Raw genomic sequence first — 57,671 nt, 5'->3', positions numbered from 1 at the left:
CGAAGCCGTCGATCGCAAGGCGCGCCTCGCCACGGCAGCTGCATCGATTGTGCGGCCGAAGCAGATCATTCTGCTCGACGCCGGCTCGACAAACGTCGCGATTGCAGAAGCCCTTCCCGAGAACGCCGATCTCACCGTCGTGACGAATTCGCCCGAAGCCGGCACGCGTTTGCTGAACCGGACCGGTTTCGACGTGATACTCGTCGGCGGGCGTATTGCTCGCGGCGCGGCCGGCTCGCTCGGCGCAACCGCACTGCTGCAAGTCCAGCAGATTCGCGCCGACCTCTGCTTTCTCGGCGCCTGTGCGCTCGATCCCGAGGAAGGCGTCGCTGCATTCGACGCAGAGGATGCCGAATTGAAACGCGCGATGGTCAAGTCCAGCGGCCGGATCGCCATCGCGCTGACGTCGGAAAAACTCATGACGGCAGCACCGTTCGCGGTCGCGCCCGCATCGGCGATCGACTATCTGTTCGTCGAGGCCGACGTGCCGCGCGCGCGGCTCAAGCGCCTCGAAGCCGTCTGCGACAACGTGACGGTGGCACGTTCATGACGACGCCCGACAACTCGCGCGGCAAGCCGGTCAAGGAACGCATCGCGACGATCGGCATCTTTCTCGCCAACGGTTTCGGCATCGGCGCATGGGCGGTCGAAGTGCCGCGCATCAAGGAAAGCCTCGCGCTTGGCGACGCGGCGCTCGGCATCGCGCTGTTCTGCTTCGCGCTCGGCGCGATCGTCGCCATGCCGCTCGCGGGACAACTCGCGCCACGCTTCGGCAGCGGCCGCGCGACCGCGCTGCTCGGCGTGGCCTTCGCCATCGCCTTGCCATTGCCCGCGCTCGCGCCCGGCATGGCGGCGCTGTGTGCCGTGCTGTTCGTGCTGGGGGCGTCGAATGGCGCGCTCGACGTGTCGATGAACGGACACGCGAGTGCCATCGAAACACAGTGGCGCGCGCCGATCATGTCGTCGTTTCATGCGGCATGGAGCGCCGGCGGTCTGCTCGGCGCCGCAACCGGCGCCATGTTGCAGAAGAACGGCATCGGGGTGATCGGCGGACTGCTGGCGCCCGACCTATGCATCGCAATCCTGATCGTTTTTTCCGCGTCGCTGGCATTGCGCGATGTCGGCGCGCGCGCGGCCGCCACGTCGAGCGGCTTCGCATGGCCCGACAGCGGCGTGATGAAACTGGCGATGCTCGCGTTTCTCTGCATGCTCGTGGAAGGCGCGGTGGCCGACTGGAGCGCGGTGTATCTGCGCTCGGCCCTGAATCAGGAAGCGAGCGTCGCCGCTATCGGCTACTCCGCGTTTGCGTTTTCGATGGCGGCCTGCCGGATCGCCGGCGATGCCTCGGTGCGCCGCTTCGGTTCGAGCAGGGTCGTCGCGCTCGGCGGCCTGATCGCGCTGGCCGGGCTCGCGCTGGTATTGAGCCTGCCGACAGTGCTGACCGCGTGCGTCGGCTTCGCGATGATCGGCATCGGTCTCGCGAATATCGTGCCGGTAATTTTCAGCGCGGCCGGCCGCTCGACCGCGACGCCCGCGATCGGCGTCTCGATGGCGGCCACGGCCGGTTACGCGGGCTTTCTGGTCGGACCGCCGCTAATCGGCCTCGGCGCAGGCTGGCTCGGCTTGCGCGTCGCGCTGTGCCTGCTCGTGATGGCTACGTTGATCGTTTCGCTATTGGGCGGCAAAGCCGTGCGCAACGCGCAGCCTGCCGCATAGCGCGCGAACCGGCTTTGCAACCGCGCCGCTTCATAGCCGATTCACATAGCCGCTGCACCGTTGCTTCACCGCGCGGCTTCCCAGGCCGCCAATGTCATTCCGTTTCCTTGTCCAGCAACGCGAGCGGCTTGCGAACAGGCACCGCCTCGCGCCTGGCATGGACACCTAACGGCCAGCTCAACGCGCCAAGCAGCGAGCGCGGCTGCGTGCCGTCGTCGAGACCCGTAACCGGCCATTCATGTTTCGCGGGCACCCACCGCGTGCCGAATACGTGGTCCCACATCGGCAGCAATTGCGCGAAGTTGTGATTGAGATGCTCCGCGCGGATCGAGTGATGCAAACGGTGATACTGCGGATTGCTGACCCACGTGACGTAGCGGCCGAGGTCCACGCGCAGATTCAGATGCGAGAAGTAGTTGCCAAAGAGGAACACGACCGAGGTCGCGCCGACGATCCACGGTTCGACCCTGAACAGCACGCCGACGATCGGATAAAGCAGGCAGCCCTTAATCAGTACTTCGAGCCAGTGATGCCGCAGCGTGATCGTCACGTTGAAATCCACCGCGCTATGGTGCAGCGAATGCAGCTTCCACAACACGGGCCACGTGTGCTGCAGGCGATGAAACGCGTATTCGAGCAGATCGATCGTCAGCAGCACGATCACGAACGACGCCAGCGCGCCCCACCCTTGCGACACGAGCACCACCATGCCGCCGCCGAACGCATTCACGATCGCGACACTGGCCGCTGCCGCGAGCGGCTTCGCGGCCTCGACAAGCGCCAGATACACTCCCGCGTACGCCATGTTCAACCGTTGCCCCGCGCGCGATTGCAGCAACGCGGCCGGCCAGCGGCGCTCGAGCCATGCACCGATGCCCATCGTCAGCAGCGCGAGTGCGTAGGCTTTCAGCCAGAGGCTCGCGTGGTGCAGCAATTCAGGAAACGGGATCGACGCGAACATGGAATTCCCCGGGCGGACGATGCATACCGTGTATTGACGGCTCCTGCGCGCGCATTCGCGTGAACGGCTTGCTCCGGCTCAACATGAGCAGTTCGAACCATCGCAAACAGGAAGCACGCACACCGGAGAGTCGGCAACGGCAGGAGCGTTAGCGTGATCTTCGCAGCCTGCCGGCCGGCACGCAAGCGCCAGCCCCACGAATCGGCGGCATCGCGCCGATGCTTTACCGTGAACTTACGGTAAATTCGACGCCGTCCACGAGGACGTAAAAAGTGGCGAGGTCATCGCTTCACGTTGTCATGATCGCGAGTGACCGATGCTTTCGCATCGCTCACTCGCGTCGTTGTTTATTGACATCCGCCCTGAGTTGGCCCCGCCGCCCCTCGCAAGACGCGTCAATCTCCCCGAACGCGAATCACGAAGACATGTGCTGCTGTCGGCTGTTATTCACTACGTGCTTGCCGGTTGCAGCGTATCTGGTTCTTGTGCCGCTCTTATTGCAACGGCCGTGCCATGATGCTGCAAACCTTGCCGGCAAATGATCTGAGCTTTCGCAGCGCGTATCGCGTGGGCCCGATCGCACGCGATGAGTCGGAATTGAGACACCACCATGGTGCAGCGATGCCGTCGCGCGCGTCGGCCTGCATTGATTCGAGGCGCGCGGGAAAACCCGTATCGATGTTGAGCGGCAAAGGTTTGCCGGGTACTCCGGTCAGAATTGCCTGCGCGTTACGCGACGGAGTAGCGATTACCTGGCGCGGACCGGCGTGTCGCAAAGCTGAGACCGAACCCGGACAGCGGCCATTCCCGTTTCATAGCAGCGCCGTCAATTGCGCAACGCGGGCCTCGAATTGCTGCAACTCCCCGGCGCGCAGCGGCGTTTTCTCCGGCAGTCCGACCGTCAACGGGTCTTGCGGCACATTGTCGACGTGCACCTCGTAATGCAGATGCGGCCCGGTCGCCCAACCGGTCTCGCCGACATAGCCGATCACCTGATTACGCGCGACATGACTGCCGCGCCGCAGCCCTTTCGCAAAACGCGACAAATGCGCGAACGTCGTCGAATACGGTGCGGGATTCTCGATAACGACGACTTTGCCGTAACCGGTCTGACGGCCGATAAAGCGGATCACGCCTCGCGCCGTCGCATGCACGGGCGTGCCGGGAGGCGCGGCGAGATCGACACCGTTATGACTTTGCCAACGATGTGCGACCGGATCGAAGCGACGCAACGAAAAACCGGATGACACGCGCGTGAAAGCCAGCGGATATCGATCGAAGGCGGGCTTCGTGCTCGCGCCGTCTTTCGTGTAATAGAGCGGCTGGCCGTGCAGGTCCTTGTACAGAAACACGTCGTGCGTGGCCGATCCGCGCACGATGCGAACCGCGAGCGGTTCGCGCGCGGACGCGATGGAAGCACTCCCGCCGTTGCCCTGCGTGGCGGCGGCTTTGTCGCCACCGCCGTTGTTGTCGAACACCGCGCTCACCTGGTCGCCCGGTTGCGGGTCGCGCGTCAGGTCGAGTTCGTTATGGAACGCACGGACCAGAATCGCCGTGGTACCGGCATCGACGCCGAGGCTTTGCGTGGCCGCCGCGAAGTTGCGTTCGATCGGCGCCTTTTTAACGGTGAACGCGGGCGGTTGCGGAATCGGTGCAGTCGTCGCCGGTAAACGCGCGGCGGCGGTCGTCGAATCCTTGCTCACCAGCGAAACGTCGGGTTCGTCGTTGCGCGCGGCATGGTCGTGAGTCATCAGGTACGCCGCGCACACCGAGCTCATTGCACATACAACAATGATTTTGCTGGCGCGCCCCGGCAGGATGCGGGCTACGGATAGAGGCATTGACTAAGGCTAAGCGGTCGACCGTCGCAGGCGCGAGAGGCATGCACGGCGGTTTCGTTGGAACAGCATCTCCGGGTACTGCGCGAGACGCTGCATGAGGCTGCTGGAAGCCTATGGATGCTTTCTTAAGTCAGGCTTAAGCTGCCCCCAATAAGCAGGTGCGCAAAGCGCCACCTGGGACGGCATCGCCCGGGCCTTGCAGACCATTGCACCGAAAGCCATTCACGCGAACGAGGCCGGCGCGCATGCGCGCCTTCGCCTCATTCATTACATTCGGCGCATTTAGTCAAGATAACGAAGCAAGCATGTTCGACAGACGACGGACATGCGCCTTGAACGCGTCGCCCGCTTCGCGGTTCGTCGTCGGATTCAGATGCGAGGTTTCGGCGAGTTGCGCCTGCTCGTGAAAGTCATTGGCGATCTTGCGCCGGATGTCCGCTGGCAGCGAGCGCACGATGGAGACCAGCAAAGCCTCTTCGGCATGCATCATGCCGAGAATCGAATGTGTGTCCATGCGAGAACCTCCGGTGGCAACATCGGCAGCGCCGTTCAGCACAAGCGCTCCGCACTTCATGTTACCCCGTTGGTTCGACGCCGTTGACCGGCTGTGATTGACCGGGTGAAATTACTCGGCAATCGAATAGCGCGAGGGACGGCGGCCCGGCTCTTTCGCCACGGGCTCGATACGCGGACTTGCGCCGCGAATGAACAGGATCGCGCAAAAAGCCAGCATCGCCCAGATGCAAAGAACTACCGTCAGAGCGCTCATGTCAGTCTCCGGAGAATGGGGAGTGCGGGTTAATACCGAAGTACCGGATGTGCTGAAGCCGTCAATGCAGCACGGACTCGCCTGACTCGCCGAACAGCAGTTCGTCGATCAGGCCGGTCGTCAGCGTCAACTGCGTTGCAAGCGATCGGCGCGCGAACTCGGCGCCGGCCGCGTCGCTGCGCGCAACGGCGGCGTGGGTTTCGGTCGCCAGGCGCAATACGGCTTCGGAGCGGTGCTGCAACTCGCGCATGATCTCCGCATCGGGACCGGACAACGGGCTGCCCCGCTCCGGGGTGGCAAATTCCGGCAGGCCGGCTTCGAATTGACGGCTTTTATCGTGGCGGGAAGACATCTGACACTCCTGGCGCAGTGAACGCGAATGGCACGAACCCAGTGTGCGCCGGCCGCCGGCTTTTCAATTCGTCGAATAGAAGCCGATTGTGAAGCCAATCCACTGCGATCGAAAAAATCAGGGTTTTTACTTAAATAAGGGCCCGACAGGCCGCGAATCCCGTTCGCGGGCGCATCGGAGCTTGCGGGAAACTTGCGGAAAACTCACGGCAACGGCAGGAAAACGTCTAACCTGCCGTACGCTTTCAGAGAACTTCAGGCAGCCTCAGGCCGCCGCGACAACGTCGATACGCAGGGCCTCGGCGTCAGCCGCGATGGCGAGCAGATGATCGACGCTCGGGTGCGCGCCCGGACGGTTGCGCGCGTCGGCCGTATGTTCGGCGAAGAGCGCGAGGCCGTATTCGGCTGCCTTGGAGTCCAGCGCACCGAACGTGGCATGCAGATAGTTGTAGACCGCGAGCGAGCCCTGCTTGCCCGGCTTGTTCTCGATGCTGGCGACCACGGTGCCCTTGCCGTCGACCAGATCGATGCGCGCGATGCCGTCGATCGCAGGCATCTGCGCAAGATTTTCCTTGAATACGTTGCTTGGTTGGAACATCGAAACCACTCCTTTTTTCTAAAAAATGCGAGGCGGGCCGTATCTTAGCCGATGGGTGGCTCAAACCGCCGGCAATCGCTCAGAACAGCGCGCCGGACGCCACAGATATTCAGTAATCCCGGATAATTTTCGGCGTCGATTTTCAGGCCGCAGAGACAAGGAAAACGTTTAACTTCAGATCCTCGATGCGAGCAAGAACACCTACCCTGTAATCATTTTCGAAGCAAAACAGCATCCGCACGAAAGCAACGCGACATCAGAGCACAGGACACAAAGCTTCGGAAGACTAACGATATCAAGCACAATAAATCGCCCTTGATAATCGACGACGAAAGCCCACTAAAAACGGCATTCAAAAGACCCATTTAGAAGCAGCAAACGGCCATTCATCGCGGATTCAGGCGCGCCCAGTTATGCCTTCAGCGTTATTTCGACTGCTTGCAATCTTCTTTGAGATATGATCTCCTATAACTTACGAATGTTTCTGTAACGCAAAAAACACGCGTTACCGTAATCTTCATGCTGCGCACAGCAGCGATCCACCTAGGAGACGCCCGCCAGACAAGGAAAGAAGATTGGTAAAAATGCCACGCAACGGGGGCATTACTCGCCCCGCTGCACGGGCATCTTTTTGCCTATTGATTTTAGTTATATGACGACTGATGTTTAGTATTTTTAAAACCCGTACCAGCGAGATTTTAAAAATCACTTAATTCATTAATCCGACCAGGGGATGAAAATAAAAAACCATTAAAAACCGGCAATTGAATCCGCACCATCAAATCAAAATCTGGAGACGACATGCTTTCACCGAAGAAAACCACGCTTGCGCTTACTCTCAGTGCCGCCACCGCCCTGTTGATCACCGCCTGTGGCGGCAGCACGAACGACAGTTCGCCCGCTGCACCCAGCTCCCCGAGTTCGCCGTCCACCACGACGCCCACGCCCGATCCGTCCCAAAACGGCGCGATTTCGCTGCACGGCATCGTCTACGGTCAGGCCGACACCAGCGTGCCGGACGGCGCCGGCATTCCGATCACGATGATGGGCCAGATGCGCGCGCTATTCGATCTGATCCGGAAATCGCCCGATTTCACGCAAGTGGTCATGGATCTCGGCGACGGCAACCCGGTTCACGTACTCGATACGAACACCGGCGACAAATTCCTGCCCGGCAAGCTCGCGCTCGGCCTGTCGTGGATTCTGATCGATATGAAGACGAAGGGTGATCCGGCCTATGCGGATTATCTGGCGACGTATCAGAAGATCACGACCGCGATGATGACGCAAATGACGGGCGCCAATTACACGTATGCGAATACGTCCTGGGGCGAGTACTACTATCTCGTCGCGCTCAACAATTTCAACGCGCATGGCATGCTGCACGAAGTGTTCAGCGACGCGATGCTGACCACGCTGCAAAACCGCCTGACCTTCTGCGACATGTTCGGCCCCGACGCGAGCGGGCAAAAGAATACCTGCCCGGCCGCCGGCACCCCGATTGACGTCGCCTCGCTCAATACCGCGCAGAACTACTACGCGGTGTCGTACGGTATCGCGGGGCTGCGCCAGAAACTCGGCTGGAGCAATCCGACGTTTTCTTCAACGACCGACCCGACCGTCGCCACAATGGGCGCGCGCGACGCACTGCTCTACACGCTCACGAAACATATCCGCAACGACTCGACGGGCGGCTTCTCCGACGAAGCCTCGAACACGCACACGACTTATTACGACCAGGCGCGCTACGACCGCTACAGCACGTTGCTGATCGGCGAAGTGACCGAGCGCACGCTGGAAATGGGTAACGAGGCCAATCTGACGCCGGAGCTGAAGCAGTATCTGCGCAACTCGGTCGATCTCATTCTTCCGCAGCTCAATACGAACGGCCAGGGCTTCAACTACGGCCGCTCGATCGGCCCGTACGGCGATACGGCATTCATGGAAGTGCTGACCGCGGCGGCCAATGTGGGCGTCCTCACGCCGCAGGAAATGCAGGTGGCCTACTCGTACATCTACAAGGCGGCTTATCGCTACAGCAACTTCTGGTACGACCCGACCTTGCCGACGCCGTCGGTGAACATGTGGGTCAAGGGCCGGGGCACCGACTCGTATCGCGGCAAGCCGCGCGTGATGGGCGAAAACTTCAGCCTGCTGCATCAGTTCATGTACGTCAACGCATGGTGGGACAAGCTCGGCTTCAACGGCAAGGCACCGCTGCCCGATACCGACATGCAAACCTATCTCAACACGAAGCCGCATTACACGCTGACCTGGTACAACCAGCCGACCGATACCGCGCATCCGTATAGCGCGGCGCTCATCACGGTTCGCGACGGCAAGCGCGTCATCAACTTCAACCTGAGCCAGGCGCCCGACTACAACTCGTACACACCGTACTATCCGGTGCCGTCTTCGGATCAACTCGCGTACGGCACGACCGACCTCGCCTACGCGTTGCTGATTCCGCAGGTGTCGTATAACGGCAAAACCTATATTCCCGTCACGTACTATAAGAACCTGAACGTGCAGGAAAATAACGGCGAAGTCGTCGTCACGTTCGACACGGCGAAATTCAGGCAAGCCGCGAAAAACGCGCTGTACACGACAGATATCGATCTGCAGGTGCATACGATCGTGACCTTCAGCCACGGCACGATCACGCGCAGCGATACGCTGAATTCGGGCACGTTGACGGGCAACCTGTCGGTGGAAACGGACTTCTCGTCTTTCGCGGACTTCCAGAACACCACCGCGGGCGGCGACGGCTTCTCGGTCAACTACACGAATAGCCCCGCCACCAATTACGCCACCACCGGTTTCGACAATTGCGCGCTGTCGCAATTCGACACCGTGAACGGGACGACCAACCCGTTGTCGACCACGCCGATTGGACAGCTACATTCCAATTTCGTGTGTAAGACCCAGCCGTTCGCGCTGACGGGCGGCGCCAACCGCACGTTCACGTGGACACTGAAGTACGCTGATCCGGCCTGAGCGGCTTAGGTGAGAAGGCCTGCCTTCGCGAGAAGGCCGGCCTTGTTATTTTGCAGGCTCGCCGGCTGTTTTCCGCCGGTTTGCGGACGAAGGGGGTAGCAGTCATACCAGTAGGCGATGTTGCCTTGCTAAAGAAATGCGGCATCGGAACAATGTGTACGAATGCAATGAACCCGACGCGCCATTCGACTCGGGCACATCACCGGAGCTCAAAGCCATGCGCATTTCCTTTCTGCACACGATAGACAGTAATAGACAGGTATTCGAACAGGCAGCCACGGAACTCGGTTTACGGCCGGACGATCTTCAGCATCTCGTACGCGCGGATCTTCGCGAAGCAGTCGAGCGGGCCGGCACATTCTCTGCCGATGTAAAAGCGCAAACGTGCCGTACGCTTCTCGACCTCGCGGCCAATGCCGATGCCGTGATTCTGACTTGCGCGACGCTGGGGCCCGCGGTTGCCGAAATCGGCAATGCGCCAGTGCCTGTCGTCAGAACAGATGCCGCACTGGCTGCATGGGCCGCCGAATCGGCCGGGCCAAATGGCAAGATCGCCGTGTTATGCGCGGCCGAAGCCGCGCTCGAATCCAATCGCAAGCTTTTCACGCAGTATGCGAGCGAAAGCGCCGCGTCGACGGAAATCGCGGTGGAAATCGTACATACCCCGCTGGTTTGGACGCTGTTCAAAAGCGGCGATATGAACGACTGCTTTGCGGCTATCGCATCGGCTGCCGCTGACGCGTATGCGGCGGGCGCAACGGTCGTCGCATTTGCTCATCCGTGGATGGCGCCGGCCGCTTATCTCGCGAGCGAGGCGAGCAACGGCAAACGGCCGCTCGACAGTGCGCGTGCCGCGTTGAATGTCGCACTGCGACGCGTCGGCAAGGCCAGATAGAGCAGACCGAAAGAACCCGGTCCAAGGAAGAGTGACAAAAAAGCCCGCTTACGCGTGCAACCCTTCTCCACTCAACCTCTCAGCGAGCAACGCGCCTCGTATTCATCCTTTCGTCGCCCCGAACGTCAGCCCCGCGACGAAATGCTTCTGCATAGCGAAGAACATCGCAACCGAGGGCAGCGCAGCCAGAATCGAACCCGCCGAAACGAGATTCCATGCGGTCGTCCACTGCCCTTTCAGCGCGGCGACGCCGACCGTGATCGGTGCGGCATCATCGCCCTGCGTCAGACACAATGCCCAGAAATAGTCGTTCCACACGAACGTAAACACGAGAATCGCCAATGCAGCAAGCGCGGGACGAATCAACGGCAATACGATGCGGAAGAACACCGTCCATTCGTTCGCGCCTTCAATACGTGCGGCTTCGACAAGTTCGAACGGCAACTGCTTGATGAAGTTACGCAGAAACAGCGCGCAAAAACCGGTCTGAAACGAGACGTGAAACAGAATCAGCGCGCTTACGGTATTGAATAGACCGAGTTGCAACGACAGATCGCGCACCGGAATCATCAGCACCTGAATCGGGACAAAATTGCCCGCGACGAACGTCGCGAACAGCGTCGAGTTGCCGCGAAAGCGATAGATCGCGAGCGCAAAGCCCGCCATCGCGGCGAGCGCGATCGAGCCGATAACGGACGGCACCGTAATCAGCACGCTATTCCAGAAGTAATGCAGCATCGGCGAGGTGGTCAACGCCTCGCGATAGTTATCGAACATCGCGAAGTGCTTCGGCCATCCCCAATAGTTGCCCTCGCTCAATTCCTCGGTCGAACGCACGGACGTAACGAGTACCGCGATCATCGGCAGCAACCAGATCAGCAGCGCGACCGGCAAGGTCAGTTTGTACGCGCGGCGCGTGGCCGGCTTCCATTTGTCGATGGGCATCGGAAACATGAGCCGCTCCTTATTGCTCGGCGCGCAGCATCCGCCGCAGATGATAGACGATGTACACGAGCATGATGCCGAACAGCACGACCGCAATCGCCGCCGAATAGCCGATGCGGTAGTACTTGATAGCCTGGTCGTACATGAAGTACGCGAGCACGGTCGAGCTTTCGAACGGGCCGCCGCCCGTCATCACCGAAATCAGATCGAAGCTGCGCAGCGCGCCGATGATCGTCACGACGATCGCCATGAACGTGGTCGGCCGCAATTGCGGCAGGATTACGTGCCACAGCATCGACCAGCCATGCGCGCCTTCCATGCGGGCGGCTTCGATCTGCTCGCCGTTCAATGCGGTGAGGCCGGTCAGATAAAGAATCATGCAATACGCGGTTTGTGGCCACAGCGCCGCGAATACGATGCCGAACGTCGCGTAACGCGGGTCGCCGAGTACCGGCACGCCATGACCGAGAATCATCGCGAGCAGGCCGAAGGTCGGATCGTAGAACCACGAAAAGATCAGACCGACCACGACACCCGACAGCACGAACGGTGCGAAGAACAGCGACTTCACGATGCGAATGCCGGCCACCGCCTGATTCAGATACAGCGCGACGGCGAGCCCCATCGGCGGAGCGAGCAGAAACAGCACGAGCCAGATGAGATTGTTTCTGAGTGCCGTGTAGAACGTCGGCGTATGGAACAGTTCGACGTAGTTCGCGAGACCGATGAACGACGGTTCGGTCATACCGTCCCAGTTGAAAAAGCTCAGGCGGATCGTCGAGAGGATCGGCCACACCACGTACACGGCGACCATGATGCAGGCCGGCGCGAGAAACAGGAACGCAGCGCGCCGCTGGCGCCGCGCGGTCGGCGTCGGACCACGGCGGCGCGATGCGACCCGCGCGCCGCCGCCCACCATGCCGCCGGGCACGGGCGAGCCCGGCCCGTCAGGTTCAACAGGACCATCGACGCTATGACGGCTCACGGAATGCGACACGATCACTCTCCCGATCCGATCTGTTTCCAATCCCCAACGGCGAACGGCGGCCTCGCGGCCGCCACCGCTTACTTCTTGTAGATACGCTGACGGGTCTGCTCGAGTTGCGCGAGGATGTCGTCGAGCCTGGTCGGATCGGAGATGAACTGCTGCATCCCCTTCATCCCTTCGTCGGCCATTTCCTTCGTCATATCGCGATCATAGAACTGCGCAATACCGCCCTTCGTATTCGACAGAATCTGGAAGCCGATCTTCGAAATCGGATCTTCGGGTTCGGGCGATTTGCTGTTCGCCGACAAGGAACCGAGACCTGTAGCGAGTTGCGCGCCGATCTCGGGCGTTTCGACGAATGCGAGGAACGTGTGCGCATCGGCCTTGTTCTTCGCTTTCGACGGAATATGCAACGATTCGACCGGACCGTCTTCGGCGGTCGACACCTTCGAATCGATGATCGGGAACTGGAAGTAGCCCATTTGCGGTTTCACGTTCGGCGGAAAACCCGCGGCGATAAACGTGCCCATCAGCATCATGCCGGCCTTGCCCTGGAACAGGAACGGCTGCACCGCATCGAGATCGTAGGAAAGCGAATTGTCGATGAAGTAGCCGTCGTCGATCAATTGCTTCCACGTCGTATAAACCTTCTTGACGCGCGGATCGGTGTAGGGAATCTCACCGGCCATCAGCTTCTGGTGAAACGCGTTGCCGTTCAGACGCAGGTCGAGATAATCGAACCAGCCCGCGAGCGTCCACGCATCGCGGCCCGCTACCGCAATCGGCGTAATGCCCGCTGCCTTCAGCTTCTTCGCGGCGTCGAGAAACTCGTCCCACGTTTTCGGCTCGCTCTTGATGCCGGCCTTCTCGAACAGATCCTTGCGATAGAACATCCCCCACGAGTAGTACACGGTCGGCGCGGCATACTGCTTGCCCTTATACGACGAAGCTTCTTTCGTCGACGCATACATCCCGTTCCAGCCGTTCTTCTGCCAGTCGCCGCTCAGGTCTTCGAACAGGCCGCGCTGCGCGTAATACGCCATGCGTTCGCCGTCGTGCCAGTTGACGACATCGGGCGCGACAGTCGAGAGCCAACCGGGCAGTTGAACCTTGTACGCTTCTTCGTCGATAAACGACACTTTCACGTCGATGCCGGGATGGGCTTTCTTGAACTCGTCGACCACCTGCTGCCAGACCGCGCGCTGGCTCGCGCCCTTGTATGCGATGTTCAGCGCGAGCGTGCTGGCCTGCGCCGTGCCGACGACGGACGTGCCTGCCGCCACAGCGGCCAGCGCGAGCGTCAATAGAATCTTGCGTGGTTTCAGTTTCATGCTGCCTGTCTCCTGTATTTCGTGGTTTTACGTCGGTGTCGTTGCTGTGTGGAGCTGGGATATAGCACTACTGCATCGCACTGCTGCATGGCACTGCCGCAGCCTTACCGGATTCCTGTCACGAACGGTAAATCGCCACGCCCTGCGGAGCCACCGCGCGCGAGCCGATCACGAAAGCGTGATCGGCGACGTGATCGAGCGTATGCACTTCGGCGCCGTAGTTGAATACGTAGGTCAGCGCGCCGCGCCGGCTCACGCGTACGGCATCGCCGAGTGGCATCGTTTCGATGCCGGCTTCCTGGCCGATCCGCGCGAACAGACGCTGCGTGAGCGCGTCGTCGAACAGGCTCGCGAAATAGTGGCATGCGCCGTTTCGCACGTACGCGGGATGACCGTCCGCAAAACGCGCACGCACATCGAGCGCAAGCGTGGCATCGCTATCGACGAAATCGCGCCAGTGGCGCGCGAAGCCAGCGGCCTCCGCGTTTGCGCCCGGCTCTTCGAGCAGTACCGCTTCCGTCACGTTCGGCCGCATCGATTCGACACGCCATACGCGCAGCGGCAATACCCCGGTCAACACGCCGGGCGGCAAATTGGCGGGGATCTGTAAATCAGGCGTTTTCGAACCGGTACGCGGACCGAGTATCACCTGAGCCCCCGAGCGTGCGAGCCGTTCGGCAAAATCGCCGGACACGACCGGCAGCGGCGGCACGACAATCAGGCTATAGCCGTCGAAAGAAGCATCGGCCGGCACGACATCGACGTCGAGCCCGAGTGCGCGCAATGCCGAGTAGTACTCGAATGCGAAACGCGGATAGTGAAAGTCCGCGCCCTGCGGATGAATCTCGAACAGCCACTTCGCTTCGTAGTCGTAGACAAGCGCAACTTTCGAGCGAACCGCCGCATTCGCGTCGGCATGCTCGGCAAGCACCGTGCGAATCTCGCCAGCGACTTGCGATGCTTCGCTACCGCCGATGTCGAGCCGGTTATCGGGCGTATTGAGACCCGCATGCATCTGCTCCTGCGCGAACGGCGCCTGACGCCAGCGGAAATACGACACGCAGCCCGCGCCGTGCGCGAACGCTTCCCAACTCCACAGCCGCACCATGCCCGGCAATGGCGCGGGATTCCAGTGCGCCCAGTTCACCGGCCCCGGCTGCTGCTCCATGACCCAGAACGGCAGCTTCGACATGCCGCGATACACGTCGTGATTGAACGACGCGAAATCCGGATGACCGCTGCGCAGCCAGCGCGCCTTGATGTCCGGTGCGAACCACTGCTCTTCGAGCGCACCGAGCGGATAGCTGTCCCACGTCGCAACGTCGAGATCGGCCGCGACCTTGTAGTGATCGAACTCGGTGAAGAGCTGCATGAAGTTGTGCGCGACGGGCCGCCCCGGCGAATGCGCGCGAATGATCTCGACCTGCATGCGGTTGTAGCGCGCCACTTCATCGGAGGCGAAACGCCGGTAATCGAGGCGATGCGAGGGATGCGCTTCGGTCACGGTCGCGACAGGCGCGTCGATTTCGTCGAAGCTGCAGTACTCCATGCTCCAGAACACGGTGCCCCATGCATCGTTCAACGCCTTGATCGTGCGATAACGCGCCTTGAGCCACTCGCGAAAGCGCGCGACGGCCGCCGGCGAATAGCTGACCACCGTCTGGTGACAGCCGAATTCGTTATCGGTCTGCCAGTACGCGACCGCCGGATGTTTGCCGTAACGCTCGGCCACCGCCGTGCAGATGCGTTGCGATGCTTCGAAATACGCGGGCGACGAGAAGTCGTAATGGCGCCGCGAACCGAACGCGCGCGGACGTCCATCGGCGCCGACCGGCAGGATGTCGGGATGACGATCGATCAGCCATTTCGGCGGCGTCGCGGTCGGCGTGCACATGACGACCTTAAGACCCGCCGCGCCAAGCACGTCGATCGCGCGATCGAGCCAGCCCCAGTCGTATTCGCCCGGCGTCGGCTCCATGCGGCTCCACGCAAATTCGGCAATCCGCACCTGCTCGATGCCGAGTGCTTTCATCCGCCGCGCGTCGTCGTCCCACATCGATTCGGGCCAGTGTTCCGGGTAGTAACAGACTCCAAGGCGCATCCCAGGTCCCCCATGTTATTCAAGCGTAGTGTTCGACGGATTCGAGCGACGCTGCCGCGAAGCCGTCTTCGGTAAACAGATGGCAGGCCGCACGCGGCACGCGCAGGCTCGCGCGCTCGCCTGGCGCGAGACGCGTTTCGCCCGGCGCCTTGGCAATCAGCACGGCGCCGCCGGGTTGATCGAGGTGAACGTAGCTGTGTTCGCCGAGCTGTTCGACGAGCGCGACGCTGCGCGTGAGCACGCCATCGGCCGGAGTCGTTGCCGATGCTGATACCGATACCGATACCGATGCTGATACGTCGGCGAATGCATCGACGAACTCGAGATGTTCGGGCCGCACGCCGAGCGTGACCGGCTGCGCGATTTGCAGACCCGTGCCGCTCACCGGCACGTGGATGTTTTCGGCGCTGTGATCGAGCGTGACAAGCACGCCTTGCGCGTCGATCGACGCGACTTTGCCCGGCAGAAAATTCATGCGCGGCGAACCGATAAAGCCGGCCACGAAACGACTCTTCGGATGCCGATACAATTCGAGCGGCGCGCCGATCTGCGCGATGCTGCCGTAGCGCTCGGTGTCCTTGCCTGCGTGCAGCAGCACGATCTTGTCGGCAAGCGTCATCGCTTCGATCTGATCGTGCGTGACGTAGACCACGCTCGCCTTCGCGAACTGCCTGTGCAGGCGCGCGATCTCGACGCGCGTTTGCCCGCGCAGCGTTGCATCGAGATTCGAGAGCGGCTCGTCGAACAGAAACACGCCGGGCTCGCGCACGATCGCGCGACCGATCGCAACGCGTTGCCTCTGTCCGCCCGAGAGTGCCTTGGGCCGCCGTTCGAGCAGCGCTTCGAGTTGCAGAATGCGCGCAGCTTCGCGTACCTTGCGCTCGATTTCGTCCTTCGGCGTTTTGGCGAGCTTCAGGCCGAAGGCCATGTTCTCGAACACGGTCATGTGCGGAAACAGCGCGTAGCTCTGGAACACCATCGCAACGCCGCGCTGCGCGGCGGGCACGTCGTTGACAATCTTCCCGCCGATCGCGAGGTCGCCGTCCGTCACGTCCTCGAGACCGGCGATCATGCGCAGCAGCGTGGACTTGCCGCAACCCGACGGCCCGAGGAACACGCAGAACTCGTTCTCCCCGATCTCCAGATCGACATCGCGGATCACCGGCGCGCCGTCGCCATACGCCTTCTGCACGCCTCGTAAGGAAATGCTCGCCATTGCATCGACTCCGTGATTTAATCGGCGCGAAGTCGGAGATTAAGCGCTTAATCAGCAGGACCGAAAAAATCGATCGCCTGCGATCGTTGGGGCTGTCTCCGATATCGTTTGTCTGCCTGTTCGACGACAGATGTTGCCGCGCCTTGCGCCGCGACGCAAATGCCGGGCAGACGTCCCAGATATTGAAAGCACCATGACTACACTCAGCGAAGTCGCGCGTCATGCCGGTGTCACGCCGGCCACCGTCTCCAACGTGCTGCGCAAGCGCGGCCGCGTCGGCGAGACGACCCGCCAGCGCGTGCTCGACGCGGTCAAGGCGCTCGGCTACCGCCCCCATCTCGCCGCGCGCGCGCTCGCCGAGGGCCGCGCGCCAACGCTCGCGCTGATGGTGTCGAGCATCGCCAATCCGTTCTATCCGGAGTTCGCGCTCGCGGTCGAGCGCGCGGCACGCACGAGCGGCCACTTCGTCATCATCTGCAATACGAATGAAAATCCGCTGACCGGCCGCGCGTATCTCGACCAGATTGCCGGCACACTCTCCGAGGGCGTGCTCGTGACCAATGCGAACCTCGATTTCGTGGACCTGCATGCGACCGAAGCACGCGGCACGCCGGTCGTGCTGTGCATGTGGGAGCGGCCCAACGAGCCGCCGGGGTTGCCGTGCGTCGCGGTCGACTTCCGGCTCGCGGGAGAGCTGGCCGGCGCGCATCTGCTCGCGCTCGGACATCGGCGCTTCGGCGCGATCGTCGGCAGCAAGGCCCAGGGTATTCACGCGGCACGCTACGAAGGTTTCGTCGACGCGCTGCGCGCGGGCGGCGTCGCGAAGAACCGCGTCAGGCACGCGGCCGATACGATCCACGGCGGCTACCTCGCGGCGCGTGCGCTGCTCGAAGCCGATCCCCAACTCACCGCGATCTTCGCGACCAACGACCTGCCCGCGCTCGGCGCGATGCACGCGGCCGCCGATCTTGGCCTGCGGGTGCCGCACGATCTGTCGGTGGTCGGCATCACCGACATCCAGCTCGCGCGCGAATCGCGTCCCGCGCTGACCACGGTGGCCGTGCCGACGGTCGAGGTCGCCGGGCTGGCGGTCGAGCTGTTGCGCGAGCTGATCGAGTCGTCGTATGGGCCGGCGGGACGCGCTGCGAATAAAGCGCCGGGGCCTGCGCCGATGCGGGTTTCGTCGGCACCGAAGCTGGTCGTGCGCGCCTCGACCGCGGCGCCGCGCGAGCGGTGACGCGGCCATCGGTGTGATCGCGGGGGTGTCACCGAGGCCACTGCCAAAGCGGCCACCAATACAGCGCGAATGTGGCCGTAACAACCGCATGCGCGTTACGTAGCGAACGTTTCAAGCACGCGTTTCATCGAGCAGCCGGCTCACCGGGACCACGCGCAAACGCCCGCCGCACGCGGCATAGCGGCGAGCGCGCCGCATCGCAAGCGCCTGACATGCAGTTGGCACGATCCCTGCAATCACTCCGGGACAAAGCCGAGCGCCGGCATCTTCGCCATGCCGCCCGCGCTCCCAACCGGCCAGGCCAAGGCCGCAACATGCAGGGATATTCGAATGACCGCCGCTCAACTGCTCGCTCAACCGCCAACGCAACCGCCAACGCAGCCGCCAGTGCAACCGACTCAAGCCGACCTCACGGCATCGCCCCACGACGCCGACGAAAACTTCGCGCAGCGCCATCCGCTGCAAATCGCCGTCTGCCTGCGCAATCTGCTGAACGGGCAGGACTTCGTGACAGTGGAGTTCGACGGCAGGCAGATCGTCACGCAGGTGCTCGACGTCGATTCGCGCAACGCACGCTTCGTATTCGACATGGGCAGCGTCGCCGACGACAATCGCGCGTTGCCCGCCGCGCCTCAGTTGACGTTTCGCAGTCTGCCCGGCGGCATCCGCACCGAATTCACGACGGGCGGCGCCACGCCCACCAGATTCGAAGGACGCTCCGCGTTCGAAGCGCCGTTCCCGCCGCTGCTCTACTACGTGCAGCGCCGCGAGTTCTTCCGCGTACAAACGCCGTTGCTCGATCCGTATCTCGCGATCGGCCCGTACGCGAACGGCGGTTCGTTCCGCCTCGAATTGCAGGACCTGTCGCTCGGCGGCATCGCGTTGAAGACTGCCGACGAGCGCTTCGGTTCGCTCGAAGCCGGCACCGTGCTGCACGACGTGACCTTGCAGCTCGGCAGTTTCGGTACGTTGCAACTGGATCTGCAAATCGTCGCGCCGCGCGCATTGACGACGCCGAAGGGCGACCGGCGTTATGTGATCGGCTGCAAATTCGCGTGCGCGCTCGGGCCCGCGGAGCGCACGCTGCAACGCGTCGTCACGCAACTCGAAACGAAACGGCAGACGCTCGCGCCGAGGCGGTAAGCCGACTCTGCGCACGTCATTGCGTCCCCTGCTCCGCGACGGTCTTCTCATCGGGACTATCGAGCAGGGGCTGCAACGCCGGCGCCATCGACTTCAGCAATTGCACGGCCAGGGCGCTCGTAAAGTCGTAGCGCGCCGCATACGGCTCGTGCGCCCACGCGGTCAGCGAACCGTAGAAACGGTCGCCGAGCGCGAACACGAAGGTCGCGCTGCGATTCACCTTGCGCGACTCGATGAGCCGCGCACCCTTCGCATACACATTCAGGCGCTGATCACCCGTGCCGGTCTTGCCGTAGACGTCGAGCGTTTCGCCATCGGGGAACGTCATGCCTTGCGCAAGACGCCTCGCGGTGCCGCCCGTCACGACGTCGCGCAGCAGCATCCGCACCACGCCCGCAATTTCCGGCGACACCTCTTGCTGCGGCGCAACCGATGCACGCTTGAAATGCGTCTCGTACGGCGTGTCTTTAGCGAAGTCGATCTGCGTGAGCGTTTCGGTCGGCACCTTGTTGCCGTCGTTCGCGATCACGCCGATCAATTGCGCGAGCGCTGCGGGCCGGTCGCCCGATGCGCCGATCGCGGCCGCATACGAAGGCGTGATCGACGCGAACGGATAACCGAGCGCCTGCCACGACTTGCCGATCGCGTCATACGCGCGCAGTTCGACCATGCGCTTGATGCGGCGATCCTGCGTCGCGTGATAGCGCGTCTTGAAGAGCCAGGAATAGGTGGACAGCCTCACGTCCCGACTCGCGCTATCGACTTGCGCGAGCGTCGCGTCGGGATGCGAGCGCAGGTAGTTGAGCGTCCACAGTTCGAGCGGATGCACGCCCGAGATATAGCCGCGGTCGTTCAGATTGAAGCGGTCGATACCGTATTTGTCGTATAGATTCGCGAGGTCTTCGTCGTCGAGTATCGAAGCGGCCGGCGTATTCTTCAGCGCCGCGCGCATCATCCGGTCGAACCACGCGTTCGATTCGTTCGGCGCGACGCTGCGCAATACGGTCGCCACTTTCGGCGGCGATTTGCGCACGCCGAGCAGCAGCAACGTGAGCGCCTGATCGGGTGCCTTGTCGTGATACTTCGTGTAGAAGCGCTTCATGTACACGCGGCTTTCCTGATCGGCGAAACGCGTGAGGTACATCTTGCGGGTCGCGGGATCGTCGAGCCATTGCGCCGACGGCCCGGTTGTCTGCACCATCTCGTAGTGGACGATGTCGCGCATCAGCCGCACGAACACGAGATTCACCGAATGCTGGAACGCACGATGCACGGTCAGGATGCGGCTATTGTCGTCGGATTCGAAGTTCGTGAAGGTTTGCGCGCCGCCGCCCGTGTAGAACGTTTCGCCGGGGCTCGCCGAGTATTTGCGCTCGACGGCCGCATCGAGCATCGGTTGCAGCGAATGGTCGCTGGTATGCAGCAGATAGTCGATTGCCCAGCGCGTCAATTGATCGTTAGGATCGGGCTTGACGGCCTTCAACTCCGCATTGCTTAGCGATGCATAGCGTGTGTGCAGTTCGGTGACGATCTGCAAATACGTGACGACGGTGCGCAGTTTCGCGGTCGAACCGAGATTCAGACGCGCGCCCGAGTTGATGTCGAACGGCTGGTTCACGCTGTCGGTCTGCACGCGCACGAGGTTCGCGCCGCCCTTGCGTTCGAACAGCGTGAAGCTGTAGGCGATATGCGAAGGATCGTCGGAGCCGCGCAGCATTTCGAAGCCGACGAGGCCCGCGGCCTTCGCGCCGTCGCGCGTCGCGGCGGCCGCGAGCCGTTCGCTGACGGCCTGCTGCACGGCGTTGTTGAGCGTGCCGCGCGCCTCGACGTCGAGGCGGTCGAGTTCGTAGAAGCTGCGCACGCCGAGTGCCGCGAGCAGATGCGAACGCATCGACGTCACGGCCTTGCGCGAAACGAACGAATCGTCGTTCGCGGCGACCTTCGTCGCGCGATGCAGGTCGACGTGCGCGGCGAGCGCGGCATCGCGCAACGGGGCCGATATCACGCCGCCGCTCGCGAGCAGACGCAGATAGCTGTCGGTCAACCGTTCGAGATCGGGGTAGCCGCGTTGCAGGAAAAACGACGGCGCGCGTTGCGCGATCATCAGCGAGAGCACCTCGCGAAACGCGGCGCCCTGCTCGCCGAGATTCGCCTGTGTCGACGGCGCTTTCAGCACACGATTGGTCTCGCGGAAATCGCGCCCGTACCATGCGGCGAGTCCGTCGCCAATACCATTGATTTCGCCGATGCCCGGCTGCGCCGAGAGCGGCACCGAGTTCAGATAATGCACCACGATCTGCTGACGCGCGGGCAGCGTCTGCGGACCGTTCAGATAGGCGCGCACCGACGCGGACGCGATCTGCCGCAGCTTTTCGGGCGGCGTCGCGGTGCGGCCGCCGGCCGAGTGACGGAATTTCTCGATCTGCGTGGCGAGCGTGCTGCCGCCCGGCGTCTGCTGATGACGATTGAAAACGCGCACGCCCTGGTCGGCGAGCGCGCGGCTGAAGCGCCCCCAGTCGATCGCCGGATTGCGGTTCGGCTGATTCGGATCGAGCAGATAGCGGTCTTCGATAAACAGCAGCGAATTCACGACGAGCGGCGGAATCGCCTCGAAGTTCTCGTAGGTGCGACCCGGAAAACGCGCGCTGAAAAGCGGCGCACCGATGCCGTCGAACAGTTGCAGACCGGCGGTGTCTTTTTCTTCGTAGGGCAGGAAAAGGCCGTGATCGGCAAGCGACACCATCCGCTCGGAATCGCGCGCCTGCGAGCTGATTTCGAAGCCGCGTTGCTGCAGCCGCTGTTCGATGGAAGGCAGCAGCGCGTAGCCGAGGCGTGTGTCGTAGGGGCCTTTATCGGCCTGCGGAAAACGGATCGACGGGCTGGGGCCGGCGGCGACGGAAAAGCCGACGTCGCGGGTCAGTTCGGAAAGGTAGCGTGCCTGCAGACGCGAGGTTTCTATTTCGATCTGCACAAGCCGGGCAAGCAGCGCGACCGCGACGAGGAACGCCACGGCCAGCCCCCATTTGAGCCAGGTCCGCACCGGCACGGTGCCGGTCGCGCGAAGCGGAAACCGAAGCGGTGGCCGATTCATGGCAGTTCTCCCCGAGCGATGACCAGGCTGCCGAACCTGGCTCGCGTCATTCGAATCAGTGTAGCGCGGAACCGGAAATCGCTCCTGGCCCGGATTGAGCCAACAGTGTCGCGGCTACAACACCCGCCGGCGGCAGATGACAGAACGGGAATCGCCGTGAGATATTGAAAGTCTTTCAGATCGGAAAAAACCGCCTTTTCAGGCGGTTTTTTCATTTTTCGCCGGTACTTTCGTCTGCATTCGCGCGTTCTATCGTACGGTATCCGATGCAATCCGGATTCCATCCATGATCGGCAACGCGCCGCGCGGCGGCACGCCGAAACCCGCGCCAGAGGCGGGTTTCGCCATGCTAAAATGCCTCGTCACTGCCGCTCGAATCCACAATGAAAAAGGGAAACAAGGCCATCGAGCCTGATACCAACGGCATCACGTCCAGCTCGCCGCGCGCCGACGCCCGGCGCAAGTACGACCCCGAGCAGACGAAGCGCAACATCCTCGACGTCGCGACCCAGGAGTTCTCCGCGATGGGACTGACGGGCGCGCGCGTCGATGCGATCGCGGAACGCACGAACACCACCAAGCGCATGCTGTACTACTACTTCGGCAGCAAGGAAGGGTTGTACCAGGCGGTGCTGGAGAAGGTGTATGGAGACATTCGTGCGCTCGAACAGGACCTGCACATCAGCGAACTCGATCCGGTCGAGGGCATGCGCGCGCTGGTCGAATTCACGTTCGACTACCACGACCGCCAGCGCGACTTCGTGCGCCTCGTCACGATCGAGAACATTCACGGCGCGAAGTACGTCGAGCAGGTCAAGACGTTCAAAGGCCGCAACGTTACCGTGATTCACACGATCGAAGACCTGCTGGCGCGCGGCATCGCGGCCGGGCAGTTCCGCAGCGACATCGATCCGATCGATCTGCATCTGATGATCAGCTCGTTATGCTTTCATCGCGTGGGAAACCGGCATACGTTCGGAACCGCCTTTGGCCGGGACCCGTCGCATCCGCGATTGCGGGCAAGGCATCGGGCAATGATCGTCGATGCGATCCTGAGGTTCGTGCGCAAGGAAGATTGAGCAGAAACGCCAAATCCCCGGTTACCGCCGCAATGCGGCGACAACCGGGGATTCGAAGAAAGCAAGGCAGCAAAGTCGAAGCCGCCGTTATCTCTCACGGCGGCTCGACCCTGGTGGGTGCTTAATCCGCCAGCACGATCCGCTTGATATCCCCGACCACGAAGATATACGACAGCGCCCCCACCAGCGCGATCACGCCGATAAACACGAGCGCGCCGACGAACGAACCGGTCGCTGCAACGATGAGCCCGACCACGAGCGGCGTCACGATACCCGCAAGGTTAGCGGCAAAATTGAAGATGCCGCCGGTCACGCCAAGCAGCCCTTCGGGCGCGATGTCCGAGACGAGCGTCCAGCCGAGCGCCGCCATTCCCTGCGCGAAAAACGCCACCGACAGAATTGCGATCACCACGACGTTGCTCTCGACATAGTTCGCGAGAATGATCGTCGAGGCGAGCAGCAGGCCGGCGATGATCGGCAGCTTGCGCGCGACGTTCGGCGACTTGCCGCGGCGCAGCAGCCAGTCGGAGAACACGCCGCCGAACATCACGCCGATCGACGCCGCGATAAACGGCATGATCGCGAAGAAGCCGATCTTCAGCCACGCCATATGACGCTCGGTAGCGAGGTAGGTCGGGAACCAGGTAAGGAAGAACACGAGCGTCGAATTGCCGGCGAACTGGCCGAGACAGATGCCGGTCAATTGCCGATGCTTGAGCAACTGCCCGATCGTGCGCCATTCGAAACTACGCTTCGGCGCGGCCGCCCCGGCATCGCCATCGAGTTTCGTCAGGCCGCCGCCCGCCTCGATATAGTCCAGCTCGGCCTGATTCACCGACGGATGATCGTGCGGCTCGCGGTACAGCAGCCACCACACCACGCCGAACACGATACCGACGCCGCCGACCACGAGGAAGAGCGAGCGCCAGCCGAACGCGCCCATCAGCATGAACAGGAACGGGCTGAAAAACGCGAGGCCGATATATTCGCCGACCGTGTAGGTGCCGGTCGCCATCGCGCGTTCGCTCTGCGGGAACCATGTGGCGACCACTCGGCTATTGGTCGGAAAGCACGGCGATTCCGACACGCCAAGGCCGAGACGGAACGCGAACAGCGCGCCGATGCCATGCACGAGGCCCTGCGCGAGCGTGCAGAGCGACCAGAACGTCATCGACAGAAAGTAAGTGATCTTGCTGCCGAAGCGGTCGAGAAACAGACCGCCCGGAATCTGCGCGGCCACGTAGCTCCACGAGAACACGGAAAACAGCAGCCCCATCAGCGCGGCGTTGATGCCGAGTTCCTTCGTCAGCTGCGGCGCCGCGATGCCGAGCACCGTGCGGTCGAGATAATTGATCATCGTGCCGACGGCGAGCAGCGCGAGGATCTTGTAGCGGGCCTTCGAGCGGCGCCCGGTGCCCGTCACGCCGTTCTGAAGCGGCGTACTGGTTGAACTGGATTGAATCGGTTGCGACATATCGTGCTGCTCTCCTCAAGCAGAGTGTGCCCGGCCATACGCTGCCGGTCGGCGGCCCTCGGCGGGCGGACTCAGGGACGCTCAGGGACGCCCGAGCAACGACTGGAAGTGCGTGTAGACGCGCTCGGCGTCGGGCTCGAGCCCCGTGAAAATGCGCATCGCGTCGACGGCCTGGTAGACCGCCATGCCGCCGCCGCTCAGCGTGCGGCAGCCGAGCGCTTCGGCCGCCTGCAGAAGCGCGGTGCGAATCGGGAAATAGACGATGTCGGCGACCCACAGGTCGCGGTGCAGCAATTCGGCCGGCAGCGGCAGGCCCGGCATCTTGGCCATGCCGGTCGGCGTGGCGTGAATCAGCCCTTGCGCGGCAGCCAGAGACTCCGCGAGCGAGGCGCCCGCGCTGACCTTCGCCGCGGGGAAGCGCTTCTGCAATTCGTCGGCGAGCGACTGCGCGCGGCTTGCGTCGACGTCGAACAGCGTCAGCGCTTGCGTGCCCATGTTGAGCGCCGCATGCGCGACCGCCGCGCCCGCCCCGCCCGCGCCGAGTTGCACGACGCGTTCGAGCGACACGTCCGGCAGGCCGCGCTGGAACGCGCGCGCGAAACCGGACCAGTCGGTGTTGTGGCCGATGCGCTTGCCGTCCTTGAACAGCACGGTGTTGACCGCGCCGAGCGCGCGCGCGTCGTCGGAGAGTTCGTCGAGCAGCGGGATGACAGCCTGCTTGCACGGATACGTAATGTTCAGGCCGTTGTAACCCATGCGTTCGGCGGCCGTCAGCAATTCAGGCAGCGCGGCGGCGTCGAGCTTCAGCGCTTCGAGATCGATACGGCGATACACGTAGTGCAGGCCGAGCTTGCTGCCCTCTTCCTCGTGCATCGCGGGCGTGAGCGAACCGCTGATGCCCGCGCCGATCAGGCCGACCAGGTACGAGTGGCCGGTTGCGCGCAAGCTCGCCTGCGAGTTCGCCATCGCAGCGATCTGCGCGGCCGTACGAGTGTTCTCTTGAGTGTTCATGTTGTCGCCCTATCCTTAAGAATCGTCGCCATCCGCTCGGGAGCGAGCACATAGCCCTGAGTGCCGCAACCGGCGATGAGCGCGTCCGCCATCGCCGGCACCGACGAATGATGGCGGCGCCCGAGGCGCCTTTTCGACGCGTAGCGAAGTGTGCGCGCATCGGCCGTCGCCGTCATTCGGGGTTTCTACGAATTTGTACCATCTAGTTAGTTCGGATAGACTGTCGAAACTCGCGGTTAGTGTGGCGTATTCTTGCCTGTGTCCTGCCGGCGTGCATAATGAACCGACTCGTTTTGCGCGCCGCAACATAGCGGCCGGAAGACGCGTCCCGTACTGTTTCGCCGCTCATCCTTCCCCATCGTTTGTCCGTTTTTGCCGGAGCCGTTCATGCAACGTTCGATTGCCACCGTGTCGATTAGCGGCACCCTCGTCGAGAAGCTGAGCGCGATCCGCGCGGCCGGTTTCGAAGGCGTGGAAATCTTCGAGAATGACCTGCTGTATTTCGACGGCTCGCCCGCCGACGTGCGCCGCATCGCCGCGGACCTCGGCCTGAAGATCATGCTGTTCCAGCCGTTTCGCGACTTCGACGGCGTCAGCCCCGAGAGGCTCGCGCGCAATCTCGAACGCGCGAAACGCAAGTTCGAGGTCATGCACGAACTCGGCACGGACCGCATTCTCGTATGCAGCAACGTGTCGCCGGAAACGATCTGCGACGACGCGCTGATGATCGACCAGCTCGGCGCGCTCGCCCGCGCGGCCGAGGAGGCCGGTGTGATCGCCGGCTACGAGGCGCTCGCGTGGGGCAAGCACGTGAGCACGTACCGTCACGCGTGGAAGCTCGTCGACGCGGTCAATCATCCGAACCTCGGGCTCGTGCTCGACAGCTTCCATACGCTGTCGCTGAACGACACGGTCGATGCGATCGCCGACATTCCGGGCGAGCGCATCGCGTTCGTGCAGATCGCCGACGCGCCGAAGCTCGCGATGGACGTGATCGAATGGAGCCGCCACTACCGCTGCTTCCCCGGCCAGGGCGACCTCGATGTCGCGAACTTCACCGCGCAGGTCGTCAAGTCGGGCTACCAGGGCCCGCTGTCGCTCGAGATTTTCAACGACGGTTTCCGCGCCGCCCCCACCACGATCACGGCCGCCGACGGCCACCGCTCGCTGCTGTTCCTCGAAGAGCAGACCCGCGCGCTGCTGGAAGAACAGCAGGCGCCGGGCAAGACCGGCGATCTGTACCAGTCGCCGGCCGCCCCCGCGCACGTCGGCTATCAGTTCCTCGAATTCGCGGTCGACCACACCACGCGCACGCAGCTCGCCGACTGGCTCGGCAAGCTGCGCTTCCGGCAGGCCGGCCAGCATCGCTCGAAAGACGTGACGCTGTACCAGCACGGCGCGGCGTCGATCGTGCTGAACGCCGAGCCCGACTCGTTCGCCAACGCGTTCTTCCAGCAGCACGGTCTGTCGCTGTGCGCGTCGGCGTTTCGCGTCGACAACGCGAAACAGGCGTTCGAGCGCGCGGCCGGCTTCGGCTACGCGCCGTTCTCCGGCCAGATCGGCCCGAACGAGCGCGTGTTGCCCGCGGTGCAGGGGCCGGACAGCAGCCTCAACTATTTCGTCGACGAAACGCCGGATCAACCCACGCTGTTCGAAGCCGACTTCATCCTGACCGACATCAACGGCCCGACCGAGGTGGGTCCGCTCACGCGCATCGATCACGTGTGCCTGTCGGTGCCGGCCAACTCGCTCGATACGTGGGTGTTGTTCCTGCGCACCGCGTTCGGCTTTCAGGCCGAGCCCGGCGTGCTCGTGCCCGATCCGTACGGACTCGTGCGCAGCCGCGCGCTGCGCAGCCGCGACGGCTCGGTGCGGATCGCACTCAATGCGTCGGTGGACCGTCATACGGCGGTGGCCGAGGCGCTGCACACGTACCACGGCTCCGGTCTGAACCACGTCGCGTTCAGCACCGGCGACATCTTCAGCGCGATTCCCGAGTTCGTCGCCAACGGCGTGCCGGTGCTGCGCATCCCGCGCAACTACTACGACGATCTCGAAGCCCGCTACGCGCTGTCCGACACGCTGCTCGAAGCGATGCGCGCGAACAATATCCTCTACGACCGCGACGAGCGCGGCGGCGAGTTTTTCCATGCATACACGGAACAGCTCGACCAGCGCTTTTTCCTCGAAATCGTCGAGCGGCGCGGCGGTTATGACGGCTATGGCGCGGCCAATGCGGCGGTGCGGCTCGCCGCGCAGGCGCAGCGGCGGAAGTAAGCCAGGTGAAAGCGCGGTGCGGGCCTGTTGTTCTCGCGGGTTGCCGCGCCGCCGCCAGGGCGTGCTTCGGTCGAAGAAGGTGACTGACTGAACGGTCGGCCGCCCGAAAGCATCCGTTGCGAAACGGATGCTTTCGCACTGTATCCACCCGCGCGGCGATGGCGGCTGGCTGTACCTCCTCTCTCTCCTGTCAGGCAAGCTCTCCGTTCTCTGGCACGCCGCGTGCGTCTCCAACCGAAGCCCATTCGCCGCCTCGATATAATGGCGCCTGTTTTGCGACCTGGCCCGTGCGCCGTGCATTCCGCGCGGCGCGGCAGCCGGTGCGCCAGCCGAAACACTGAATCAACGCCTGGAGAGATATGAAGAAGTTCGCCGTCGCCCTGTCCCTTCCGCTGCTCGTCAGCGCTTGCGCGTATTTCCAGAAAAATCCGGATGCCGGCGAGCCCGTCACGGACACCACGACACAGCGCTCCGTCGACGACGTCGTCTCCTGCCTGACGCAGATCGCCAACCATCACAACGCCGCATTCAAGTCGACGGAGATCCCGCAGGGTCAGATGCTCGATTTCGGCGACTCGAACATCATCAAGGTACGCAGCGACAACGGCGCGACGACTTACCGTTTCTATGCGGGCAAGCGTCACGTCAGCAATCTGTGGCTCGAAGCGGCGGGCAAGACCTGCGCCCCATAAGGGTTGACGGGCGGTTTGCGCGGTGCGCACGGGAAGTTCCGGGCGCCGGAATTCGCTTTATTGCAACGTTCATGTCACGGTGTTACAGGACAATGGTGTCTTAAGAATCGTTTAAGACTTCGTCATCATGATCCCCCGGACATGATCCAGCACGAGGTGCGCTCCATGAACCAGCCCGAACCGAACATCAACGAAACACCGGCCAAACGGCCTACCATCCTGCGCCGTCTGCTGAGTCACCATGAACTGGCAACGTTGCTGCTGCTGTTGCACGCACCGATCGACGCATCCGCGAAACCCGAAATTCCGCAGCTTTACGAAGCCGGTCTCGTCGAAACGATTGCGAACGACGCCGGCGCCGCACACATCCGCCTAACGCCCGAGGGCAATGCGGTTTTGCGAGGGCTCGGGGTCAAGTAACAACAGCGCGCGAGGCGTCGCAATCCATTTGAGGCCGCGTCAATGTTTATCGTCGACGCGGCCTTTTCCATTTTGCCCCTCAAGCCTGCCACACCCCATACCCCGCTTCGCGCAGCCCGATCGCCAGTTCCACCTCCATATCCTGCGCGCCGCGATAAGGCATCGGATTGAACACCTCGTACAACTCGGGCAGCAGACGCAGCCCGTAATCGCGCACGTAGCGATTGGCCTGAATGCCGGCCTTGTGGCGATCGAAACGCAGATCGGGGTCGAGCCCCGTCATGCCGACATAGACGCACGGCTTGTCAAACCGGTAATCGGGATTCGCGCGGCGAAAGCGCGCCTCGTTCCAGACGGTGTCGTCGAGCGCGACGACGTACACGTAATAGTGGTGTCCGCGACGGGCCATGGGCGTGAGGCGCGGTTCAGCCGCGCAGCGTGCCGTGCAGCAGCATCCGGTATTCGGTCGGCGTGACGCCGACCGTCGCCTTGAATTGCCGCGTGAACGCGCTGTGATCGGTGTAGCCGCAACGCGCGGCGACGTCCGTAACCTTGTCGTGCGACACCAGCAGCGCGGTCGCCGCGTCGAGCCGCGTCTTCAGCAACACCTGGCGTGGCGTCAGATGAAACACCTTGTGAAAATAGCGCTCCAGTTGCGCGACCGACATATTGGCCAGCGCCGCCAGTTGCTTCAGATTCAGCGGCTGTACGTAGTTTTCCTGGATCGACTGCACGACCGCGGCAAGGCGGCTGTAGGCCGGATGGCTGCTTTCGCCGGTCTTCAGATCGCGCGAAATGCCGGCGAGCCCGACAACCTTGCCGGTGGCGTCGCGCAGCGGCTGCTTGCAGGTCAGGCACCAGCCCGGCGTCCGCCCCGGGTACAGAGGCAATTCGAGCTGGTCGAGCATCTGGGCGCCAACGTCGATGATCGCCTTGTCCTGCGCGGTATAGACGCGCCCGAAGCGGCGCGGGAATACGTCCTCGGCAGTCTTGCCGAGCAGCGCGGCCTTCTCCTTGAAGCCGCAGCGCGAGGCAAGCGTGCGGTTGACGAGCGTGTAACGCGCCGCGGCGTCCTTCACGAAGAAAACGACGTCCGGCATCGCATCGAACACCGGCTCGAGCAATCTGAAGTGCGACAGCATGCCGGACAAGATCGTGTCGTCCGGTTCGAGCGAATAAGCCAGCGTGTCGATCATGCGGGTTCCGTTGGTCCGTACCTCGTTGAATGCGTTCAGGACGCGTTCGCGAGTCGCTGCGCCGGCACGGCCGAAGCAGTTTGCATATTCGGCCGATTATAGAACCGCGCGCCGCCCGGCAAACTCGCGAAGCCCAGCAGCGAGTCGTTCGTCACGGCGATAGGGTCGATCAAGGCGCCGTGGGCACCGGTGACCTCCCGCGCGATCGACGCGTCGCGTCGACGCACGGCTCAGGCTAGGCTTGGCCAAGCCGGACCACCGCTTTCGCAGAAGCCACGGCAAGGTCAGACGCGAATTTCAGCACGAACTACCCCGCCGCATACGAGCCGCCATTTGAAGCCAAACCCTCAAACCGCTTCGACCAGCGCCAGCGCGAATGCCGCCGTGCGCGCGACCTCGCCCGCCACTTCGACGCTGGCCACCTCCTCGCGCACACCCATCAGCCGATAACCGCTGCGATACACGGGCTGCAAGCTAAAACCATTGCGCCGCTCGATCTCGAGCAACTGACGCAGCCGCGACACGTGGCTATCGATCGTGCGAGTCAGATCGTTCAGTTCGCGGCCCCAGACTATTGCGTAGATATGGTCGCGCGACATCACCCAGCCGACGCTGGAGAAGAACAGTGCGGCGAGGTCGAACTGCGTGGGTGACAGCGGCACCCGCTTGCCACGCAGCATGACCTGCTTGCCGACGGTGTCGAAGCGGTAAGGACCGCGCTCGAAGCTCGCCGCCGCACGACGGCGCTCGGGATAAACGCGCCGCACCAGCGCCGCGACGCGCGCGCGAAATTCCTCAGGACGTAACGGCAACGTGACGTAGTCGTCCGCGCCGTCGACAAGCGCGCGCACCATGCTTTGCTCCGATGCGTCGCGCGACACGAACATGATCGGCACGCGCTCGCCGGCGGCTTTGCGCACCGAGTGCAGCAGCTCCGCGCCGAAAGGCCGTGTGCCCTGCCAGTCGAGCACCAGCAGATCCACCGTGGAACGGGTGAGCGCCTTCGAGATACCAAGGTTGTCGCGATATACCGTGCAGAAGTAACCGGAGCTTGCGAGAACCCGCTCGATCAACTCGCGCACGACCGGGTCGTGCTGAAAAACGGCGACGCGCATGAAATGGACTCCCGAGAAGCGAACTCGAACCATTCTCGGACGTGGCCGCCTTCGCTCCCATAGGAGCACTCCTAATTTGCGTCTGCCGCGGCACGGTTGCGTCGATCTCCATGAAAAAGCCGTTGCGGCGGCTTTCAATCGAGCCGGTCAGTCTGATTAAACACGTCCGGAGAAGGCCAGCTTTCATCGCGCAAAGCCGCACCGGTTTCAGTCGCCTAAGCGCCCACGGCAACCACCGCATCCATACTTCACGCCGCGCCGAAGCATGGCGCGCCACATCTGGCTTACGATGCAGCCATGAACTCAAGTACCCGCCCCCTCTCGCCCGCTCCTGGCCGCGTTCTCGCGACGGTCAGCGTCGGCTTCGTCGTCACGCAGCTCGACGTGACCATCGTCAATATCGCGCTGCCGCGCATCGGTGCGGACCTGCAGGCGAATGTCGCGGGCCTGCAATGGGTCGTCGATGCCTATACGCTCGCGTTCGCGGTGCTGATGCTGTCGGCGGGCGCGCTCGGCGACCGCTTCGGCGCGCGACGCATGTACGCGGCCGGAATCGTGCTGTTCGCGCTCGCATCGCTCGCCTGCGGGCTTGCGCTCGACGCAACCATGCTGGTCGGCGCGCGCGCCCTGCAAGGCATCGGCGCCGCCGCGATGCTGCCGAATTCCCTCGCGTTGCTCAATCAGTCGTACGGACACGACCCCAGGCTGCGAGCACGCGCGGTCGGCCTGTGGACCGCGTCCGGCGCGATTTCGATTGCGGCGGGGCCGGTTGCGGGCGGTTTGCTGATCGCCGCGTTCGGCTGGCGCAGCATTTTCCTCGTCAATCTGCCGATCTGCGCGGCGGGCCTGCTCGCGACGCTGCGCTGGATACCGTGTCCGCAAGCCACGCGTGCCGCCACGCCACCTGAAGCGCGGACCGCGGTCGGCGGCAGCGCTAACACCAACGCCGCGCCGCGCGGTGTCGACCTCGGCGGCCAGTGTCTCGCGATCGTCGCGCTGACCGCGTTCGTCGCCGCCGTGATCGAATGGCGGCCGCTCGGCCTCGCTCACCCGATCGTGGCCGGCGGCTTCGTTCTCGCACTCGTCGCGGCGGGCGCCTTCGTGTTCGTCGAGCGGCGCGTCGCGAACCCGATGCTGCCGCTGTCGCTATTCGGCAAGCGCACGTTCAGCGCGGCGGTGCTGTTCGGCATCTGCGTAAACTTCACGTACTACGGGATGGTGTTCGTGCTGAGCCTTTATCTGCAACGCGTGCGCGCTTACACGCCGTTGCAGGCGGGACTCGCGTTCCTGCCGCTGACGGGGGGCTTCCTGATTTCGAACGTGGCGAGCGGCTGGGTGGTCGGGCGCTTCGGCGTGCGCGTGCCGATGATTCTCGGCGCGATTACGGCCGGCCTCGGCTACGGCCTGCTTCATTTCGTCGATGCCGCCACGCCGCTCGCCGGCCTGCTGGTGCCGTTCCTGCTGATTCCGTCGGGCATGGGACTCGCGGTGCCGGCGATGACCACCGCCGTGCTCGCATCGACCGAAGCGAAACGCGCGGGCACGGCGTCGGCGGTCCTGAACACGGCGCGACAGGCCGGTGGCGCGGTGGGCGTGGCCGCCTTCGGTGCGCTCGCGGGCGGCGCGGCCGCGACCCAGATCGTCCTCGGGATGCAGATGGCGACTGCCCTCTCGGTAGCGCTGCTGGCGCTGGGCGGGATACTCGCATGCCTCGTGCATCCGGAGCCGCATGCGGCGGCACAGACCGTGCGCGAAGCTCGCACGCGACGGATGAGCGAAGGGTAAGCAAAAGGTGAACGAATCGGACAAAGCGAACGAATCGCGTTGATGAAAAACAAACCCCCGCGCTGCACAACGCAGCGCGGGGGTTTTTTGACATGCAGGCGTGACCGCCTGAACCGATACGTGAGCAACCACCTGAGCAACGCGCGCCGCCAGCATCGCCTAAAGCGCCCCCTCCTGAATCGTGCCGGTGTCGACCGCGCGTTCGATCAAGCCTTCGTTGCGCGCCTTGGCGATCGCATCGGCAATCAGCTTTTCCGGCTCGGCGATTCCCGCCTTCAGCGTGCCGATGAATCCCGATGCATCCAGAACCACCAGCGTCTTCGCCGAATCGGCGAAGCTGATGATCACGCGATGCGGCGTCGGCCCTTCGCCCAGGCTCGCGCACAATTGCGTGAGCTTGCCGCCAATCATCTGCTCGAAGTTCTGAATCATGATGTGCTCCCTTGATAGCCGCGGAATGAGGCGCGTGCTACGGAATGCGTGCCGTGTCGAAACGTGCCGCGCCGGTTGCCGATGGCGCTGCCTCAAAGCCCGCCGAGCCCGCCGCGTGGAGCGCGCGCCCCATCGATGCTCATCCGCCCCGCGCCGGTCACGAACAGCAGCAGGAAGCCGCCCGCGATACCGATGTTCTTCCAGAAGTGGATCACCATGTCGTGTTGCACTGCCGGATCGGTGACGTTCCAGAAATCGTGGCCGAGCACCGCGGTGACGATCGTGTACGCGGCCATGAACAGCGCGAGCGGCCGGATCTTGAAACCAACGACGAGCAGCAGGCCGCCGAGCACTTCGACCGCCGTCGCAATGGGCGCGGCGATCTGCACGAACGGCACGCCTTTCGAATGCAGGTAGCCGACAAAGCCCGCATAGCCCAGCAGCTTCATCGCCCCGCTCCACAGGAACAGCACGGAAAGGGCAAGACGGGCGATGAAGATGATGCCGTAATCGACGGGACGCGACATAGGGGGCTCCTGTAATTGAATAAGCAGCAGACCCGAATGGGCTGCCGCAGTTCCCGGCCTCGCCCCTGAGCATATGTGCAACGACCGCCTTTTCCAAGTGCCCGATGGGGCCGCGCGCTCGCCTTCACGAATAGGTGACGATCTCGACCCGATGGCCATCCGGACCCAGGCAATCCGCCGGCTTCATCCCGCCGCGTCCGGCGCGAGCAGCACGCCCTTCGTGAACACGAAGCAGCCATAGCCGCGCGCCTCGCCGGTTGCGATCACGCAATAGGCCTCGCGCGCCCGCTCGTAAAACGCAAACCGTTCGATCGACGCGAACGGCACCTCGCGCCCTTCCGCCGTGTTGACCTCGGCCTGCGCTTCGCGCTGCACCGCGGGGATCGTGTGCGGCTCGCCGACGACTTCCATGCGCGACGCGGGATGATCGACAAAGGTGTCGAGCGGCAGCACCGACAACACCGCGCGAATCGCGCGCGGCGAACTCACGCCGTCGAGACGCAATGGCCTGCCGAGCACGGTATCGCACGCGACCGACCCGGCCGGAAAGTTCGCGTCGCAAATGACGAGCTCGTCGCCGTGGCCCATCGAGCGCAGCGCATGCAGTATGTCGGCGTTCAGCAGCGGGTCCAGATTCTTCAGCACGGTGTCTCCTTGTGGTGCGGTTGATGGCAGCGGTTGATGGCTTGCGGTTCGGGCTGGCGCGCGATGTTTTCCGCACGGGCTTTCCCCGCGCGGCGACGGTCGATTGTAGCAAGCCATGCCGGCCACTCCCATGCGGTGTGGCCGCCCGCGAGTGCGCGCATCGGGTACGCCGTCACCGGCATGCTTGTCGCTCATCCGGCCTCATCCAACCGCCGCCTTGCGTAGTACGCACAGCCGCGCTTGCGCCGCACTGCCAACGCAGCCACCCGACCATCGCCAGCAGCACGAGCCCCGCTCCACCCAGCACCGGTTCGCGCCAGCCGAGCAATGCGATGAACGTGAACGCCCGCGCGCCGGCGAGCAGCGCAAAGCCGGCGATCGCGCCTGATAGCGCGTCAGCGGCACCCGACACGCGCGCGAACGCGTGGTCGACCGTGACAGACATGGCGGCTACGGACTCGCGCATGATCGTCTCCGTGAAAAATGCGGCTGGTTGGACTATCTATCGGCAGCGTCAGGCGGCGCCCGGAGCTTCGTCGAGGAAGCCCGTGACCGCCAGCAGGCGACCGTGCGCATCCACCACGCCGAAGTCGGAACCCTTGACGATCGCTTCGCCCGCCGGCGTCGTCAGCGCCCACGAGAAACGCAGCCGGTTCGCGAAGCCGTCGACGTCGGTCGTGCGGCGAAACGTGTGATGCGGAAAACGCTCGTGCACCGCGCGGATCATCGCGTCGATACCGTCGTGCCCGGCGCCGGCGAGCAGCGGGTCGCGATAGTCGGCATCGGCGCTCCACGTCGCGGCGATCAGTTCGCGGCGGCGTGTGCCATCGGTCTCGTTCCAGGTATCGAAATAGCGGTCGATCAGATCGGTATGCGCATTCATCCCAAGCTCCTTGATTGGCAGGACTGAGCACTCCGCTCGGCACACGCGTCGTATGCGGCGGGCTCGGTTTGAAGATTGAACGAGCGCGTGAGCAGCGTCGATTACGTCACAGGTAAGCAGACGTCTGCAACGTCATCCCGTGCAGCGATTTTTTCGTCGCATTAGCCATTTGGCCGAGTCGTCAGAACGCGTAAGGACCGCTAACCTCGTGGGACGAATGGAGGCCGCGCGGCACTTGCGCGCGGTGTGGGAGTAACGAACAGGGGCACGGCACGAACCGTTTTATTGATATGTTTTCCACGCTTGCAAATAAGTATCCCAAAGGATACGATCTATACCAGATCGCAACACCACCCACGTACACGGTCAACTGCACCGAAGAATTCGACCATTGGCTCGACGGACTCACAGACCTGCGAGCCAAGGCAAAAATTCTCGTGCGTATCCGGCGCGCGGAACGCGGGTATTTCGGCGACGTCAAGTTTCTGGAAGAAGGGGTGTTCGAGATGCGCATCGACTGTGGCCCGGGGTATCGGGTCTACTACGCGCGCGAAGGGCGTACGGTGTATCTGCTGCTGTGCGGCGGCAACAAATCCACGCAGAAGGCAGACATCAAACATGCCCGAACAATGTGGGAAGCCATCAGAAGGGAACGATCATGAGCAAGATCAAAACGGCACGATTCGATGCCTCGCGCTACCTCGACAGCGACGCAATGGTCGCTGCATATCTGAACGCCGCGCTTGCCGAAAGCAATGCCGACGCGCTGCTCGCCGCCATCGCCGATGTCGCCAAATCGCGCGGCATCACCCGAATCGCGGCGGACGCGGGGCTCGGTCGCGAAAGCCTCTACAAGACACTTGCGCCCGGCTCCAAACCGCGCATGGACACGGTGCTCAAACTGCTGCGCGCACTCAACATCCGGCTTAGCGCTGAGCCCGCGAATGCGGTGGCTGCGTGATCGGGGTTCCGCGTTTTTTGCGTTGTGCCCCCGCACTGCCATATCGGCACGCCGGGTCTGCCGCATTGCCATGCACGCTCGAGGAGATCGGTCGGAAGCCGGCAGGACTGCGAGTATCGATCATTGAAACTGGCCGCACGTTACCTCTCAGGTCATGGTTTGCTCGCGCGCTTTGACTATGATCGGAGACATGAACACGCTCTCTCTTGCACAAACGGCTGCTTCACCCGCGTCGCTACCCAGCCGCACCGTTGGCAATCTGCTGCGCGAATGGCGTCAGCGGCGACGCATGAGCCAGTTGCTGCTTGCCACCGAAGCCGAAATTTCAACCCGGCATCTGAGCTTCGTCGAATCGGGCCGCGCGCTGCCGAGCCGCGAAATGGTCATGCACCTGGCCGAACGGCTCGACGTACCGTTGCGGGCACGCAATGCGCTGCTCGTCGCAGCGGGCTACGCACCGTTATTTCGTGAGCGCCCGCTTTCCGATCCGCAACTCGCCGCCGCACGCGAAGCCGTCGAACTGGTACTCAAGGGACACGAGCCCTACCCCGCGCTCGCAATCGACCGGCACTGGACCATCGTCGCGGCCAACAACGCACTTGCGCCACTATTGAGCGGTGCCAGTCCCGAGTTGCTGAAGCCGCCGGTCAACGCGCTGCGCTTGAGCCTGCATCCGCAGGGCATTGCATCGTCTATCGTCAATTGGCATGCGTGGCGCGAGCACATACTGGCCCGCCTGCAACGGCAAATCGACGTCAGCGGCGACGATGCGCTGGGCGCGCTACGCGACGAGTTGGCCACCTATCCCGCACCACCGGATGCGGACGCGGCAGCCCCAGACGACACCGCCCTCAATCAGATAGCGGTGCCGTTGAGGCTGCGCACTTCGATCGGCGTGCTGTCGTTTCTCAGCACGACCACGGTATTCGGTACGCCAGTGGATGTCACGCTGTCGGAACTCGCCATCGAGGCGTTCTTTCCCGCGGATCAGCAAACTACGCTGGCATTGCGCGAATTTGCATCGACCCGGCCGGCGCACGAAGGCCGAGGGATAAACGCCGGGTAGGTAACCCGATGCTCGGCTACTACGGCGTCCGCCTCGCCCATGGCGGCAATATCGGCACCTATTGGAGCACCGTCGCGTCAGACGGCTTCCACAGCGCGCTCCGCCTCACCGCAGCCTTCGCCGGCTACGTTCCCGGCACACGTCCATAGCGTCTCTTCGGCCCCGACACCAACCCCGTCCGACATCCCCGCAGGTAGCCCCCTCCCGCAAAACTGTCGCCTCAACGTTACAAATGTGGCCCGGCAGTGCCGTGTTTGTAACTGAGGCCACATCATCCTGTTACACATTTGATCGAACCCTATTCAACATACAAAAGCCGTATTTATTACCGCCCATTAGTTATTCTTTCTATTGCCTTTCCAAACCAAATCCAATTCGCCGTTCGCGGCCGATCGTAATCATTTGCCACGTCAATTAAGCCAGAGGCCCTCCCTGCAAGGTTTCCACCGATTTTCCTCGGATTTCGGATAGTCGAAGATTCGCCGTGCATCGTTCATTACAGTAGCGTGAAAGAGTTACCGGAAATCGATTCTTTTTTTGAGATATTTTTTCAGGAAGGGATTGCTTTCTGGTTTTACACTTCATACAATTCGTCCCAAGCTGTTACGAAATGTAACGCGATGTATCAAAAATTCGCAGTCTGTATCAAGCAGTGACATGTAGCCGGGGGGAATCGCCGGCGAGGCAGAAAAGACATAACGGCTAAAAGCCGACATAGTAATTCGGGGCTTCGGAAACAGAGAAAATGGACCGTAGCAGCGAGACGCTGGATTCTATCCGCGAGATCAACTTGTCTTACATCATGCTTGCGCAGCGTATGTTGCGTGAGGACAAACCGGTCGGCATGTTTCGGCTGGGGTTGTCGTCGGAATTGGCTGATTTGCTGGCCGGGCTGTCGCTCGCGCAGATCGTCAAGCTGGCCTCTTCCGAGCAGCTGTTGTGCTTCTTCCGCTTCAACGACCACTCGATGCTGTCAGCGTTGACGCAAACGACGAAGCACGCAGCCGTCGCGCCGACCCATGCGGCTATCCTGCTCGCAGGCCAGCCCGCCGAGCAGTTTGCTTGATCGAGGTAACTGCAATGCTCAAGCGAAGCCTCACTGAAGACGCGCAGGAAGTATTCCGCGCGATCGCGCTGATCGAACTCGGCGCGCGCATGCAGGTGCTCGAAAGCGAGCTGACGCTCTCGCGCGACCGCATGATCCGCCTGTACCGCGAGGTCAAGGGCGTGTCGCCGCCCAAGGGCATGCTGCCGTTTTCGGCGGACTGGTACATGACGTGGCTCGCGAACATTCATGCATCGCTGTTCTACAACACCTACCTGTTCCTCAAGAACGAAGCGCGCTGCTCGCATCTGGACGCACTGACCAAGGGGTATCGGCTGTATCTCGAACACTGCCAGCACAGCGAGACCGAACCGGTGCTGGACCTGACGCGCGCATGGACGCTCGTGCGTTTCTTCGACGCCGACATTCTGCAGTTGACCCCATGCTGCCGTTGCTCGGGCAAGTTTGTCGCGCATAAGCACGACCTGCAGCATAACGTCGTATGCGGTGCGTGCCAGCCGCCGTCGCGGGCCGGCAAGACCAAGAAAGCAGCAGCAGCCCGCCAGGAAGCGCTCGAAGCAGCGCAGGTCGCTCAGGCCGCCTGAATACATTGAGTCGATCCGAGGAGACGGGGCCAGTCGATTCGAATCGAAGCCTATAAGAAAGAAGAGTCCGCAGAGTCGAACCGGCTATGCGGATTTTTTTTCGCCGTCACCGTCACCGTCATCAATGACAACGGCAACGCCAACGGCCCTGCCGTTCAAGACTGCCGCGATCAGCCGGCAAGCCCGACCGTCTGCACAACGAGCCACAGATTCGCCGCGCTGATCGCCACGAACAGCGTCCACGCGAGCAGCCGCGTCGGCAGTCTGTTGGCGAACTCGCCCATCAGCGAGCGATCGTTCGTCATGCGAATCAGCGGATAGAGCGCGAACGGCAATTGCAGGCTCAGCACGACCTGGCTCGCGACGAGCAGTTGGCCGACCGCACCGTTGCCGAGCATCCGCACGCCGATCAGCGCGGGAATCAGCGCGAGCGCGCGCGTGATGAAGCGCCGCTGCCAGCACGGAATCTTCATCTTCAGGAAGCCTTCCATGATGACCTGCCCCGCCACCGTGCCGGTAAAGGTCGAGCTCTGTCCCGATGCGAGCAGCGTGATCGCGAACAGCAGCGCCGCGAAGCCGGTGCCGACGATCGGCGCGAGCAGCCGGTAGGCATCCTCGATCTGCGTGACGGCCTGGTGGCCGGTCGCGTGAAACGCCGCGGCGGCCAGTATCAGGATCGCCATGTTAATGAGCGCCGCGAGCACGAGCGACACGATCGTATCGATGCGCGACAGGCTGATCGCCGAACGGATGCCGGCCGAGTCGCGCTTCACCGCACGCGTTTGTACGATCGACGAATGCAGATACAGGTTATGCGGCATCACCGTCGCGCCGAGGATGCCGATCGCGAGATACATCGGCTCGCGCGAACTGAGCGCCTGCCACGACGGAATCAGCCCATGCGCGACCGACGGCCAATGCGGCCCGACGAGCGCCAGCTCGATGATATAGCCGACACCGATCGTCGCGATCAGCCCGAGCATGATCGCTTCGAGGTCGCGAAAATTCTTGCCCTTGAGGCCGAGCACGATCAGCGTATCGAACGCGGTCAGCAACACGCCGGTGGTCAGCGAGCAATTGAACAGCAGATGGAACGCGAGCGCGCCGCCGAGCACCTCGGCGAGATCGCACGCGATGATCGACAGTTCCGCGAGCAGCCATTGCACGCGCGCGACGCGCGGCGAGTAGCGCGCGCTCGACAGTTGCGCGAGGTCGCGTCCGGTGGCGATGCCGAGCCGCATGCTCAGACATTGCAGCGCCATCGCCGCGAGGCTCGACAGCAGCACGACGAACAGCAGGCTGTAGCCGTAGCGTGATCCGGCTTCGATTGCCGTGGCCCAGTTGCCCGGGTCCATATAGCCGATCGAAACCAGCAGACCGGGCCCCGCGAATTGCAGGATCTTTTTCCAGAACGGCGCTTGCGCCGGGACGGCCACTGAGCCCTGCACCTCGGACGGGCAGAACGGCGCGGTGGCGGTAGTCGGTAATTTGAAGAACAAGCCGGGAATCTCTTGAGGGGAATCGACGCGACGCCCCACGCGGGCGGTCGCAAACGGCCTCAAGTGTACAAAGAAACCTCGGGCAGCGTGCCGTTTAGCGCGTAGCGGCCGACGTCGCGCACGCGATAGTCGAGCGGATCGTGCAGCGTATGCACGCGCGCGTTGCGCCAGAAGCGGTCGAGCGCGAGCGGCGCGTGCGTCGCACGGGCACCGCAGGCGTCGAACAGCTTTTCGCCGACGTCGAGCGCCGCGCGGTGCGCCACGACCTTCGCTTCCGACGTCACGAGCGCCACCCGCGCGCGCGTGCCTGCTTCGAGCGACATGCCCTGCCGCCACGCCTCGTCGAGCGCGTTCGCGGCACGCACGGCCAGCGCTTCCGCACTGACCGCCTGGATATGCATTTCGCCGAAACGCTGGATCAGATACGGATCGTCGGTGGCCTGGCTCACGCCGGACGCGATCCACGGTCGGCCATGCTCATGCACGTACGCGCGCGCCGCGTCGAGCGCGCCCTGCGCGAGGCCGACAAACAGATTGGTCAGCACCTGTTGCGAGATCAGCGTGCGCAGACTCGCATACGGCGTGTCGGGCCGCACCAGCACTTCGTCGGGCGCGACGCGGACCCGCACGAACGACACGCTGCCGCTGTCGGTCTGACGCTGGCCGATCGGATTCCAGTCGTCGTGCACGGCAATGCCCGCGCGCTCGGTCGGCACCACGGCGAACACCGGCTTGCCGGTGACGGGATCGTGCGCGGACACGGTCATCATCTGCGAGCCGCGCGTGCCGGAGCAAAAGCCTTTCTGGCCGTCGAGCAGATAGCCGCCGTCTCCGGTTGCCGTTGCAACGAGCCGCGTATCGAGCGGATTGACCGCATTGCCCCACCACCAGCGATGTTCGACGCTGCCTCGCAGATAGTGCGCGCGTTGCTGCGGATTGCCCCACACGTCGAGGCTCACGATTTGCAGGCAGGTGAAGCCGAGCAGATGCGCGAGCGCGCTGTCGACGCGCGCGAGTTGGCGAATCACATCGTAGATGTCGGACCAGCCTGCGCCCGCGCCGCCGAATTCGCGCGGCACGGCGAGCGTGAGCAGTCCCGCATCGGCGATCCACTGTTTTTCCCGCGCGGCATGGCCGCCTTCGCGATCGCGCTGCGCGGCGCTGGCACGCAGCGCCTGGAGCAACGCCGTCAGGTCGCGCGCGGGCTGCGCCTGTTGAGGTTCGCGAATCTGCTCGATGCCGTCACGCACGAAAGTCACTGGCTTGCCCTGGAGTAGTCGATGGTTGCATCCGGACGATCATAGAGAGCCGTGCATGCGAGGTCTACGAAGCGATTGGCAGAAGGAAAGCGCGAAAAACGATTTGGACGCAAAAACGCCGGGCGGCGCTTTTGCGCGGCCCGGCGTTGGTAATGCCTTGGTGATGCGACCGTTGACGGCGTTGAGCCTCAACCGGTCGAACAACCGGTTAGCGCTTCGCCACCTGCTGCTGCGCCGGAACGGAGACGGCCTCAGACGCGGAGTTCGACGAAGCAGAGGGCAAAGCAGCGAGCGAAGCCGCCGCAGCGCCAGAAGCCCCGGCAGGAACCGCATCCGCTGGCACCGGAGCCGCCCCCACCGCGGTATCGTCCGCTTTCACATCGCCCCAGCCGCCGCCCAACGCACGAATCAGATTCACCGTCGCCACCGCCTGCGTGCCCGCCAGATGGCTCGCCTGCAATTGCGACAGCAGCACCTGGCGCTCGCCGTCGATCACGTCGAGATAGCTGACCGCACCTTCGGTGTACTGCGTACGCGACAGATGCGCGGCCCGTTGCGAGGCGTCGACCGCATTGTTCTGCTCGCGCATCTGATCGTCGAGCAGGCGCAGATCGGCGAGATTGTCCTCGACCTCGCGGAACGCCACGAGCACCTGCTGACGATACTGCGCGACGTCCTCGTCATACTTCGAGCGCGCCTGCGCGAGGTTGGCCTTGCGGCGCCCGCCGTCGAAGATCGGCAGCGTCAACGCGGTGCCCGCGAACGGCCCGAGAATGAACGCGCGGCTCGACCACATGAACAGATCGCCGAGCGTCGCCGATTCGAAACCGAACGCGCCGGTGATATCGAGCTTCGGGAAGAACGCCGACTTCGCAAGCCCGACGCGCGCGTTCGCGGCCTGCATCGCGCGTTCGGCCGCCGCGATATCGGGGCGCCGTTCGAGCAGCGCCGACGGCAAACCGGCCGGCACGCGCACCGTTACCGGCACGAGCGGTGCTTCGGCAAACGAAAAATCGGCGGGCGGCTTGCCGAGCAGAATCGCAAGGCTATGCTCCGAGGCCGCCCGCTGACGCGCGACGCCCACCGCATCGGCACGCGCGCTCGCCAGTTCGTTGCGGGCGCGCGCAAGGTCGAGTTCGCTGATGTCGCCTTCCTTGAAGCGCCGCTCGACGAGCTTCAGCGCGTCCTCGCGCAATGCGACGGTGCGGCGATACAGGTCCTGGTCCGTATCGAGTTCGCGCAACAGGAAGTAGTTCTGCGCGACGTCGGCCTGCAACGACAACTGCACCGAACGGAACAGCGCTTCGCTTTGCTGCTCGTCGGCGCGCGACGCGTTCACGTTCGAGCCGACCCGCCCGAACAGATCCGCCTCGTACGACGCGCCCATCTGCGCGCGCCAGATCGTGCCGGTCGTGCCGCCCACGCTGTCCGGCTGGAATTGCGACGCCGCCGACGCCCGCTCGCGCGTCGGGCCGAAGCCCGCGTCGAACTTCGGAAACCAGTCGGACTTCGCCGCCTGCGTCACCGCGCGCGCCTGCTGCACGCGCGCCGCCGCGGCCTTCAGATCCTGATTCGCGGCGGCGGCCTGCGCTTCGAGCGCGTCGAGTTGCGAGTCGCCGAACACCTTCCACCATTCGCCGCGCAATGCGTCATCGGACGGTTGAGCGGGCTTCCATGTGCCGGCGTTCTGTGCCGATGCATCGGTGGCGCCCGAGGCCGCCGCTGCCGGCGCGGCCGTTACCGCCGGCGCTTCCTTGAACGCGGCCGGCGCATCGACGTCCGGCCGCTTGTACACGGGCTCCAGCGAGCACGCCGCCAGCAGCGCGACCAGCAAACCGCTTGCCGCCGCGCGGCCCCAGCCGCTCAAAGAGGCAAAGCGAGATTCAAAGCGTTTCATTATTGTTTTCTCCTCAGGCGTCCGTGACGGCCGTGCCATAGCGCGGCGAGTCCTTCTGCGCGACGTGGATCGTCCCACCCGCGAGCGAACGCAGCACCACATAAAACACCGGCGTCAGCATCAGGCCGAACAGCGTGACGCCGAGCATGCCGAAGAACACCGCAATACCCATCGCGTGACGCATCTCCGAGCCCGCGCCGCTCGACAGCACCAGCGGCACCACGCCCATGATGAAGGCGATCGACGTCATCAGAATCGGCCGCAACCGCAAGCGGCTTGCCTCGATCGCCGCCGCGAGCGGCGTGCGTCCATCATGTTCGAGTTCGCGCGCGAATTCGACGATCAGGATCGCGTTCTTCGCCGACAGACCCACCAGCACCATCAAGCCGATCTGCGTGAAGATGTTGTTGTCGCCGCCGGTGAGCCACACGCCGGTCAGCGCGGACAGCACGCTCATCGGCACAATCAGGATCACCGCGAGCGGCAGCGTCAGGCTTTCATACAGCGCCGCAAGCACGAGAAACACGAGCAGCACGCTGATCGGGAACACCCACATGCCCGCATTGCCGGCGAGAATCTGCTGATACGTGAGGTCGGTCCATTCGAGCTTCACGCCGCGCGGCAGCACTTCGGCAGCCACGCGCTCAGCCGCGGCCTGCGCCTGCCCCGACGAATAGCCGGGCGCCGGACCGCCGTTGATGTCGGCCGCGGTGTAGCCGTTGTAGCGCACCACCATCTCCGGTCCGTATGTCGGCGTCACCGTGACCAGCGACGAGAGCGGCACCATCTCGCCCGAAGCATTGCGCGTCTTCAGTTGCAGGATGTCGTCGGCACGTTGACGGAACGGCGCATCCGCCTGCACCCGCACCTGATACACGCGGCCGAAGCGGTTGAAGTCGTTCACGTAAAGCGAGCCCAGATAGATCTGCATCGTGTCGAACACGTCGGTGACCGGCACGCCGAGCTGCTTGGCCTTCACGCGATCGAGATCGACGTTCAGTTGCGGCACGTTGATCTGATAGCTCGAGAACGTCGGGCCGAGCTCAGGCGTCTGCGCCGCGCGCTTCACGAATGCTTCCGCCGCCTTGTTGAGTTCGGCGTAACCGACCGCTCCATGATCTTCGAGCTGCATCTTGAAGCCGCCGAGCGTGCCGAGGCCGAGCACCGGCGGCGGCGGGAACACCGCGACGAACGAGTCCTTGATCGCGCCATACTGCTGGTTCAGCGCGCCGGCAATCGCACCGGCCGAGAGCTTCCTGCTGCCACGCTGCTTGAACGGCTTCAGCGTGACGAACACGATGCCCGCGCTCGAACTATTCGTGAAGCCATTCACCGACAAACCGGGGAACGCCACCGCACTTTCCACGCCCGGCTGCTTCAGCGCGATCGCGCTCATGTCGCGAATCACCTTCTCGGTGCGATCGAGCGATGCACCGTTCGGCAACTGCGCAAACGCGATCAGATACTCCTTGTCCTGCGCGGGCACGAAGCCGCCCGGCACCACGCGCGCCATCAAGACGGTCGCGCCGAGCAGGATCGCGTACACCACGAGCATCGCGCCCTTGCGTCGCAACACACCGGTCACGCCACGGCCATAGGCTTCCGAGCCGCGATGAAAGACCTTGTTGAAGCGCCTGAAGAAGCCGCCGAGTACACGGTTCATCACGCGCGTCAGCCAGTCTTCCTTCGCGCCGTGGCCGCGCAACAGCAACGCGGACAGGGCCGGCGACAAGGTCAGCGAATTGAACGCCGAGATCACCGTCGAGATCGCGATAGTCATGGCGAACTGCTTGTAGAACTGGCCCGTGAGACCCGTCATGAACGCGAGCGGCACGAACACGGCAACAAGTGTCAGCGCAATCGCGATGATCGGCCCGCTCACTTCGCGCATCGCCTTGTAGGTCGCATCGCGCGCACTGAGCCCGTTTTCGATGTTGCGCTCGACGTTCTCCACCACCACGATCGCGTCGTCGACCACGATACCGATCGCGAGCACCATGCCGAACAACGAGAGCGCGTTGATCGAAAAACCGAATGCCAGCAGCAGCGAGAACGTACCGACGATCGACACCGGCACCGCGATCAACGGAATGATCGACGCACGCCACGTCTGCAAAAACACAATCACGACGATCACAACGAGCGCGATTGCTTCGAGCAGCGTGTGGATCACCGCCTCGATACTCGAACGCACGAATTGCGTCGGGTCGTAGACGATCCGGTATTCGACGCCGGCCGGCATGTCTGCGGAGAGTTCCTTCATCGCCGCGCGCACCTGTTCGGAAATCGCAAGCGAGTTCGCACCGGGCGCCTGGTTGATGGCCAGTGCAACGGCGGGCTTGTTGTCGAGCAACGAACGCAGGCCGTATTCCGACGCCGCAAGTTCGATACGCGCGATATCGCGCAGATACGTCACGCCGCCATCGGGCGCGGTCTTCACGATGATGTCGCCGAATTCGCTCTCGGTCTTCAAACGGCCGCGCGCATTCACCGACAACTGCAACTGCGTGCCCGGCACCGACGGCGATGCGCCGATCACGCCGGCCGCCACCTGAATGTTCTGCTCGCGAATCGCATTGACGACTTCGGTCGCGGTCAGCCCGCGCTGCGCGACCTTTTGCGGATCGAGCCAGATACGCATCGCGTAGTCGCCCGAACCCCACAACTGCACTTCGCCGACGCCCTGAATCCGCGCGAGCCGATCCTTCACGTTGAGCAGCGCGTAATTGCGCAGATACGTCATGTCGTAGCGGTCGTTCGGCGAGATCAGATGCACGACCATCGTCAGCGTCGGCGAGCTTTTGATCGTCGTCACGCCGAGCCGCTGCACGTCTTCGGGCAGACGCGGCAGCGCCTGGTTGACGCGGTTCTGCACCAGTTGCGTCGCGAGGTCGGGATTGGTGCCGAGCTTGAACGTCACGGTGAGCGTGAGATTGCCGTCGCTATTCGCCTGCGACTGCATATACAGCATGTTTTCGACGCCGTTGATCTGCTCTTCGAGCGGCGCGGCGACCGCCTCGGCAATCACTTTCGGATTCGCACCCGGATACTGCGCATGCACCACCACCGACGGCGGCACCACTTCCGGATACTCGGAAATAGGCAGCTTGAACAGCGAGATGATGCCCCCGAGCAGGATCAAGACCGATAGCACGCCTGCAAAGATCGGGCGATCGATGAAGAATTTGGATATGTTCATGGGAAGCTCTTAACGTTGAAACATGCGCGCTGGCGCGTGCGGCTCACGAATTGCCCTTTGTGCTCTTCGTGCTGTCCGCGCCGGCGTCCGCCTTCGCGCGCGTTTGCGCGAGCGGTGCGCTGTTCGGGTCCTGGTCGGCCGTCATCGGCACCATGTGTGCGCGAACCGCATCGCCGGGACGCACGCGCTGAATGCCGTTCACGACGATGCGGTCGCCCGGCTTCAAACCGTCCTTGACGACGCGCAGATCGCCCTGCATCGCGCCCGTCGAGATCTCGCGATAGACGACGTGGTTGCCCTGATCGACCACGAGCACGAACTTCTTGTCCTGGTCGGTGCCGACCGCGGCATCGTCGATCAACAGCGCCGGGTGCGGCGCGCTGCCGCCCACTTTCACGCGCGCGTAAAGGCCCGGAATCAGCGCGCCGTCCGCGTTGTCGAACTTCGCGCGCACACGGATAGTGCCCGACGACGTATCGAGGCGGTTGTCGACCGACTCGATCGTGCCGCTGCGCGAGTAGCCGGTTTCATCGGCGAGACCGAGTTCGACCGGCACCTTGCTGCCGTCCTTCGCGCGGCTCAGGTATTGCAGGTAGGTCTGTTCGTCCGCGTCGAACGATGCGTAGATCGGCGAAACCGACACGAGCGTGGTCAACGGCGCGGCACTCGCGCCCGCCGACACGACGTTGCCGACCGTGATCTCCGCGCGCGACACGCGGCCCGACACCGGCGCCGTGATCTTCGTGTAGCCGAGATTGATGCGCGCGGTTTCGAGCGCGGCTTGCGCGGCCTTCAGGTTCGCGCTCGCCTCGCGCGCGGCGTTCTGCTTCTCGTCGTAGTCGCGCTTGGCAATGGCGTTGTCGGCGATCAGTCGCTGCGCGCGCTCCCAGTCGCTTTGCGTGTAGCCCGTGCGCGCCTGCGCGGCCGCGAGCTGGGCTTCGGCGCGATCGACTTCGGCCGCATACGGACGCGGATCGATCACGAACAGCGTGTCGCCTTTCTTCACGAGCGCGCCGTCCTTGAAGTTGACCGAGACGATCGTGCCCGGCACCTGCGAACGCACGTCGACTTTCTCGACGGCTTCGAGACGGCCCGAATAACTCTGCCAGTCGGTGATCGTCTTTTGCACGACGGTCGCGACGTCGACCTCGGGCACGATGGTCGGCGCGGCCGGCGAACTCGCATCGACGCGAATCGCGCCGAACGTGCCGAGCCCGGCGAGCACGAGCACGGCTAGCGCGGCAAACGCCACGCGGCGGCGGGAAAGTGGAAGGATGGTCATGTGTAGCTCCGGTATCGTTGATTGAAATTCTGTTTATCGATGCGCGCGCGTGTCGAAGCGCCACTGAAAAAAGCGCACCGCTTCCTGCAACGCGGGCGGATGATCGGCGAGCGCCGCGTGCGAAACGCTCGGATAGCGGGCCACCTGGGTCTGCACGCCCGCGTCGATCAGATTGCTTGCATACTTCTCGGCCTCGACGTGCAGCACGTCGTTCTGCGCGGTCGCGATCAGCGTGGCCGGCAAACCCGCGAGCCGCGCCGATTCGAGCGGCGCCGCGTACGGATGCATGCGCTGCGAGGCTTTCGGCAGATACGCGCGATAACACGCGGCGCACTCGCTCGCGGTGATGTCGGAACCGAGGCGCCGCTCGTCGCCAAGACGCGTCAGGCTCGGATCGAGCATCGGTCCGAACAGCGCCTGCGCGGCGATCGGCACGTCGCCGCGGTCGCGCGCGATAAAGGCGAGACAGTTCGCCAGCTGGCCGCCCGCATCGTGACCGGCCACGCCGATCTTTCTGCTATTGCCGCCGAAAGCACGCGCCCGCGTCTGCACCCATAGCGCCGCGCGATGCGCGTCTTCGGGCGCAGCCGGAAACGGAAACTGCGGCGCAAGCGAATAGCCGACCGACACGACGAGCGCCGGCAAGTGTTCCGCGAAATAGCGCGCGGCAAAGTCGGCCTGCTCTATCGAGCCCCGGGTAAAGCCGCCGCCGTGGAAATAAAGCAGTACCGGCAGTGCGGTCTTTTTCGCAAGCCGGTACAAACGCAGGGTGATTTCCTGTGCGTGTCCGTCGATCTGTACGTCGGTGATTTCGAGTGCCGCCTCATTGGCTTCCGCGGCGCTGTCGTCCACGGGAACAAAGGAATACGGCGATTTGAATGCATCCATGTCGAGCCGCGCAAATGCGCACAAAACTTCAATGGTGCGAATTGTGGGTTCGGCAGACTCGTAAATAAATGCCTATAATCCGGCAACACAATTCGGTGCCTCTGAACAATCCACCGCGATTGCTCCGCGGATTCCACTCCGCCACTGCGCCCGTCTTCATGGAGGTTTGCGATGGACCGGCTTCAGGCCATGCAAGTGTTCACCCGTGTCGTCGACACCAACAGCTTTACCCGCGCGGCGGAAACGCTCGATTTGCCGCGCGCGTCGGTCACCACGATTATTCAGAACCTCGAAGCGTTTCTCGGCACCCGCCTGATGCACCGGACCACGCGGCGTCTGTCGCTGACGCCGGACGGCGCCGCGTATTACGAGCGCTGCGTGCGCATCCTCGCGGACGTCGAGGAAACCGAAGCCAGTTTTCAGAGCGGCAACAAGAAGCCGCACGGCAAGCTGCGCATCGACATGCCGGGGTCGCTCGGCCGCCTGATCGTGATTCCCTCGCTGTGCGAATTCCACACGCGCTATCCGGACATCGACCTGCAGCTCGGTTTGACCGACCGGCCGGTAGACCTGCTGCAGGAAGGCGTGGATTGCGTGCTGCGGGTCGGCGCGCTGCAGGATTCGTCACTGGTCGCGCGCCGCATCGGCCTGTTCGAGGGCGTGACCTGCGCGTCGCCGGACTACATCGAGCGCGCGGGCATGCCCGCGTCGCTCGAAGATCTCGACAACCATAAGGCCGTCAATTACTTCTCGAGCCGCACGGGCCGCACCCTCGACTGGGCGTTCCTCGTGAACGGCAACGAAGTGGAAGTGAAGATGAAGAGCATCGTGTCGGTCAACGACGCGGATGCCTACGTGACTTGCGGACTCGAAGGCTTCGGCCTGATTCAGCCGGCGCTCTTCATGGTGCTGCCGCATCTGCGTTCGGGCCAGCTCGTCGAAGCGCTGCCGGAGTTGAAGCCTCTGCCGATGCCGATTTCCGCCGTCTATCCGCACAGCCGCCATCTGTCGCCGAAAGTCCGCGTGTTCGTGGACTGGATCGCGGAAGTGTTCGAGCGTTGCCCGCTGCTGAGCGGACGCTACAGTCTCGACGCCACCTGCACGAAGCGCACTTTGGAAGAACGCGAGTCGGCCCCGGTACGCGATACGCCGATGATGACCGAGTGGGTCGCATGAGAACCTCATCAGCGTCCCCGACGCGCTGCGTGGCTCTGCCCACATTGAAGTACTCAAAAGTACGCAAACTGAAACAGTGAATTACAGCCGCGGCTCCAATGCCGCGGTTTTTTTAAAGCCTCGTCGCAGCCGGCGCAGTCGCGGCGATGGCCCGGCCTCACGCGCGATTGTTCTGAAATCGCGACAATTCATTTCGCGAAAGCGGGATTTACCCGCACCGCACCGACCTCTACAGTTCACCCTGTCGCAGCGCCATCCGCGCTGCCAAGGAATCGACAGGAGTGAATCATGAAACGCAATCTGCTGGCAGGTCTCGCTCTTTCGCTGCTCGTCAGCGCTCCGGTATTTGCGCAAGGCGGTGGCGGCATTGGCCGCGCGGGCACTTACGACACGCAACCGGCGGCGGCCGCGAGTACGAAAACACGTGCCGAAGTCAAGGCCGAACTGGTCGCCGCGTATCGCGACGGTTCGCTGCCCTCGCTCAATCGCAACGCGTATCCGGACAAAGGTCTGATCGGCCAAACGCAAACGGCCCGTATCGCGCTACAGGAAGGCACGAGCGGCAACGTGACTCGTGTAGCGGCAGGTCAGTAACGCATCAGCCAAAGCGCGCTCGGCGCGACGATCGATTTTCCATCGGAAGTGGTCGCCGATTCGTCGCCCGCGCACTCTTCATCAAGGAGCTCACCATGACACCGTCGGAACTGGACAACTGGAATAGCGATACGCCCGTGTGGATGCCGTATCGTCCGTTGCAACATTGAGATTGAGTGTAGGTTGTCGCTCGCGGCGCCGGGTGTGATGCGGCTGATATGCGCGATATGTGCGATATGTGCGCTGTGCCCGCAAGCATCGCTTCGCGGGCGAAGCGCCATTCGAAAGCGCTCGCGAATGCGCGTCGCGACGCGGCTTTATGCTTCGCGCGGCACGTCGGGCTCGAAGAACACCCAACGCACTTGCGGAAAGGTGGCCTGCAAATCGGCTTCGATCACGTTGATCGCATCGACCATCGCGCGGCCGCTCGCATAATCGATCATTTCCGCCTGCACCGCGACGACGACATGACGCCCCCATTGCAGCGTAATCATATTGATGATGCTGCGAATCTCCTCGCGCGCATGCAGATGCGCCTCGATCGCGCGGCGCACTTCCGGGCTCGCCGACTCGCCGACGATCATCGATTTCACTTCACGCGCAACAAGCCACGCAATCACCATGAGCAGGAAACCCACGCCGATCGAACCGAGCGCGTCATAGACAGGATTGCCGGTCACCATTGTCAGCAGCACCGCGATAAACGCGATCGCGAGGCCCGCGAGAGCGGCAATATCCTCGCCTGCCACGACCAGCAGCTCGGCTTCGCGCGTCTCGCGAAACCAGCGCCACAGGCTTTTATCCGGATGCGTCTTGCGAATCTCCTTGACGGCGCCCCATAGCGACAGCGATTCGAGCACCACTGAAATCCCGAGCACCGCCAGCGCGACAAACGCAAACTGCAACGGCTCGCGCGCCATCACACGATGCACGCCTTCATACACCGAGAACGCGCCGCCGACAAAAAACAGCAGCAACGCAACGAGCAGCGAATAGAAATTGATTTCGCGGCCGCTGCCCATGGGATGCAAGGGACTGACCGGCTTGCGCGCTTCGCTCAGGCCGAATAGCAGAAGCAGTTGATTGCCGCAGTCGGCGGTAGAGTGAATCGCTTCGGCAAACATCGCGCCGGAACCCGTAAACGCCGCCGCCGCGAACTTGCAGACAGCGATACCGAGATTGGCGGCGAGTGCATAAAAAATGGCTTTCGGCGATTCTTCTTTCATCTTCGGGAAGGCATCCGTGAGTTTTATCTGAGTTTTATCGGAAGTTGCCGACAGGCAACTCCCGTATTATGAACACGGCGAGTTGGACACATCCAACTCGCCGCGCTGAGCCGCGTCATCTTATGCTACCTCGCTCCACGAGCTGCCGATGTACGCGGTCGGTAGTCGAGCCCTTCCATGCGCGCCGTCTCTCCTGTCGCCACGCTCCCCCTCGGACGCTCACTGTGCCCTTTCCAGTGCCGCCATCTCGCGCACGACCACGAGCAGAACGGAAAGACTCGCGCCGCCGGTGGCGCGCAAGTCGGCCAGCAGACGCGTATAACGCTCGATCTGCGCGGCACGTTTTTCGTGCCGCGCCTGCACGAGCGAGTCCGGCGTCGATGCCTCGTTCGCGTCCGCCAGCACGCTCGTGGTCAGCGCGCGCTTGAGCCGCGCGAGTTCGGCCAATGCCGAGGCGCGCGCCAGCATGTCCCAGTGCGTCGGCGCCGGCAGCGAAGCCGCGCGCTCGCTGATCCAGCCATAGTTCAATAGCGTGCCGAGCGCGAAGTAGACGCCTGCCACCTGTTCGAGACTGCGCCCGCACGTCGATGCGACTTCGGCGATATCGAGCAGCGCCGCCGATACCTCGCCGCTCGCGATACGCACCGCGAGGTCGCTATCGACACCGGCATCGACGAAGCCGCGCTGCCGCTCGGAAAGCGCTTCGAGATCCGCGCGCGGCAGCAACGCGGGCCATTGCGGCGCGAGGCGCTGCGCCGCATCGCGGCAGCGCGCGAGCAAACCGGCCACGTCGTCGCCGGCCGCGCCCGATTGCAGATGCCGCAAGAACCACAGCGCCGAACGTTCGACGAGCCGCGCGACTTCGGCGAACATGCGCGCCTGCACGTCATCGGGAACGCGGTTGTCGAGCGCGTCGATATCGCTCCAGATCTGGTCGAGATCGAACACGTCGCGCGCCATGATGCAAGCGCGCACGATGTCGCCGGGCTGCGCGTCGGTTTCTTCCATCAGCCGATGCACGAACTCGCAGCCCACGCGATTCACCAGTGCATTGGTCAGATGCGTCGCGAGAATTTCACGGCGCAGCGGATGGCGCTGCATCGGTTCGCGGAAACGCTGCCGCAATGGTTTCGGGAAGTACTCGATCAGCATGTCGCCGACGAGCGGGTCTTCCGGCATCGACGAATCGAGCAGTGCGTCATATAGCCACATCTTGCTGTAGGCGAGCAGCACGGCGCGCTCGGGTGTCGTCAGGCCCTGCTTCGCGGCCGCGCGTTCGGCGATTTCCTCGTCGGTGGGCAGAAACTCGATCACGCGATTGAGCCGCCCCGCACGTTCCAGATAGCGCATCAGGCGCGCTTCGGCATCGAGCAGTTCGACGCCGAAGCGGCCCGCGATCGACAACGCCTGGGTCTGATAGTAGTTGTCCCGCAGCACGAGCAGGCCCACTTCGTCGGTCATTTCGGCGAGCAGGGCATTGCGCTGCTTCTCGGTCATCTCGCCGTCGGCGACGACGAGCCCGAGCAGAATCTTGATGTTGACTTCGTGATCCGAACAATCGACGCCTGCGGAATTGTCGATCGCATCGGTATTGATGCGGCCGCCGCGCTGCGCGAATTCGATGCGCCCCAATTGCGTCAGGCCGAGATTGCCGCCCTCGGCCACGACCTTGCAGCGCAGATCGGCGCCGCTCACGCGAATCGCGTCGTTCGCGCGATCGCCGACCTGCTGATGCGTTTCGCGGCTCGCCTTCACATAGGTGCCGATGCCGCCGTTATAAAGCAGATCGACCGGTGCCTGCAAAATCGCGCGCATCAGTTCGGCCGGCGCGAGTGCCGCCGCGTTGATGCCGAGCGCGGACTGCACCGCCACCGACAACGGAATCGTCTTCGCGCTGCGCGGGAACACGCCGCCGCCCGCCGAGATCAGCGACGGATCGTAGTCCGCCCAGCTCGAACGGTCGAGCATGAACAGCCGCTCGCGCTCGGCGAGACTCGCGGCCGGGTCGGGATCGGGATCGAGAAAGATGTGCCGGTGATCGAATGCGGCAACGAGCCGGATATGCGGCGACAACAGCATGCCGTTGCCGAACACGTCGCCCGACATATCGCCGACACCGACCACCGTGAAGTTCATGCTCTGCGTGTCGACGCCCATCTCGCGGAAGTGCCGTTTGACCGACTCCCATGCGCCGCGCGCGGTAATGGCCATCTTCTTGTGGTCGTAGCCGACCGAGCCGCCCGACGCGAACGCATCGTCGAGCCAGAAGCCGTATTCCTGCGAGATCGCGTTCGCGTAGTCGGAGAAGGTGGCCGTGCCTTTGTCGGCGGCGACGACCAGATACGGGTCGTCGGGATCGTGGCGCACCACGTCGGGCGGCGGCACGACGTCGGTGCCCGCGAGATTGTCGGTCACGTCGAGCAAGCCGCGCAGGAAGGTCTGATAGCACGCGACGCCTTCGCGCATCCACGCATCGCGCTCGCTTTGCGGCGGCGGATTCTTCACGACGAAGCCACCCTTCGAGCCGACCGGCACGATCACGACGTTCTTCACCATCTGCGCTTTCATGAGGCCGAGCACTTCCGTGCGGAAGTCTTCACGCCGGTCGGACCAGCGCAAACCGCCGCGCGCGACGCGCCCGCCACGCAAATGCACGCCTTCGACACGCGGCGAATAGACCCAGATCTCGAACATCGGTTTCGGCTCGGGCAAGCCCGGCACCTGCGCTGGGTCGAACTTGAACGACAGGTACGACTTCGGCCACCCTTCGGCGTCGTAGCGATAGTAGTTGGTGCGTTTGGTCGCCTTGATGACGCCGAGGAACTGCCGCAATATGCGGTCCTCGTCGAGATTGGGCACCTGGTCGAGCGCGCTCTCTATCGCCGCGAAACGGCTTTCGACGCGCGCCTCGCGCACCGCGCCGAGCGCCGGATCGAAGCGCGCGATAAACAGTTCGACGAGCATGCGCGCGATCGCCGGATTGCCGGTCACCGCGCGCTCGATATACGCGTCGCTGAACGTCGAGCCCACCTGGCGCAGATACTTCGCGTACGCCCGCAGAATCGTCACCTCGCGCGCATTCAGTTGCGCGCGCAAGACGAGGCGATTGAAGTCGTCGCTTTCGATCGCGCCGGTCCAGACCTGCTCGAACGCTTCCTCGAACAGGTCCTTCACGCGCTCGATGTCGAACTCGGCATCGTCCGCGAGTTCGAGGCCGAAGTCGTGAATCCATGCCGGCGTCGCGCCCAGTGCCTCGATCAGATAAGGCCGCTCTTCGTCGACCCGCACGCCGAGATGTTCGAGCATCGGCAAGCTGCGCGACAACGCGATCGGCTGGCCCGCGCGATACACCTTGAAGCGGAACGCGCGCGGTCCCGATTCGATCGGGCGGTACAGGTTCATCGCAAGCCTTTCGCTGCCCTGCACGCGCTCGATCAGCTCGATATCGCGCACCGCCGTGCGCGCCGGATAGTCGTCGCGATAGCCGGCGGGAAATGAGTCGCCGTAATGCTGCAGCAGACGGTTGCCGTGCTCTTCGCCATACACGTCGAGCAGCGCGTCGGCAAGATCGTCCTGCCAGCGGCGCGCAACCTGTACGAGCCGCGCTTCGAGCTCGCGCGTATCGACGTCCGGCATGCCGCCCGGTTTCGCATGGACGACGAAATGAATCCGCGCAAGCGTCGACTCCGAGAGCAGCGGCGTGAATTCGACGTTCTCGCCGTTGAACGCATCGGCGAGCAGGTTGGCGATACGCTGCCGCAAATCGGTGTTGTACTTGTCGCGCGACACGAACACGAGGCACGACACGAAGCGGTCGAAGCGATCGCGCCGCACGAACAGACGCGTGCGCTGATGCTCCTGCAAACGCAGCACGCCGAGCGCGGTGTCGTAGAGCTGATCTTCGTCGGCCTGGAACAGTTCGTCGCGCGGGTAAGTTTCGAGCACCGTCACAAGCGATTTCGCCAGATGCCCCTTCGGCAGGAAAGCGGCGCGGCGCACGATATTGGCGCATTTGCGCCGCACGATCGGAATTTCCGCAGCCGAAACGAAATACGCGGTGGACGTGTAAAGGCCGATGAAGCGCCGCTCGCCGCTCACCTTGCCGTCCGCGCCGGTCAGCTTGATGCCGACATAGTCGAGATAGCCGGGCCGATGCACGGTGGCGCGCGAATTGGCCTTGGTCAGAAAGATCGGCGACGTGCCGGCAATGATCTCCGTCGCAGCCGGCGGCAGCGGCGTGATTTCCGCGGCGCCGGCGGGCCGCAGCGCATCGCGCAGAATGCCGAGGCCCGAGCCCGGCACGGCGCGCAAACCATAGCCGCTGTCCTGCTGCACGAGTTCGTAGTCGCGCTGGCCGAGAAACGTGAAGTGATCGGCGACCATCCATTCGAGGAACGCGCGCGCTTCGACGCCTTCCGCGCCCGTCTCGCGAACCTTGAGGTCCTGGATCGTCGCCTTCGCGCACTCGATCAGCTTCGGCCAGTCTTCCACGGCCGCGCGCACGTCGCCGAGCACGCGCGCGATGTCGTCGCGCAGTGCGTCGAGTTTTGCGGCATCGCCGCAACGGTCCACTTCGAAGTGAATGCACGAGGTCAGGTGCGAACGCGTATCGCCGGCTTCCTCGGCACCCTGGCTCACGCGCTCGATGCTGCCGTCGGTCGCGCGCCAGATGCGAAACACCGGATGCACGACCGAATGCAGCGCGAGCCCCTCGCGGTTGACCGCCATCGACACCGAATCGACGAGAAACGGCATGTCGTCGTTGACGATCTCGATCACCGTATGATCGGAGTGCCAACCGTGCTGTTCGAGGATCGGGTTATAGACGCGCAACCGCTGCTGGCCCGGCGCGAAGCGCTGCGCGGTTTGCCAGTGCGCGAGCGCCGCGCCGTAGAGATCGGCGATCGAGCGGCTTTGCAGATCGCCGCTGTCGACGAAATCGTAGTAATGCCGCAGGAAAGGTTCGACGATGTTGAAGGTCGGCTCGGGCAGCCGTCCACGCGCAAATTCGACGACATCGTTCAGCAGGTGCGTGACGGCTTCTTCGTTCTTTGCTTGCATGATCGACTCCCCTGGCTGGCGGCAATGGTGAGTATCGTGTGATTCGCAGGCAACGTCTGACAATGGATTATGCGCCCGTCGCGCGCAATCAGATCGATCGGCGCGCTCAGGTAATACCCGCTGCGTTTTTTCGCGGCGCCGCCGCGCATCGCGCTGCACTGCGGCAGTCCGCGCCGGCTGACGGCGAGCGGCTGGCG

The 57,671-nt window shown here is 63.4% G+C and carries 49 protein-coding genes and 1 pseudogene (1 of these 50 running past the window's edge); 19 read left to right on the top strand and 31 right to left on the bottom strand.

The window, feature by feature from the left end; genetic code table 11:
- Both G3N58_RS11520 and G3N58_RS11515 read left to right on the top strand, forming a co-directional pair.
- Window positions 1–550, top strand: partial view of a DeoR/GlpR family DNA-binding transcription regulator gene (locus tag G3N58_RS11520; protein WP_167043764.1) — the 3' portion only. The gene continues 245 nt to the left of window position 1, outside the view; only the last 550 of its 795 coding nucleotides appear in the window; its start codon lies beyond the left edge, outside the window; its stop codon occupies window positions 548–550.
- Window positions 547–1,716, top strand: coding sequence for an MFS transporter (locus G3N58_RS11515; RefSeq protein ID WP_167283127.1), 1,170 nt, complete (start codon window positions 547–549; stop codon window positions 1,714–1,716). The genes G3N58_RS11520 and G3N58_RS11515 overlap by 4 nt, the downstream gene beginning before the upstream one ends.
- A 94-nt stretch (window positions 1,717–1,810) precedes the next feature.
- Here the strand turns inward: G3N58_RS11515 and G3N58_RS11510 are convergent, their stop codons facing one another.
- From G3N58_RS11510 to G3N58_RS11485, 6 genes are all read right to left on the bottom strand, one after another.
- The gene (locus G3N58_RS11510; RefSeq protein ID WP_167043760.1) at window positions 1,811–2,677 is read right to left on the bottom strand and encodes a sterol desaturase family protein; all 867 of its coding nucleotides are present in this window, start codon (window positions 2,675–2,677) and stop codon (window positions 1,811–1,813) included.
- An 812-nt stretch (window positions 2,678–3,489) separates the two neighbouring features.
- Window positions 3,490–4,428, bottom strand: coding sequence for a M23 family metallopeptidase (locus G3N58_RS11505; RefSeq protein WP_241017072.1), 939 nt, complete (start codon window positions 4,426–4,428; stop codon window positions 3,490–3,492).
- Window positions 4,429–4,804: 376 nt separating this feature from the next.
- The gene (locus tag G3N58_RS11500) at window positions 4,805–5,032 is read right to left on the bottom strand and encodes a hypothetical protein (RefSeq protein ID WP_167043756.1); all 228 of its coding nucleotides are present in this window, start codon (window positions 5,030–5,032) and stop codon (window positions 4,805–4,807) included.
- A gap of 111 nt (window positions 5,033–5,143) precedes the next feature.
- Window positions 5,144–5,287, bottom strand: a complete 144-nt coding sequence (locus G3N58_RS11495) for a hypothetical protein (RefSeq protein ID WP_167043754.1) — start codon at window positions 5,285–5,287, stop codon at window positions 5,144–5,146.
- A 61-nt stretch (window positions 5,288–5,348) separates the two neighbouring features.
- A complete protein-coding gene (locus G3N58_RS11490; protein ID WP_167043752.1) occupies window positions 5,349–5,639 on the bottom strand; it encodes a hypothetical protein in 291 nt (96 codons plus the stop codon).
- A gap of 264 nt (window positions 5,640–5,903) precedes the next feature.
- Window positions 5,904–6,236, bottom strand: a complete 333-nt coding sequence (locus G3N58_RS11485) for a DUF2322 family protein (RefSeq protein WP_205999209.1) — start codon at window positions 6,234–6,236, stop codon at window positions 5,904–5,906.
- 801 nt (window positions 6,237–7,037) lie between these two features.
- Here G3N58_RS11485 and G3N58_RS11480 point away from each other — a divergent pair.
- Together G3N58_RS11480 and G3N58_RS11475 are read left to right on the top strand one after the other, a co-directional pair.
- Window positions 7,038–9,233, top strand: a complete 2,196-nt coding sequence (locus G3N58_RS11480; RefSeq protein WP_205999208.1) for a hypothetical protein — start codon at window positions 7,038–7,040, stop codon at window positions 9,231–9,233.
- Window positions 9,234–9,450: 217 nt separating this feature from the next.
- The gene (locus tag G3N58_RS11475) at window positions 9,451–10,128 is read left to right on the top strand and encodes an arylsulfatase (protein ID WP_205999207.1); all 678 of its coding nucleotides are present in this window, start codon (window positions 9,451–9,453) and stop codon (window positions 10,126–10,128) included.
- A gap of 102 nt (window positions 10,129–10,230) precedes the next feature.
- Here the strand turns inward: G3N58_RS11475 and G3N58_RS11470 are convergent, their stop codons facing one another.
- The 5 genes from G3N58_RS11470 to ugpC all read right to left on the bottom strand — a co-directional run bounded on the left by G3N58_RS11470 (window position 10,231) and on the right by ugpC (window position 16,709).
- The gene (locus tag G3N58_RS11470) at window positions 10,231–11,082 is read right to left on the bottom strand and encodes a carbohydrate ABC transporter permease (protein ID WP_205999206.1); all 852 of its coding nucleotides are present in this window, start codon (window positions 11,080–11,082) and stop codon (window positions 10,231–10,233) included.
- A gap of 10 nt (window positions 11,083–11,092) precedes the next feature.
- Window positions 11,093–12,070, bottom strand: coding sequence for a sugar ABC transporter permease (locus G3N58_RS11465; RefSeq protein WP_205988541.1), 978 nt, complete (start codon window positions 12,068–12,070; stop codon window positions 11,093–11,095).
- Window positions 12,071–12,138: 68 nt separating this feature from the next.
- Window positions 12,139–13,392: an extracellular solute-binding protein gene (locus tag G3N58_RS11460; RefSeq protein ID WP_167043743.1), complete on the bottom strand. Its 1,254-nt coding sequence runs from the start codon at window positions 13,390–13,392 to the stop codon at window positions 12,139–12,141.
- Between the two features lie 118 nt (window positions 13,393–13,510).
- On the bottom strand, window positions 13,511–15,493 hold the full coding sequence (locus G3N58_RS11455) for a beta-galactosidase (protein WP_205999205.1): 1,983 nt from the start codon (window positions 15,491–15,493) through the stop codon (window positions 13,511–13,513).
- Window positions 15,494–15,512: 19 nt separating this feature from the next.
- Entirely contained in the window at window positions 15,513–16,709 is a 1,197-nt protein-coding gene (gene ugpC / locus G3N58_RS11450; protein ID WP_205999204.1) for a sn-glycerol-3-phosphate ABC transporter ATP-binding protein UgpC, read from the bottom strand.
- 193 nt (window positions 16,710–16,902) lie between these two features.
- Between ugpC and G3N58_RS11445 the strand changes: the two genes are divergently transcribed.
- Both G3N58_RS11445 and G3N58_RS11440 read left to right on the top strand, forming a co-directional pair.
- Entirely contained in the window at window positions 16,903–17,946 is a 1,044-nt protein-coding gene (locus G3N58_RS11445) for a LacI family DNA-binding transcriptional regulator (protein ID WP_205988544.1), read from the top strand.
- Between the two features lie 387 nt (window positions 17,947–18,333).
- A complete protein-coding gene (locus tag G3N58_RS11440; protein ID WP_346777780.1) occupies window positions 18,334–19,089 on the top strand; it encodes a flagellar brake protein in 756 nt (251 codons plus the stop codon).
- Between the two features lie 16 nt (window positions 19,090–19,105).
- On the opposite strand, the gene G3N58_RS11435 is transcribed toward G3N58_RS11440, so the two are convergent.
- On the bottom strand, window positions 19,106–22,180 hold the full coding sequence (locus G3N58_RS11435) for a transglycosylase domain-containing protein (RefSeq protein ID WP_205999202.1): 3,075 nt from the start codon (window positions 22,178–22,180) through the stop codon (window positions 19,106–19,108).
- A 383-nt stretch (window positions 22,181–22,563) separates the two neighbouring features.
- Here G3N58_RS11435 and G3N58_RS11430 point away from each other — a divergent pair, with 383 nt between their 5' ends.
- Complete coding sequence (locus tag G3N58_RS11430) at window positions 22,564–23,259, top strand: TetR/AcrR family transcriptional regulator (RefSeq protein WP_167043731.1); 696 nt, start codon at window positions 22,564–22,566, stop codon at window positions 23,257–23,259.
- A 121-nt stretch (window positions 23,260–23,380) separates the two neighbouring features.
- Here the strand turns inward: G3N58_RS11430 and G3N58_RS11425 are convergent, their stop codons facing one another.
- From G3N58_RS11425 to G3N58_RS34150, 3 genes and pseudogenes are all read right to left on the bottom strand, one after another.
- Complete coding sequence (locus tag G3N58_RS11425; protein ID WP_167043729.1) at window positions 23,381–24,733, bottom strand: MFS transporter; 1,353 nt, start codon at window positions 24,731–24,733, stop codon at window positions 23,381–23,383.
- Between the two features lie 81 nt (window positions 24,734–24,814).
- The gene (locus tag G3N58_RS11420; protein WP_167043727.1) at window positions 24,815–25,744 is read right to left on the bottom strand and encodes a shikimate dehydrogenase; all 930 of its coding nucleotides are present in this window, start codon (window positions 25,742–25,744) and stop codon (window positions 24,815–24,817) included.
- A pseudogene (locus tag G3N58_RS34150) lies at window positions 25,741–25,860 on the bottom strand (3-dehydroquinate dehydratase); the annotation flags it as partial. The gene G3N58_RS11420 and the pseudogene G3N58_RS34150, both read right to left, overlap by 4 nt.
- Before the next feature lie 271 nt (window positions 25,861–26,131).
- On the opposite strand from G3N58_RS34150, the gene G3N58_RS11415 reads away from it, so the two are divergent.
- From G3N58_RS11415 to G3N58_RS11405, 3 genes are all read left to right on the top strand, one after another.
- On the top strand, window positions 26,132–28,021 hold the full coding sequence (locus G3N58_RS11415) for a sugar phosphate isomerase/epimerase and 4-hydroxyphenylpyruvate domain-containing protein (protein WP_205988548.1): 1,890 nt from the start codon (window positions 26,132–26,134) through the stop codon (window positions 28,019–28,021).
- A 359-nt stretch (window positions 28,022–28,380) separates the two neighbouring features.
- Entirely contained in the window at window positions 28,381–28,713 is a 333-nt protein-coding gene (locus G3N58_RS11410; protein WP_167043723.1) for a hypothetical protein, read from the top strand.
- Between the two features lie 165 nt (window positions 28,714–28,878).
- On the top strand, window positions 28,879–29,133 hold the full coding sequence (locus G3N58_RS11405; protein WP_167043721.1) for a hypothetical protein: 255 nt from the start codon (window positions 28,879–28,881) through the stop codon (window positions 29,131–29,133).
- Between the two features lie 79 nt (window positions 29,134–29,212).
- Here the strand turns inward: G3N58_RS11405 and G3N58_RS11400 are convergent, their stop codons facing one another.
- From G3N58_RS11400 to G3N58_RS11390, 3 genes are all read right to left on the bottom strand, one after another.
- Complete coding sequence (locus tag G3N58_RS11400; RefSeq protein ID WP_167043719.1) at window positions 29,213–29,542, bottom strand: hypothetical protein; 330 nt, start codon at window positions 29,540–29,542, stop codon at window positions 29,213–29,215.
- Between the two features lie 16 nt (window positions 29,543–29,558).
- On the bottom strand, window positions 29,559–30,326 hold the full coding sequence (locus G3N58_RS11395; RefSeq protein WP_167043962.1) for an AraC family transcriptional regulator: 768 nt from the start codon (window positions 30,324–30,326) through the stop codon (window positions 29,559–29,561).
- Window positions 30,327–30,676: 350 nt separating this feature from the next.
- Window positions 30,677–31,444 carry a response regulator transcription factor gene (locus tag G3N58_RS11390; RefSeq protein WP_205999201.1) on the bottom strand — a complete coding sequence of 256 codons (768 nt, stop codon included), beginning with the start codon at window positions 31,442–31,444 and terminating at the stop codon, window positions 30,677–30,679.
- A gap of 297 nt (window positions 31,445–31,741) precedes the next feature.
- Here G3N58_RS11390 and G3N58_RS11385 point away from each other — a divergent pair, with 297 nt between their 5' ends.
- Window positions 31,742–33,229: an MFS transporter gene (locus G3N58_RS11385; RefSeq protein ID WP_205999200.1), complete on the top strand. Its 1,488-nt coding sequence runs from the start codon at window positions 31,742–31,744 to the stop codon at window positions 33,227–33,229.
- 159 nt (window positions 33,230–33,388) lie between these two features.
- Here G3N58_RS11385 and G3N58_RS11380 read toward each other — a convergent pair whose 3' ends face one another.
- The 5 genes from G3N58_RS11380 to G3N58_RS11360 all read right to left on the bottom strand — a co-directional run bounded on the left by G3N58_RS11380 (window position 33,389) and on the right by G3N58_RS11360 (window position 35,716).
- Complete coding sequence (locus G3N58_RS11380; protein WP_167043713.1) at window positions 33,389–33,661, bottom strand: hypothetical protein; 273 nt, start codon at window positions 33,659–33,661, stop codon at window positions 33,389–33,391.
- Between the two features lie 92 nt (window positions 33,662–33,753).
- Window positions 33,754–34,188 carry a DoxX family protein gene (locus G3N58_RS11375; protein ID WP_167043711.1) on the bottom strand — a complete coding sequence of 145 codons (435 nt, stop codon included), beginning with the start codon at window positions 34,186–34,188 and terminating at the stop codon, window positions 33,754–33,756.
- Between the two features lie 183 nt (window positions 34,189–34,371).
- Window positions 34,372–34,833 carry an RbsD/FucU domain-containing protein gene (locus G3N58_RS11370; RefSeq protein ID WP_167043709.1) on the bottom strand — a complete coding sequence of 154 codons (462 nt, stop codon included), beginning with the start codon at window positions 34,831–34,833 and terminating at the stop codon, window positions 34,372–34,374.
- A 172-nt stretch (window positions 34,834–35,005) separates the two neighbouring features.
- Window positions 35,006–35,299 carry a hypothetical protein gene (locus tag G3N58_RS11365; RefSeq protein WP_167283152.1) on the bottom strand — a complete coding sequence of 98 codons (294 nt, stop codon included), beginning with the start codon at window positions 35,297–35,299 and terminating at the stop codon, window positions 35,006–35,008.
- 48 nt (window positions 35,300–35,347) lie between these two features.
- Window positions 35,348–35,716 carry a nuclear transport factor 2 family protein gene (locus G3N58_RS11360; RefSeq protein WP_167043705.1) on the bottom strand — a complete coding sequence of 123 codons (369 nt, stop codon included), beginning with the start codon at window positions 35,714–35,716 and terminating at the stop codon, window positions 35,348–35,350.
- 290 nt (window positions 35,717–36,006) lie between these two features.
- On the opposite strand from G3N58_RS11360, the gene G3N58_RS11355 reads away from it, so the two are divergent.
- The 6 genes from G3N58_RS11355 to flhC all read left to right on the top strand — a co-directional run bounded on the left by G3N58_RS11355 (window position 36,007) and on the right by flhC (window position 39,393).
- A complete protein-coding gene (locus G3N58_RS11355; protein WP_167043703.1) occupies window positions 36,007–36,378 on the top strand; it encodes a type II toxin-antitoxin system RelE/ParE family toxin in 372 nt (123 codons plus the stop codon).
- Window positions 36,375–36,677, top strand: coding sequence for an addiction module antidote protein (locus G3N58_RS11350; RefSeq protein ID WP_167043701.1), 303 nt, complete (start codon window positions 36,375–36,377; stop codon window positions 36,675–36,677). Before G3N58_RS11355 ends, G3N58_RS11350 begins: the two co-directional genes overlap by 4 nt.
- Before the next feature lie 190 nt (window positions 36,678–36,867).
- Window positions 36,868–37,743: a helix-turn-helix transcriptional regulator gene (locus G3N58_RS11345; protein ID WP_205999199.1), complete on the top strand. Its 876-nt coding sequence runs from the start codon at window positions 36,868–36,870 to the stop codon at window positions 37,741–37,743.
- Between the two features lie 8 nt (window positions 37,744–37,751).
- Complete coding sequence (locus G3N58_RS11340; RefSeq protein ID WP_167283156.1) at window positions 37,752–37,892, top strand: hypothetical protein; 141 nt, start codon at window positions 37,752–37,754, stop codon at window positions 37,890–37,892.
- 596 nt (window positions 37,893–38,488) lie between these two features.
- On the top strand, window positions 38,489–38,809 hold the full coding sequence (gene flhD / locus G3N58_RS11335) for a flagellar transcriptional regulator FlhD (protein WP_167043696.1): 321 nt from the start codon (window positions 38,489–38,491) through the stop codon (window positions 38,807–38,809).
- A 14-nt stretch (window positions 38,810–38,823) separates the two neighbouring features.
- Window positions 38,824–39,393, top strand: a complete 570-nt coding sequence (gene flhC, locus G3N58_RS11330) for a flagellar transcriptional regulator FlhC (RefSeq protein ID WP_167043694.1) — start codon at window positions 38,824–38,826, stop codon at window positions 39,391–39,393.
- Between the two features lie 170 nt (window positions 39,394–39,563).
- Here the strand turns inward: flhC and G3N58_RS11325 are convergent, their stop codons facing one another.
- The 6 genes from G3N58_RS11325 to G3N58_RS11300 all read right to left on the bottom strand — a co-directional run bounded on the left by G3N58_RS11325 (window position 39,564) and on the right by G3N58_RS11300 (window position 49,417).
- Window positions 39,564–40,892 carry an Nramp family divalent metal transporter gene (locus G3N58_RS11325; protein ID WP_167043692.1) on the bottom strand — a complete coding sequence of 443 codons (1,329 nt, stop codon included), beginning with the start codon at window positions 40,890–40,892 and terminating at the stop codon, window positions 39,564–39,566.
- Between the two features lie 59 nt (window positions 40,893–40,951).
- The gene (locus G3N58_RS11320) at window positions 40,952–42,130 is read right to left on the bottom strand and encodes an acyl-CoA dehydrogenase family protein (RefSeq protein ID WP_346778260.1); all 1,179 of its coding nucleotides are present in this window, start codon (window positions 42,128–42,130) and stop codon (window positions 40,952–40,954) included.
- 229 nt (window positions 42,131–42,359) lie between these two features.
- A complete protein-coding gene (locus tag G3N58_RS11315) occupies window positions 42,360–44,048 on the bottom strand; it encodes an efflux transporter outer membrane subunit (protein ID WP_167043688.1) in 1,689 nt (562 codons plus the stop codon).
- Between the two features lie 13 nt (window positions 44,049–44,061).
- Window positions 44,062–47,247, bottom strand: coding sequence for an efflux RND transporter permease subunit (locus tag G3N58_RS11310; RefSeq protein ID WP_205999197.1), 3,186 nt, complete (start codon window positions 47,245–47,247; stop codon window positions 44,062–44,064).
- Window positions 47,248–47,290: 43 nt separating this feature from the next.
- Window positions 47,291–48,529, bottom strand: coding sequence for an efflux RND transporter periplasmic adaptor subunit (locus tag G3N58_RS11305; protein WP_167043684.1), 1,239 nt, complete (start codon window positions 48,527–48,529; stop codon window positions 47,291–47,293).
- A gap of 33 nt (window positions 48,530–48,562) precedes the next feature.
- Window positions 48,563–49,417 (bottom strand): alpha/beta hydrolase, encoded by an 855-nt coding sequence (locus G3N58_RS11300; protein ID WP_167283166.1) that lies wholly within the window; start codon window positions 49,415–49,417, stop codon window positions 48,563–48,565.
- A gap of 171 nt (window positions 49,418–49,588) precedes the next feature.
- Between G3N58_RS11300 and G3N58_RS11295 the strand changes: the two genes are divergently transcribed.
- The gene (locus G3N58_RS11295; protein WP_167283168.1) at window positions 49,589–50,593 is read left to right on the top strand and encodes a LysR family transcriptional regulator; all 1,005 of its coding nucleotides are present in this window, start codon (window positions 49,589–49,591) and stop codon (window positions 50,591–50,593) included.
- 288 nt (window positions 50,594–50,881) lie between these two features.
- Window positions 50,882–51,187, top strand: a complete 306-nt coding sequence (locus G3N58_RS11290; RefSeq protein ID WP_167043678.1) for a DUF4148 domain-containing protein — start codon at window positions 50,882–50,884, stop codon at window positions 51,185–51,187.
- Window positions 51,188–51,504: 317 nt separating this feature from the next.
- Here G3N58_RS11290 and G3N58_RS11285 read toward each other — a convergent pair whose 3' ends face one another.
- Together G3N58_RS11285 and G3N58_RS11280 are read right to left on the bottom strand one after the other, a co-directional pair.
- Window positions 51,505–52,413, bottom strand: a complete 909-nt coding sequence (locus G3N58_RS11285) for a cation diffusion facilitator family transporter (protein ID WP_167043676.1) — start codon at window positions 52,411–52,413, stop codon at window positions 51,505–51,507.
- Window positions 52,414–52,632: 219 nt separating this feature from the next.
- Window positions 52,633–57,474 carry an NAD-glutamate dehydrogenase gene (locus tag G3N58_RS11280; RefSeq protein ID WP_205999196.1) on the bottom strand — a complete coding sequence of 1,614 codons (4,842 nt, stop codon included), beginning with the start codon at window positions 57,472–57,474 and terminating at the stop codon, window positions 52,633–52,635.
- Window positions 57,475–57,671 lie beyond the last annotated feature (197 nt).

The sequence above is a fragment of the Paraburkholderia sp. Ac-20342 genome, assembly GCF_017104985.1.
In the GTDB taxonomy this organism is placed as follows: domain Bacteria; phylum Pseudomonadota; class Gammaproteobacteria; order Burkholderiales; family Burkholderiaceae; genus Paraburkholderia.
Note: the sequence above shows the minus strand (reverse complement) of the source record. Positions and strands in the feature narration are given on the sequence as shown.

What these genes read in the sequence shown, in the direction of transcription:
- G3N58_RS11350 (WP_167043701.1), top strand. Translation starts at nt 36,375, where the DNA reads ATGAGCAAGATCAAAACGGCACGATTCGATGCCTCGCGCTACCTCGAC.
- G3N58_RS11460 (WP_167043743.1), bottom strand. Translation starts at nt 13,392, where the DNA reads ATGAAACTGAAACCACGCAAGATTCTATTGACGCTCGCGCTGGCCGCT.
- G3N58_RS11415 (WP_205988548.1), top strand. Translation starts at nt 26,132, where the DNA reads ATGCAACGTTCGATTGCCACCGTGTCGATTAGCGGCACCCTCGTCGAG.
- G3N58_RS11280 (WP_205999196.1), bottom strand. Translation starts at nt 57,474, where the DNA reads ATGCAAGCAAAGAACGAAGAAGCCGTCACGCACCTGCTGAACGATGTC.
- G3N58_RS11390 (WP_205999201.1), bottom strand. Translation starts at nt 31,444, where the DNA reads ATGCGCGTCGCCGTTTTTCAGCACGACCCGGTCGTGCGCGAGTTGATC.
- G3N58_RS11360 (WP_167043705.1), bottom strand. Translation starts at nt 35,716, where the DNA reads ATGAATGCGCATACCGATCTGATCGACCGCTATTTCGATACCTGGAAC.
- G3N58_RS11510 (WP_167043760.1), bottom strand. Translation starts at nt 2,677, where the DNA reads ATGTTCGCGTCGATCCCGTTTCCTGAATTGCTGCACCACGCGAGCCTC.
- G3N58_RS11495 (WP_167043754.1), bottom strand. Translation starts at nt 5,287, where the DNA reads ATGAGCGCTCTGACGGTAGTTCTTTGCATCTGGGCGATGCTGGCTTTT.
- G3N58_RS11300 (WP_167283166.1), bottom strand. Translation starts at nt 49,417, where the DNA reads ATGGATGCATTCAAATCGCCGTATTCCTTTGTTCCCGTGGACGACAGC.
- G3N58_RS11365 (WP_167283152.1), bottom strand. Translation starts at nt 35,299, where the DNA reads ATGCGCGAGTCCGTAGCCGCCATGTCTGTCACGGTCGACCACGCGTTC.
- G3N58_RS11340 (WP_167283156.1), top strand. Translation starts at nt 37,752, where the DNA reads ATGCTCGGCTACTACGGCGTCCGCCTCGCCCATGGCGGCAATATCGGC.
- G3N58_RS11480 (WP_205999208.1), top strand. Translation starts at nt 7,038, where the DNA reads ATGCTTTCACCGAAGAAAACCACGCTTGCGCTTACTCTCAGTGCCGCC.
- G3N58_RS11380 (WP_167043713.1), bottom strand. Translation starts at nt 33,661, where the DNA reads ATGATTCAGAACTTCGAGCAGATGATTGGCGGCAAGCTCACGCAATTG.
- G3N58_RS11375 (WP_167043711.1), bottom strand. Translation starts at nt 34,188, where the DNA reads ATGTCGCGTCCCGTCGATTACGGCATCATCTTCATCGCCCGTCTTGCC.
- G3N58_RS11425 (WP_167043729.1), bottom strand. Translation starts at nt 24,733, where the DNA reads ATGTCGCAACCGATTCAATCCAGTTCAACCAGTACGCCGCTTCAGAAC.
- G3N58_RS11455 (WP_205999205.1), bottom strand. Translation starts at nt 15,493, where the DNA reads ATGCGCCTTGGAGTCTGTTACTACCCGGAACACTGGCCCGAATCGATG.
- G3N58_RS11345 (WP_205999199.1), top strand. Translation starts at nt 36,868, where the DNA reads ATGAACACGCTCTCTCTTGCACAAACGGCTGCTTCACCCGCGTCGCTA.
- G3N58_RS11505 (WP_241017072.1), bottom strand. Translation starts at nt 4,428, where the DNA reads ATGACTCACGACCATGCCGCGCGCAACGACGAACCCGACGTTTCGCTG.
- G3N58_RS11405 (WP_167043721.1), top strand. Translation starts at nt 28,879, where the DNA reads ATGAACCAGCCCGAACCGAACATCAACGAAACACCGGCCAAACGGCCT.
- G3N58_RS11315 (WP_167043688.1), bottom strand. Translation starts at nt 44,048, where the DNA reads ATGAAACGCTTTGAATCTCGCTTTGCCTCTTTGAGCGGCTGGGGCCGC.
- G3N58_RS11490 (WP_167043752.1), bottom strand. Translation starts at nt 5,639, where the DNA reads ATGTCTTCCCGCCACGATAAAAGCCGTCAATTCGAAGCCGGCCTGCCG.
- G3N58_RS11445 (WP_205988544.1), top strand. Translation starts at nt 16,903, where the DNA reads ATGACTACACTCAGCGAAGTCGCGCGTCATGCCGGTGTCACGCCGGCC.
- G3N58_RS11500 (WP_167043756.1), bottom strand. Translation starts at nt 5,032, where the DNA reads ATGGACACACATTCGATTCTCGGCATGATGCATGCCGAAGAGGCTTTG.
- G3N58_RS11285 (WP_167043676.1), bottom strand. Translation starts at nt 52,413, where the DNA reads ATGAAAGAAGAATCGCCGAAAGCCATTTTTTATGCACTCGCCGCCAAT.
- G3N58_RS11310 (WP_205999197.1), bottom strand. Translation starts at nt 47,247, where the DNA reads ATGAACATATCCAAATTCTTCATCGATCGCCCGATCTTTGCAGGCGTG.
- flhC (WP_167043694.1), top strand. Translation starts at nt 38,824, where the DNA reads ATGCTCAAGCGAAGCCTCACTGAAGACGCGCAGGAAGTATTCCGCGCG.
- G3N58_RS11475 (WP_205999207.1), top strand. Translation starts at nt 9,451, where the DNA reads ATGCGCATTTCCTTTCTGCACACGATAGACAGTAATAGACAGGTATTC.
- G3N58_RS11430 (WP_167043731.1), top strand. Translation starts at nt 22,564, where the DNA reads ATGAAAAAGGGAAACAAGGCCATCGAGCCTGATACCAACGGCATCACG.
- G3N58_RS11385 (WP_205999200.1), top strand. Translation starts at nt 31,742, where the DNA reads ATGAACTCAAGTACCCGCCCCCTCTCGCCCGCTCCTGGCCGCGTTCTC.
- G3N58_RS11305 (WP_167043684.1), bottom strand. Translation starts at nt 48,529, where the DNA reads ATGACCATCCTTCCACTTTCCCGCCGCCGCGTGGCGTTTGCCGCGCTA.
- G3N58_RS11435 (WP_205999202.1), bottom strand. Translation starts at nt 22,180, where the DNA reads ATGAATCGGCCACCGCTTCGGTTTCCGCTTCGCGCGACCGGCACCGTG.
- G3N58_RS11485 (WP_205999209.1), bottom strand. Translation starts at nt 6,236, where the DNA reads ATGTTCCAACCAAGCAACGTATTCAAGGAAAATCTTGCGCAGATGCCT.
- G3N58_RS11295 (WP_167283168.1), top strand. Translation starts at nt 49,589, where the DNA reads ATGGACCGGCTTCAGGCCATGCAAGTGTTCACCCGTGTCGTCGACACC.
- G3N58_RS11410 (WP_167043723.1), top strand. Translation starts at nt 28,381, where the DNA reads ATGAAGAAGTTCGCCGTCGCCCTGTCCCTTCCGCTGCTCGTCAGCGCT.
- G3N58_RS11515 (WP_167283127.1), top strand. Translation starts at nt 547, where the DNA reads ATGACGACGCCCGACAACTCGCGCGGCAAGCCGGTCAAGGAACGCATC.
- G3N58_RS11400 (WP_167043719.1), bottom strand. Translation starts at nt 29,542, where the DNA reads ATGGCCCGTCGCGGACACCACTATTACGTGTACGTCGTCGCGCTCGAC.
- G3N58_RS11355 (WP_167043703.1), top strand. Translation starts at nt 36,007, where the DNA reads ATGTTTTCCACGCTTGCAAATAAGTATCCCAAAGGATACGATCTATAC.
- G3N58_RS11290 (WP_167043678.1), top strand. Translation starts at nt 50,882, where the DNA reads ATGAAACGCAATCTGCTGGCAGGTCTCGCTCTTTCGCTGCTCGTCAGC.
- G3N58_RS11420 (WP_167043727.1), bottom strand. Translation starts at nt 25,744, where the DNA reads ATGAACACTCAAGAGAACACTCGTACGGCCGCGCAGATCGCTGCGATG.
- flhD (WP_167043696.1), top strand. Translation starts at nt 38,489, where the DNA reads ATGGACCGTAGCAGCGAGACGCTGGATTCTATCCGCGAGATCAACTTG.
- ugpC (WP_205999204.1), bottom strand. Translation starts at nt 16,709, where the DNA reads ATGGCGAGCATTTCCTTACGAGGCGTGCAGAAGGCGTATGGCGACGGC.
- G3N58_RS11470 (WP_205999206.1), bottom strand. Translation starts at nt 11,082, where the DNA reads ATGTTTCCGATGCCCATCGACAAATGGAAGCCGGCCACGCGCCGCGCG.